This is a genomic window from Streptomyces sp. NPDC042100 (genome assembly GCF_055582325.1).
In genome coordinates this window covers 1-55,054 of record NZ_JBVJDK010000018.1, presented here as the reverse complement: position 1 = coordinate 55,054, position 55,054 = coordinate 1, and the positions used below count along the sequence as shown (strand labels likewise).

Annotated in this window: 47 protein-coding genes and 2 pseudogenes (1 of these 49 cut by a window edge); 19 read left to right on the top strand and 30 right to left on the bottom strand. The window is 74.1% G+C overall.

Annotation, left to right across the window (positions count from 1 at the left end; all coding sequences use genetic code 11):
- The 6 genes from ACZ6J5_RS31570 to ACZ6J5_RS31545 all read right to left on the bottom strand — a co-directional run.
- Positions 1-1,570, bottom strand: partial view of an ATP-binding protein gene (locus ACZ6J5_RS31570; RefSeq protein ID WP_469397176.1) — the 5' portion only. 1,403 nt of this gene lie to the left of the window's left edge; the window shows 1,570 of its 2,973 coding nt (coding positions 1-1,570); the start codon lies at positions 1,568-1,570; its stop codon lies beyond the left edge, outside the window.
- Positions 1,571-1,688: 118 nt separating this feature from the next.
- Positions 1,689-2,099 (bottom strand): ACT domain-containing protein, encoded by a 411-nt coding sequence (locus tag ACZ6J5_RS31565; RefSeq protein ID WP_469397175.1) that lies wholly within the window; start codon positions 2,097-2,099, stop codon positions 1,689-1,691.
- 38 nt (positions 2,100-2,137) lie between these two features.
- On the bottom strand, positions 2,138-3,304 hold the full coding sequence (locus ACZ6J5_RS31560; protein WP_469397173.1) for a thiolase domain-containing protein: 1,167 nt from the start codon (positions 3,302-3,304) through the stop codon (positions 2,138-2,140).
- Entirely contained in the window at positions 3,297-4,358 is a 1,062-nt protein-coding gene (locus tag ACZ6J5_RS31555) for a thiolase domain-containing protein (protein ID WP_469397172.1), read from the bottom strand. The genes ACZ6J5_RS31560 and ACZ6J5_RS31555 overlap by 8 nt, the downstream gene beginning before the upstream one ends.
- The gene (locus ACZ6J5_RS31550; protein WP_469397170.1) at positions 4,355-5,317 is read right to left on the bottom strand and encodes a Zn-ribbon domain-containing OB-fold protein; all 963 of its coding nucleotides are present in this window, start codon (positions 5,315-5,317) and stop codon (positions 4,355-4,357) included. The genes ACZ6J5_RS31555 and ACZ6J5_RS31550 overlap by 4 nt, the downstream gene beginning before the upstream one ends.
- A 52-nt stretch (positions 5,318-5,369) precedes the next feature.
- Entirely contained in the window at positions 5,370-6,173 is an 804-nt protein-coding gene (locus ACZ6J5_RS31545) for a crotonase/enoyl-CoA hydratase family protein (RefSeq protein ID WP_469397168.1), read from the bottom strand.
- A 176-nt stretch (positions 6,174-6,349) separates the two neighbouring features.
- Between ACZ6J5_RS31545 and ACZ6J5_RS31540 the strand changes: the two genes are divergently transcribed.
- Positions 6,350-7,972 (top strand): acyl-CoA synthetase, encoded by a 1,623-nt coding sequence (locus ACZ6J5_RS31540; RefSeq protein WP_469397167.1) that lies wholly within the window; start codon positions 6,350-6,352, stop codon positions 7,970-7,972.
- Positions 7,973-7,995: 23 nt separating this feature from the next.
- On the opposite strand, the gene ACZ6J5_RS31535 is transcribed toward ACZ6J5_RS31540, so the two are convergent.
- A complete protein-coding gene (locus ACZ6J5_RS31535; protein ID WP_469397166.1) occupies positions 7,996-9,540 on the bottom strand; it encodes an alpha/beta fold hydrolase in 1,545 nt (514 codons plus the stop codon).
- Between the two features lie 67 nt (positions 9,541-9,607).
- Between ACZ6J5_RS31535 and ACZ6J5_RS31530 the strand changes: the two genes are divergently transcribed.
- Positions 9,608-10,459, top strand: a complete 852-nt coding sequence (locus ACZ6J5_RS31530; protein WP_469397164.1) for a pentapeptide repeat-containing protein — start codon at positions 9,608-9,610, stop codon at positions 10,457-10,459.
- Between the two features lie 16 nt (positions 10,460-10,475).
- Here the strand turns inward: ACZ6J5_RS31530 and ACZ6J5_RS31525 are convergent, their stop codons facing one another.
- From ACZ6J5_RS31525 to ACZ6J5_RS31505, 5 genes and pseudogenes are all read right to left on the bottom strand, one after another.
- Positions 10,476-11,252, bottom strand: coding sequence for a GNAT family N-acetyltransferase (locus tag ACZ6J5_RS31525; RefSeq protein ID WP_469397163.1), 777 nt, complete (start codon positions 11,250-11,252; stop codon positions 10,476-10,478).
- Between the two features lie 43 nt (positions 11,253-11,295).
- Complete coding sequence (locus ACZ6J5_RS31520; RefSeq protein ID WP_469397162.1) at positions 11,296-12,510, bottom strand: cytochrome P450; 1,215 nt, start codon at positions 12,508-12,510, stop codon at positions 11,296-11,298.
- Positions 12,507-13,085, bottom strand: a complete 579-nt coding sequence (locus ACZ6J5_RS31515; RefSeq protein WP_469397160.1) for a cupin domain-containing protein — start codon at positions 13,083-13,085, stop codon at positions 12,507-12,509. Before ACZ6J5_RS31515 ends, ACZ6J5_RS31520 begins: the two co-directional genes overlap by 4 nt.
- A 16-nt stretch (positions 13,086-13,101) precedes the next feature.
- Complete coding sequence (locus tag ACZ6J5_RS31510; RefSeq protein WP_469397159.1) at positions 13,102-14,325, bottom strand: cytochrome P450; 1,224 nt, start codon at positions 14,323-14,325, stop codon at positions 13,102-13,104.
- Positions 14,326-14,377: 52 nt separating this feature from the next.
- Positions 14,378-14,584, bottom strand: a pseudogene (locus ACZ6J5_RS31505) (type III polyketide synthase); the annotation flags it as partial.
- A gap of 361 nt (positions 14,585-14,945) precedes the next feature.
- Between ACZ6J5_RS31505 and paaK the strand changes: the two are divergent.
- Both paaK and ACZ6J5_RS31495 read left to right on the top strand, forming a co-directional pair.
- The gene (paaK, locus tag ACZ6J5_RS31500; protein ID WP_469397157.1) at positions 14,946-16,235 is read left to right on the top strand and encodes a phenylacetate--CoA ligase PaaK; all 1,290 of its coding nucleotides are present in this window, start codon (positions 14,946-14,948) and stop codon (positions 16,233-16,235) included.
- A gap of 23 nt (positions 16,236-16,258) precedes the next feature.
- Complete coding sequence (locus tag ACZ6J5_RS31495) at positions 16,259-16,639, top strand: VOC family protein (protein ID WP_469397155.1); 381 nt, start codon at positions 16,259-16,261, stop codon at positions 16,637-16,639.
- 15 nt (positions 16,640-16,654) lie between these two features.
- Here the strand turns inward: ACZ6J5_RS31495 and ACZ6J5_RS31490 are convergent, their stop codons facing one another.
- The gene (locus ACZ6J5_RS31490) at positions 16,655-18,187 is read right to left on the bottom strand and encodes a fatty acyl-CoA synthetase (RefSeq protein WP_469397153.1); all 1,533 of its coding nucleotides are present in this window, start codon (positions 18,185-18,187) and stop codon (positions 16,655-16,657) included.
- A gap of 132 nt (positions 18,188-18,319) precedes the next feature.
- Here ACZ6J5_RS31490 and ACZ6J5_RS31485 point away from each other — a divergent pair, with 132 nt between their 5' ends.
- Positions 18,320-20,776, top strand: coding sequence for a penicillin acylase family protein (locus ACZ6J5_RS31485; RefSeq protein WP_469397151.1), 2,457 nt, complete (start codon positions 18,320-18,322; stop codon positions 20,774-20,776).
- Here the strand turns inward: ACZ6J5_RS31485 and ACZ6J5_RS31480 are convergent.
- The 3 genes from ACZ6J5_RS31480 to ACZ6J5_RS31470 form a co-directional block, all read right to left on the bottom strand.
- Positions 20,766-21,872 carry a calcium:cation antiporter gene (locus ACZ6J5_RS31480; protein WP_469397150.1) on the bottom strand — a complete coding sequence of 369 codons (1,107 nt, stop codon included), beginning with the start codon at positions 21,870-21,872 and terminating at the stop codon, positions 20,766-20,768. The two genes, ACZ6J5_RS31485 and ACZ6J5_RS31480, sit on opposite strands and share 11 nt — an antisense overlap.
- 79 nt (positions 21,873-21,951) lie before the next feature.
- Entirely contained in the window at positions 21,952-23,505 is a 1,554-nt protein-coding gene (locus ACZ6J5_RS31475; RefSeq protein ID WP_469397148.1) for an acyl-CoA synthetase, read from the bottom strand.
- Positions 23,502-24,611: an NAD(P)H-dependent flavin oxidoreductase gene (locus ACZ6J5_RS31470; protein ID WP_469397146.1), complete on the bottom strand. Its 1,110-nt coding sequence runs from the start codon at positions 24,609-24,611 to the stop codon at positions 23,502-23,504. Before ACZ6J5_RS31470 ends, ACZ6J5_RS31475 begins: the two co-directional genes overlap by 4 nt.
- Positions 24,612-24,709: 98 nt before the next feature.
- Between ACZ6J5_RS31470 and ACZ6J5_RS31465 the strand changes: the two genes are divergently transcribed.
- The gene (locus tag ACZ6J5_RS31465; protein ID WP_469397144.1) at positions 24,710-26,563 is read left to right on the top strand and encodes a serine hydrolase domain-containing protein; all 1,854 of its coding nucleotides are present in this window, start codon (positions 24,710-24,712) and stop codon (positions 26,561-26,563) included.
- A 156-nt stretch (positions 26,564-26,719) separates the two neighbouring features.
- Here the strand turns inward: ACZ6J5_RS31465 and ACZ6J5_RS31460 are convergent, their stop codons facing one another.
- A complete protein-coding gene (locus ACZ6J5_RS31460; protein ID WP_469397142.1) occupies positions 26,720-27,295 on the bottom strand; it encodes a GNAT family N-acetyltransferase in 576 nt (191 codons plus the stop codon).
- Positions 27,296-27,374: 79 nt separating this feature from the next.
- Between ACZ6J5_RS31460 and ACZ6J5_RS31455 the strand changes: the two genes are divergently transcribed.
- Entirely contained in the window at positions 27,375-27,800 is a 426-nt protein-coding gene (locus ACZ6J5_RS31455; RefSeq protein ID WP_469397141.1) for a hypothetical protein, read from the top strand.
- Between the two features lie 11 nt (positions 27,801-27,811).
- On the opposite strand, the gene ACZ6J5_RS31450 is transcribed toward ACZ6J5_RS31455, so the two are convergent.
- The 8 genes from ACZ6J5_RS31450 to ACZ6J5_RS31415 form a co-directional block, all read right to left on the bottom strand.
- A complete protein-coding gene (locus ACZ6J5_RS31450) occupies positions 27,812-28,717 on the bottom strand; it encodes a LysR family transcriptional regulator (RefSeq protein WP_469397140.1) in 906 nt (301 codons plus the stop codon).
- A 4-nt stretch (positions 28,718-28,721) separates the two neighbouring features.
- Positions 28,722-29,921, bottom strand: coding sequence for a glycine C-acetyltransferase (locus ACZ6J5_RS31445; RefSeq protein WP_469397138.1), 1,200 nt, complete (start codon positions 29,919-29,921; stop codon positions 28,722-28,724).
- A gap of 43 nt (positions 29,922-29,964) precedes the next feature.
- Positions 29,965-30,993: an L-threonine 3-dehydrogenase gene (gene tdh, locus ACZ6J5_RS31440; protein ID WP_469397137.1), complete on the bottom strand. Its 1,029-nt coding sequence runs from the start codon at positions 30,991-30,993 to the stop codon at positions 29,965-29,967.
- Between the two features lie 169 nt (positions 30,994-31,162).
- A complete protein-coding gene (locus ACZ6J5_RS31435) occupies positions 31,163-32,740 on the bottom strand; it encodes a phytoene desaturase family protein (RefSeq protein ID WP_469397136.1) in 1,578 nt (525 codons plus the stop codon).
- A 109-nt stretch (positions 32,741-32,849) separates the two neighbouring features.
- On the bottom strand, positions 32,850-35,156 hold the full coding sequence (locus tag ACZ6J5_RS31430; protein ID WP_469397134.1) for a serine/threonine-protein kinase: 2,307 nt from the start codon (positions 35,154-35,156) through the stop codon (positions 32,850-32,852).
- Positions 35,132-36,058: an oxygenase MpaB family protein gene (locus tag ACZ6J5_RS31425; protein ID WP_469397132.1), complete on the bottom strand. Its 927-nt coding sequence runs from the start codon at positions 36,056-36,058 to the stop codon at positions 35,132-35,134. The genes ACZ6J5_RS31430 and ACZ6J5_RS31425 overlap by 25 nt, the downstream gene beginning before the upstream one ends.
- A 39-nt stretch (positions 36,059-36,097) precedes the next feature.
- A complete protein-coding gene (locus ACZ6J5_RS31420) occupies positions 36,098-36,652 on the bottom strand; it encodes a hypothetical protein (protein ID WP_469397131.1) in 555 nt (184 codons plus the stop codon).
- Between the two features lie 66 nt (positions 36,653-36,718).
- The gene (locus ACZ6J5_RS31415; RefSeq protein WP_469397130.1) at positions 36,719-37,984 is read right to left on the bottom strand and encodes a phage baseplate protein; all 1,266 of its coding nucleotides are present in this window, start codon (positions 37,982-37,984) and stop codon (positions 36,719-36,721) included.
- Positions 37,985-38,224: 240 nt separating this feature from the next.
- On the opposite strand from ACZ6J5_RS31415, the gene ACZ6J5_RS31410 reads away from it, so the two are divergent.
- The 3 genes from ACZ6J5_RS31410 (at position 38,225) to cynS (ending at position 41,071) form a co-directional block, all read left to right on the top strand.
- Positions 38,225-39,223 carry an aldo/keto reductase gene (locus ACZ6J5_RS31410; protein ID WP_469397128.1) on the top strand — a complete coding sequence of 333 codons (999 nt, stop codon included), beginning with the start codon at positions 38,225-38,227 and terminating at the stop codon, positions 39,221-39,223.
- 699 nt (positions 39,224-39,922) lie between these two features.
- Positions 39,923-40,540: a carbonic anhydrase gene (locus tag ACZ6J5_RS31405; RefSeq protein WP_469397127.1), complete on the top strand. Its 618-nt coding sequence runs from the start codon at positions 39,923-39,925 to the stop codon at positions 40,538-40,540.
- A gap of 60 nt (positions 40,541-40,600) precedes the next feature.
- Positions 40,601-41,071: a cyanase gene (cynS, locus tag ACZ6J5_RS31400; protein ID WP_469397125.1), complete on the top strand. Its 471-nt coding sequence runs from the start codon at positions 40,601-40,603 to the stop codon at positions 41,069-41,071.
- Between the two features lie 44 nt (positions 41,072-41,115).
- Here cynS and ACZ6J5_RS31395 read toward each other — a convergent pair whose 3' ends face one another.
- A complete protein-coding gene (locus ACZ6J5_RS31395) occupies positions 41,116-41,712 on the bottom strand; it encodes an Rv1733c family protein (protein WP_469397124.1) in 597 nt (198 codons plus the stop codon).
- A 241-nt stretch (positions 41,713-41,953) separates the two neighbouring features.
- Here ACZ6J5_RS31395 and ACZ6J5_RS31390 point away from each other — a divergent pair, with 241 nt between their 5' ends.
- Positions 41,954-42,388 carry a VOC family protein gene (locus tag ACZ6J5_RS31390; RefSeq protein ID WP_469397122.1) on the top strand — a complete coding sequence of 145 codons (435 nt, stop codon included), beginning with the start codon at positions 41,954-41,956 and terminating at the stop codon, positions 42,386-42,388.
- Between the two features lie 146 nt (positions 42,389-42,534).
- The gene (locus ACZ6J5_RS31385) at positions 42,535-42,891 is read left to right on the top strand and encodes a hypothetical protein (RefSeq protein ID WP_469397121.1); all 357 of its coding nucleotides are present in this window, start codon (positions 42,535-42,537) and stop codon (positions 42,889-42,891) included.
- 50 nt (positions 42,892-42,941) lie between these two features.
- Here the strand turns inward: ACZ6J5_RS31385 and ACZ6J5_RS31380 are convergent, their stop codons facing one another.
- The gene (locus tag ACZ6J5_RS31380; protein ID WP_469397120.1) at positions 42,942-43,601 is read right to left on the bottom strand and encodes an NADPH-dependent F420 reductase; all 660 of its coding nucleotides are present in this window, start codon (positions 43,599-43,601) and stop codon (positions 42,942-42,944) included.
- A 120-nt stretch (positions 43,602-43,721) separates the two neighbouring features.
- Here ACZ6J5_RS31380 and ACZ6J5_RS31375 point away from each other — a divergent pair, with 120 nt between their 5' ends.
- The 6 genes from ACZ6J5_RS31375 to ACZ6J5_RS31350 all read left to right on the top strand — a co-directional run bounded on the left by ACZ6J5_RS31375 (position 43,722) and on the right by ACZ6J5_RS31350 (position 50,759).
- The gene (locus tag ACZ6J5_RS31375) at positions 43,722-44,087 is read left to right on the top strand and encodes a winged helix-turn-helix transcriptional regulator (RefSeq protein WP_469397118.1); all 366 of its coding nucleotides are present in this window, start codon (positions 43,722-43,724) and stop codon (positions 44,085-44,087) included.
- 183 nt (positions 44,088-44,270) lie between these two features.
- The gene (locus ACZ6J5_RS31370; RefSeq protein ID WP_469397117.1) at positions 44,271-45,545 is read left to right on the top strand and encodes a helix-turn-helix domain-containing protein; all 1,275 of its coding nucleotides are present in this window, start codon (positions 44,271-44,273) and stop codon (positions 45,543-45,545) included.
- A gap of 250 nt (positions 45,546-45,795) precedes the next feature.
- Entirely contained in the window at positions 45,796-46,593 is a 798-nt protein-coding gene (locus tag ACZ6J5_RS31365) for a toll/interleukin-1 receptor domain-containing protein (RefSeq protein WP_469397115.1), read from the top strand.
- On the top strand, positions 46,590-48,620 hold the full coding sequence (locus tag ACZ6J5_RS31360) for a hypothetical protein (RefSeq protein WP_469397113.1): 2,031 nt from the start codon (positions 46,590-46,592) through the stop codon (positions 48,618-48,620). Before ACZ6J5_RS31365 ends, ACZ6J5_RS31360 begins: the two co-directional genes overlap by 4 nt.
- Positions 48,617-49,759 carry a hypothetical protein gene (locus ACZ6J5_RS31355; RefSeq protein WP_469397112.1) on the top strand — a complete coding sequence of 381 codons (1,143 nt, stop codon included), beginning with the start codon at positions 48,617-48,619 and terminating at the stop codon, positions 49,757-49,759. The genes ACZ6J5_RS31360 and ACZ6J5_RS31355 overlap by 4 nt, the downstream gene beginning before the upstream one ends.
- A gap of 10 nt (positions 49,760-49,769) precedes the next feature.
- Entirely contained in the window at positions 49,770-50,759 is a 990-nt protein-coding gene (locus ACZ6J5_RS31350; protein ID WP_469397110.1) for an ADP-ribosylglycohydrolase family protein, read from the top strand.
- Here the strand turns inward: ACZ6J5_RS31350 and ACZ6J5_RS31345 are convergent.
- Both ACZ6J5_RS31345 and ACZ6J5_RS31340 read right to left on the bottom strand, forming a co-directional pair.
- Entirely contained in the window at positions 50,716-51,906 is a 1,191-nt protein-coding gene (locus tag ACZ6J5_RS31345; RefSeq protein ID WP_469397109.1) for an acyl-CoA dehydrogenase family protein, read from the bottom strand. The genes ACZ6J5_RS31350 and ACZ6J5_RS31345 overlap by 44 nt on opposite strands.
- Positions 51,907-52,067: 161 nt before the next feature.
- The gene (locus ACZ6J5_RS31340; protein WP_469397107.1) at positions 52,068-52,268 is read right to left on the bottom strand and encodes a hypothetical protein; all 201 of its coding nucleotides are present in this window, start codon (positions 52,266-52,268) and stop codon (positions 52,068-52,070) included.
- 294 nt (positions 52,269-52,562) lie between these two features.
- On the opposite strand from ACZ6J5_RS31340, the gene ACZ6J5_RS31335 reads away from it, so the two are divergent.
- Positions 52,563-53,495: a siderophore-interacting protein gene (locus ACZ6J5_RS31335; protein ID WP_469397283.1), complete on the top strand. Its 933-nt coding sequence runs from the start codon at positions 52,563-52,565 to the stop codon at positions 53,493-53,495.
- A 28-nt stretch (positions 53,496-53,523) separates the two neighbouring features.
- Here the strand turns inward: ACZ6J5_RS31335 and ACZ6J5_RS31330 are convergent.
- Positions 53,524-55,054: pseudogene (locus ACZ6J5_RS31330) on the bottom strand (AfsR family transcriptional regulator); the annotation flags it as partial.

Below are 55,054 nucleotides of genomic sequence, written 5' to 3'. Positions count from 1 at the left end.
CCTGGGAGAGGCGGTAGACGATGCCGTGCCGCAGGGCGGCGTCGGCGATGGGCTCCTCCAGGGCGGCGCGGAGGTGGTTGACGGTGGTGGCGGGTTCGGTGAGCAGCGAGGCGCAGCCGAGTTCGAAGAGGACGGCCGCGCGCTCGTCCTGGTCCGGGGGTTCGCGCAGGGCGCGGGCGAGGTAGCGGCGGGCGGTGTCGGGGGCGCCGGCCCGCAGGGTCTCCTGGGCGGCGGCGCGCAGGTGCTGCACGACCCAGGGGTCGCCCTCGGGGTGGGTCTCGACGAGGTGGCGGGCGGCGGCGGTGGAGCCGAGTCCGGCGTCGACGACGCACCAGGCGGCCTGGCCGTGCAGGGCGACGCGGGTGGCGGCGGGGATGGCGTCGTAGACGGCGGTGGCGATGAGGGGGTGGACGAACTCCAGGCTGTCGCGGCCGGGTTCGGCGTCGGGGTCGGCCGGGGCGAGCACGCGGGCGCGGCGCAGGCGTTCGGCGCAGCGGGCGACCTCCTCGCCGCCGAGTCCGGCGACGGCTCCGGCGAGCTGCGGGGAGATCTCGGTGCCGAGGACGGCGCAGGCCCAGGCGAGGCGGACGGTGGAGGTGCCGAAGCCCTCGATCTGGGCGATCAGCCCGCTGCCCTTGACGGCGGCGGCGAGGTCGCGCAGGGCGTGGGCGCGGTCGGCGGTGGGTTCGATGCCTCGGTCGCGGACGCGGGCGGCGAGTTCGACGGCTTCGAAGGGGTTGCCGGCGGTGACGGTCCAGATCTCGCGGCAGAAGACGTCGTCGGCGTGGGCGCCGACCCGGTCGCGGACCAGGCCCGCCGTGGCCTCGGGGGTCAGCGGCTCCAGACCGAGCGGGCGCTGGCCGGACCGGCGTCCGGTGAACTCGGATCCGGATTCGGGGAGTTCGTCGGGGCGGTAGGCCACGACGAGCAGCATGTGCAGGTCCTCGGCGCGGGGCGCGAAGGCGGAGAGCCAGCCGAGGGACTCCGGGTCGGCCCAGTGGGCGTCGTCGAGGACGACGACGAGCGGGGCGCGGCGGACGGCGAGGTGGGTGAGGACCCAGTCGAGGCCGTCGCGCAGGCCCTGCGGGTCGGGCGGGGAGCCTTCGGCGGCGGTGCACAGGCCGAGGGCGGGGCCGACGATGTCGTACCAGCCGCCGAGGCGCTCGGTGAGCTCGGTGCGGGAGGCGGTGGCGAGCTGGGGCTGGAGGAGCTGGCGGGCCACGTGGAAGGCGACGCGCTGTTCCTGGTCGCCGCCTCGGGCGGACAGGACGGTGCAGCCCTTGGCGGCGGCGCGGCGTCGGATCTCGGCGAGCAGGGTGGTCTTGCCCAGTCCCGCGGGGGCCGCGTAGGCGAGGACGCCGCCGCGGGGCGGGTGGGCGCCCGGGGCGGCGGGGCCGTCGGGGTCCCGGGGGATCCGGGGTTCCTCGGGTTCGCGTACGAGTCGGAGCCGCGGGGAGCGCGGCTCCTGGCCGGTCAGGAGGTCGAGGGCCTCCTCGGCCGCCGCGAGTTCGGCCTCGCGCTCGAACAGGCCGAAGCCGCGGGCTCCGGTCCTGCCGGTGTTTCCTGCCATCGTCCACCCCCACGGTGGGGGCGCATGCCCGGCGCACGGCTGGTGCGGCCCGGGTGCTGGCCCCGCGAAAGCCCCAGCGTACGCCGGGACGCGCCCTCGGGGAGGGGCTTTGTGGGGATCATGTGAACGGGGTCGCGGAGCGGGCAGACAGGGCGTTCAGGCTCGTCAACGCCTCTTCCGCCCGGGTGTGTTCCACGAACAGGTGATCGTGGTGGAAGCCCGCCACCACGTTGCAGCTCAGGCCGTCCTCGGCGAGCGCGCGGGCCACCGCCGCGGTGAGGCCGACGGCGTCGAGGGCGGAGTGGACGCGCAGGGTGATCCAGCCCGCCACGTAGTCGTACGCCAGGTGCCGCGCGTCGGCGTCCTCCTGGCGTACGACCATCGTCAGCCCCTCGCGTTCGGCGACGGTGGCCACCGGGGCGACGCCCGCGGGCACGGGGCCGTCCACGGTGGTGAAGACGTAGCGGCCGGGGTGGAGCTCCGGTCGCATCCCGGACAGCAGCCGGGTCAGGTCTCGCTCTGCGCTCATGATCGCCAGGGTAGGGGGCCCCGGCGGGTGCCGCGTGGTCAGGTGGCCGGGGGCTCCGCGCCGACCAGCCACATCGAGAAGAACTGGGCGCCGCCGCCGTAGGCGTGTCCCAGGGCTCGCCGTGCCCCGGGGATCTGGTGTTCGCCGGCCTGGCCGCGGACCTGGAGGGCGGCCTCCGCGAAGCGGATCATGCCGGAGGCGCCGATGGGGTTGGTGGAGAGGACTCCGCCGGACGGGTTGACCGGGAGGTCGCCGTCGAGTTCGGTGACACCGGCCTCGGTGAGCTTCCAGCCCTCGCCCTCCTCGGCGAAGCCCAGGTTCTCCAGCCACATCGGCTCGTACCAGGAGAAGGGGACGTACATCTCGACGGCGTCGATCTCGCGGCGCGGGTCGGTGACTCCGGCCTGTCGGTAGACGTCGGCGGCGCAGTCGCTGCCCGCGCGCGGGGAGACGAAGTCCTTGCCCGCGAAGAGGGTCGGTTCGCTGCGCATGGCGCCGCCGTGCAGCCAGGCGGGCGGGCGGGGCGAACGGGCCGCGCCCGCCCGGTCGGTGAGGATCATGGCGCAGGCGCCGTCGGAGGAGGGGCAGGTCTCGGAGTAGCGGATCGGGTCCCAGAGCATCGGGGAGGCCTGGACCTTCTCCAGGGTGAGGTCGTGCTCGTGGAGGTGCGCGTACGGGTTCTTGAGCGCGTTGCGGCGGTCCTTGTACGCGACGAGGGAGCCGATGGTGTCGGGGGCGCCGGTGCGGCGCATATAGGCGCGCACGTGCGGGGCGAAGAAGCCACCGGCGCCGGCGAGTAGGGGCTGCTGGAAGGGGACGGGGAGGGACAGGCCCCACATGGCGTTCGACTCGGACTGCTTCTCGAAGGCCAGGGTGAGGACGGTGCCGTGGACGCGGGCGGCGACGAGGTTGGCGGCGACGAGGGCGGTGGAGCCGCCGACGGAGCCCGCGGTGTGGACGCGGAGCATCGGCTTGCCGACCGCGCCGAGGGCGTCGGCCAGGTAGAGCTCCGGCATCATCACGCCCTCGAAGAAGTCGGGGGCCTTGCCGATGACGACGGCGTCGATGTCCGCCCAGGTCAGTTCGGCGTCCGCCAGGGCGCGCCGGGCGGCCTCGCGGACCAGGCCGGCCAGGGAGACGTCGTGCCGGGCGGCCACGTGCTTGGTCTGGCCGATCCCGACGATCGCGACGGGCTCCTTACTCATGCGAGTCCCCTTCCAGGACGGCGACCAGGTTCTGCTGGAGGCAGGGCCCGGAGGTGGCGTGGGCGAGGGCGCGGCGGGAGGCGCCGCGGTGGATGCGGGCGGCGGCCTCGCCGATGCGGACGAGGCCGGCGGCCATCACCGGGTTGGCGGCGAGGGCGCCGCCGGAGGGGTTGACGCGGACCTCGTCGCCGAGGCCGAGGGCCTTGCGCAGGACGACCTCCTGGGAGGTGAAGGGCGCGTGGAGCTCGGCGGTGTCGAGGGCCGGGCGGCCGGGGTCGAAGGCGCCCGCCCGTTCGGCGGCGAGCCGGGTGGAGGGCGAGTCGGTGAGGTCGCGGACGCCGAGGGAGTGGGCCTCGATGCGGTGGTCCATGCCGGTGATCCAGGCGGGCCTGGCGCACAGTTCGCGGGCCTTGTCGCCGGCGGCGAGGATCACGGCGGCGGCGCCGTCGCCGATGGGCGGGCAGTCTCCGGTGCGCAGCGGGGCGACGAGGTGCTCGCCCTGCGGGCGGGCGCCGGGGAGCTGGGCGTGCGGGTTGGCGGCGGCGTCCTCGCGGCTGCGGGCGGCGATCCTGGCGAGGGCGGGTTCGTCGGTGTCGCCCGCGTCGATGAGGGCCTGGGCCTGGAGGGCGGCGAGGGCGACGGAGTCGGGCCAGAGGGGGGCCACGTAGTAGGGGTCGAGCTGGCGGGTCAGCACGTCGCGGACGGAGCCGGGCGAGGACTTGCCGTAGGAGTAGACGAGGGCGGTGTCGGCCTCGCCGGTGAGCAGCTTGACCCAGGCCTCGTACAGGGCCCAGGCGCCGTCCATCTCGACGTGGGACTCGGAGATCGGCGGCCAGGCGCCGACCCCGTCGAGGGCCATGGTGAAGGAGAAGGCGCGGCCGGCGAGGTAGTCGGAGGAGCCGGAGCAGGTGAAGCCGATGTCGGAGGTCTTCAGGCCGGTCTGGCGCAGCACGTCGTGGAGGACCGGCATCACCATCTCGACTTCGGAGAGTTCGTCGGTGCGCCGGGTGTGGTCGGTCTGGGCGAAGGCGACGATCGCCACGTCTCGGCTCACAGCATCTCCTTGTACGTGTCGTAGTCGGCGTCCGGCTCCCCGGTGGGGCGGTAGTGGTCGGGGTAGCGGCCGTCCTCGCTCCACACGGGTTCGACGCGCAGGCCCATGCGGACCTGGTCGTAGGGGATGCCGCCGATCCGGCCGTGCAGGGCGAGCCCGGCGCCGTCGAGGGCGATGTGGGCGTAGACGTAGGGGACCTCGATGTCGAGGTTCTTCGCCTTGATGTTGACGATGCAGTACGTGGTGACGGTGCCGCGCGGGCCGACCTCGACCTTGTCGGTGGTGGCGACGCCGCAGGTGGGGCAGGCGCCGCGGGGCGGCACGTAGACCTTGGCGCAGGAGGGGCAGCGTTCGCCGACGGTGCGGTGGCCGGCGAGGGCGTGGAGGTAGCCGGTCTGGGCGCGGCCGGGGCTGTAGGTGTAGTCGAGGCGGGCGGGGGCGACGATGCCGGTGACGGGTTCGGGGAAGCGCCCGTCGTGGCCGGGGGGCGGGCCGTCGGCGGCCGGCGCGGGCCCCTCGTACGGTTCGAAGCAGGCGATGTCGGTGATCTCGCCGCGGCGTTCGGCGGCCCAGCGGATCCGGACGCGCATGCCGGTGCGGACGGCTTCGGGGCCGGGTGCGTCGAGGGCGTGCAGGAGGGCGGTGTCGGCGCCGTCGGGGCGGACCAGGACCCAGGCGAAGGGGGTGGCGAGCGGCTGGCCGCGGCGGGGCTCGGGGTTCCAGGCCCAGGTGGTGACGGTGCCGGTGGTGGGGAGTTCGACGAGTTCGGTGAGCTCGGCGGCGGTCTCGGGGTCGTATTCGACGGGCGGCACGAGGACCTTCCCGGTCTCGGTGCGCACGCCGAGGAGGGTGCGTTCGCGCAGTCCGGTGAGGAAGGCGGACTGCACGGGGCCGAGGGAGCGGGTGAAGGGGAACTCGACGACGAGGGGGGCCGAGAGCGTCTCGGGGGCGGCTGTCATGGGGCGGCTCCTTGGTGGGTGGGCGCGGGTGGCGGTGGCGGGCGGTGCGCGCTCACTCGCGCCGGTAGACCGGCGGGCGCTTCTCCGCGAAGGCCTTGGCGCCTTCCTTGGCGTCGGCGGTGGCGAAGACCGGCCAGCCGCGCTTGAGTTCGGCGGCCAGGCCCTCCTCCTCGGTCAGGTCGGCGGTCTCGTAGACGGAGGCCTTGACGGCCTCGACGGCGAGCGGGCCGCAGGCGTTGATCCGCTCGGCGGTCTCCAGGGCCGCGTCGAGGGCGGTGCCGTCCGGGACGACGCTGCCGATCAGGCCGATCCGCTGGGCCTCGTCGGCCGTGTACGGGCGGCCGGTGAGAAGCATCTCCAGGGCGTGGGTGCGCGGGATCTGGCGGGGCAGCCGGACGGTGGAGCCGCCGATCGGGAACAGGCCGCGGCGGACCTCGAAGAGGCCGAAGGTCGCGGAGGCGCCGGCGACGCGGATGTCGGTGCCCTGGAGGATCTCGGTGCCGCCCGCCACACAGGGGCCCTCGACGGCGGCGATCACCGGTTTGCGGGGGCGGTGGTGCCGCAGCATCGCCTTCCAGTGCAGGTCGGGGTCGGCGGTCATGCGGTCGCGGTAGGCCTCGCCCGCCATGCCCTTGCCGGCCAGGGCCTTGAGGTCCATGCCCGCGCAGAAGCTGCCGCCCGCGCCGGTGAGGACGACGGAGCGGACGGTGTCGTCGGCGTCGGCTTCCAGCCAGCCGTCGTAGAGGCCGACGAGCATCGGCAGCGAGAGGGCGTTCCTCGCCTCGGGCCGATTGAGGGTGAGTACGAGCGTGGCGCCTTCGCGCCGCACGGTGAGGTGCTCGGTGCTGCCGCCCATGGGCGTCTCCCGTCTCCAGTTCTGGAACAGGTTGCAGGAGTGCCGGGTCCAGTTCAATAGTTTTCTGACACCCAGTCAGATTCTTCTGCGCGACCCCTTCCGCCCTCCGGGCTTCGGTGCTCTGATGACCGACCAGTGACCGACGGGGCAGCCCTGGACCAGGATCAGGAGGAACGGTGGAGTACAACCTTGCCGACCTGTTCGAATCGGTCGTCGACGCGGTCCCCGACCGCGAGGCGCTGGTCTACGTCGACCACCCCGGCACCGGCGCCGAGCGCCGGCTGACCTACGCGGAGCTCGACGCCGCGGCCAACCGCCTGGCCCACCACCTCGTCGACACCGGGCTGCGCCCCGGCGAACAGCTCGGCATCCACCTGTACAACGGCGTCGAATACCTCCAGACCGTGCTCGCCTGCCTCAAGGCCAGGATCGTGCCGGTCAACGTCAACTACCGGTACGTGGAGGAGGAGCTGGTCTACCTCTACCGCGACGCCGACCTGGCCGCGCTCGTCTTCGACGCGGAGTTCACCGCGCGGGTGGCGGCGGCGCGTCCGCAGACGGAGAAGCTGCGGCACCTCGTGCGGGTGGGGACCCCGCCCGAGGGCGCGCCGGAGCTCGACTGCGTGGAGTTCACGGCGGCGGAGGCGGCCGGCTCGCCGGAGCGCGGCTTCGGCCCGCGCTCGGCCGACGACCTCTTCATCATCTACACCGGCGGCACCACCGGGATGCCCAAGGGCGTCATGTGGCGGCAGGAGGACCTGTTCTTCGCCGGGCTCTTCGGCGGCGACCCCTCCGGCGAGCCGGTCAAGCGCCCCGAGGAGCTGGCCGAGCGGGTCGCGGCGGGCGGCGCCGGGATCACCTTCTTCCCGACTCCCCCGCTGATGCACGGCACCTCGACGCTCACCTCGTTCGTCGCCTTCAACTACGGGCAGCGGGTGGTGGTGCACCGCAAGTACGTGCCCGAGGAGGTGCTGCGGACCATCGAGAAGGAGCGGGTCTCCAGCGTCTCGCTGGTCGGCGACGCGATGCTGCGCCCGCTGATCGACGCCCTGCACGGGCCGCTCAAGGGCACCGACCTGTCGGCGCTGTTCAGCCTCTCCTCCTCGGGCGCCATCATGTCCGACACCGTCCGCGCCCAGTTCCAGGCGCTCGCGCCCAACGTGCTGCTGCTCAACAACTTCGGCTCCTCGGAGTCCGGCTCCAACGGCCGGGCCACCGACGACTCTGGCCCCGAGAAGGGCTTCCGGCTGCACGTCAACGAGCGCACCCAGGTGGTCGACCCGGCCACCCACGAGCTCGTCGCCGTCGGCGAGATCGGCCGGCTCGCGCAGCGCGGGCACGTGCCGCTCGGCTACTACAACGACCCGGCCAAGACGGCCGAGACCTTCTTCCAGAAGGACGGCGTGCGCTGGGTGCTGCTCGGCGACATGGCCACCGTCGACGAGGAGGGCATCGTCACCGTCCTCGGCCGGGGCTCGCAGTGCATCAACACCGGCGGCGAGAAGGTGTATCCGGAGGAGGTCGAGCAGGCGCTCAAGTCCCACCCGGACATCTACGACGCCCTGGTCGCCGGGGTGCCCGACGCCCGCTGGGGCAACCACGTCGCCGCCGTCGTCGAGCTGCGCGCGGGGTCCGCGCCCCTGGACCTGGCGGCGGTGCAGGACCACTGCCGCACGCGGCTGGCCGGCTACAAGGTGCCGCGCCAGCTCGTGCTCGCCGACCGGATCCAGCGCTCGCCCAGCGGCAAGGCGGACTACCGCTGGGCACGCTCGGTGGCCGTGGCGGCGGACGCCGACTAGGACCTGCCGTCTAGGACCTGCAGTCAGACGCCGAACTCCCGCAGGGCGGACAGGAATTCACGCGGCCGGGCATCGTGCACCAGGTGCCCGGCCTCGATGGTGACCAGCCGCGCGTCCGGCACCCGCTCCGCCATCCAGACCAGGTGGCTCTGGGGCAGGTGGCTGTCCGGGCCGCCGCCGACGATCAGGGTCGGCGCGGTGACGGCGGTCAGCTCCTCGCGCCAGGCCGGGTCCGGCGCGTTCAGGTCCGCGTTGGTCGCGTCGAGGACCGCCCAGTCGAAGCCGGCGCCCTCCTCGGGCGGGCCCGAGGGGCCGCGCGGCGGCAGGACCGGGAAGAACACCGGGGCGTCCTCCAGGACCAGCCGCCCGATCAGCGCCGGCTCCCGCTGGGCCAGCAGACAGGCCGCCGCCCCGCCCATCGAGTGCCCGACGACGGTGGCCCCGGCCAGCCCGAGCGCCGTGAGGAAGCCGCCGATCTCGTCGCGCAGCGCCGCGAAGCCGTACTCCCCCGGACGGTCGCTCAGCCCGTGGCCGCGCAGGTCGAGGGCGTAGACCCGCCGGTCGGCGGCGAGCGGGGCCGCGATCCCGGCCCAGTCGGTGGAGTCGGCGCCCCGGCCGTGCACCAGGACCACCGGCGGGGCGTCCTCGGGGCCGCTCACCCGGTACGCGAGCCGGACCCCGCCGACGGTGACCGTGCGCACCTCGGGGTCGAGGAAGGCCGCGACCGGGCGGACGAAGGCTCCCGGGTCGTCGACCCAGGGGAAGTGTCCGGCGTCGGCCTGGACGACCAGCTCCGCGCGCGGGAAGCAGGCGGCCAGCCGGGCCGCCTTCGCCGGGGTCGGGGAGGCGTCGTGCGCGCCCGCGAGGACCAGCACGGGGGCCGTCAGGGCGGCCAGCGCGGTGCGGGTGGCCTCGGGGTCGAGCGCTCCCGGCGCGTAGAAGCGCTCCCACGCCTCCCAGTTCGTCTGCTCGTCGAGCCCCGCCGCGTGGGCCCGGGCGGCCTCGTCCCAGCGCCCGTAGGCGAAGGGCATGAGGAGGGCGATCTCCTCGCGGGCCGGGGTGGCCGGATCGAGCGCGTCCAGGGCGGCCCTGAGCTCCGGGTACCAGGGCCGGCCGGCGAACACCTCGACCGCCTCGTCCCATTCCTCGTCGGAGGTCTCGATGCCGAGCGCCCGGCCCCCGGCGGTCACCAGGACCAGCGAGCGCACCCGCCCGGGATGGGCCGCCGCGTAGAGGGTCGCCAGGGCACCGCCCCCGGAGTGGCCCAGCAGGTCGATCCGGTCGAGTCCCAGGTGGGCGCGGAGCGCCTCGACGTCGGCGACCTGCCGGTCGCAGCGGTAGCTCGCCGGATCGGCGGGCACCGCGCTCGCCCCGGTGCCGCGCGGGTCGAACAGGACCAGGGTGCGGTGGGCGGACAGTCCGCCGAGGTCGCCGAGGTAGACCGCGTCGCGCATCGGGCCGCCGGGCAGCACGAGGAGGGGGTCGCCCTCGCCGTGTGTCCGGTAGGCGAGTTCGGTGCCGTCGTACGTGGTGAACGTGCCCGTGCCGGTGGGCGTGTGCTGAGCCATGCCGCCGATCATGACCAGCCGCGTCCCGGCGACGCAACCGGGTTCGCCCACAGCGCGATACGGTGGGATGCCCGCCCCCACCAGCGAAGGAAGCCGTTCCGCCGTGTCCGATACCCCTCAGACCGAACTCCGCGGCGACTGCGCGAACTGCTTCGGCCTGTGCTGTGCGGCCCTCCCCTTCGCGAAGTCCGCGGACTTCGCCGTGAACAAGGCCTCGGGGGAGCCCTGCCGGAACCTCCAGGAGGACTTCCGCTGCGGCATCCACACCCGGCTGCGGGACAGCGGCTTCCGCGGCTGCACCGTGTACGACTGCTTCGGTGCCGGGCAGCGGGTCTCCCAGGTGACCTTCGGCGGCGTCTCCTGGCGCGAGGCCCCGGACACCGCGCGGCAGATGTACGAGGTGTTCCCGGTGGTGCGCCAGCTCCACGAGCTGCTGCGCTATCTCACCGAGGCCCGCGCGCTGGCGGCGACCCGGACGCTCCACGCCGGGCTCGACCGGGCGCTGGCCCGGGTGACCGCGCTGGCCGAGGGCGGCCCGGCCGAGCTGGAGCGGCTGGACGTGGCCCCGGTGCGCGCGGAGGTGAACCCGCTGCTCCTGAAGAGCAGCGCGCTGGTCCGGGCCGCCGCCGGCGGGAAGCCGAAGAGCCGGCGCGGCGCCGATCTGATCGGGGCCCGGCTGCGCGGGGCGGGGCTGCGCGGCGCCGACCTGCGCGGGGCGCTGCTGATCGCCGCCGACCTGTCGGGCGCGGACCTGTCGCTGGCGGACCTGATCGGCGCGGACCTGCGGGACGCCGATCTGTCGGGGGCGGACCTGACCGGGGCGCTCTTCCTCACCCAGCCGCAGCTGAACGCGGCGCGCGGCGACGCCGCGACCCGGCTGCCGGAGGGGTTCGAGCGCCCGGCCCACTGGTCCCGCTGAGCCGTCGCGCGAGGGCTCAGACCTCGTACGCGTACGGGGTCATGGTGGTCAGCTCCGCGAAGCCGAGGCGCCGGAGGATGGGGCGGCTGGTGGGCGCGGCGTCCACCTGGACGTAGCGGTAGCCTCGGGCGATCGCGGTGCGGGCGCGGTGCGAGACGAGGGCGCGGTAGAGGCCCTTGCCGCGCCATTCGGCGACGGTCCCGCCGCCGTACAGACCGGCGAAGTCGCAGCCCTCGGGCAGGTCGAGACGGCCGGAGCTGACGGGGACGCCGTCGGCGAGGGCGACGACCGCGGCGACGGAGTCGGGCGCGGCGGCGAGCTGGTCGAGCATCCGGCTGACGTAGTGCGAACTGTCGGTGCCGAAGGCCTTCTCGTGCACCTCGGCCATCATCCGCACCCCGGCCTCGTCGGTGACCGCGTGCAGCTCCACGCCGGGCGGCAGGTCGACGGCGGCGGGCAGCGAGTCGGCCTCGGCGACCATGAGGGTCTCGGGCTCCTCGGCGGCGAAGCCGGCGGTGAGGAGCCGGTCGGCGAGGTCGGCGGGGCCGTCATGGCCGTACACGGTCCATTCGAAGGAGCGGCCGGCGGCGCGGAAGTAGCGGATCTGGGCGTCGATGGCGGCGTCGGCGTCCGCCTCGCCGAGGCCGGACCACAGGATGCCGTTCCAGGCGTAGGCGGGTCCGGTGTGGCGGACGACGGAGCCGTCGCGCTCGACGTGGCAGCCTGGGCCGTCGGGGCGGGCGTCGATCCGGCGCTGGCGGTCGAAGCGGATGCGGAGTGCGGTGATGTCCATGGCCGCCCACTCAACCCCGCGGGCGGCCGGGACGCCACTGGGTTTACCAGGTCACGGGCAGGGACTCGGGGCCTCGGTTGACCGTGCCCGCCCGCCAGGCGACCTCCTCGGGCGGGACGGCGAGGCGGAGGGCGGGGAAGCGGGCGAGCAGGGTGGCGAGCATCACCTCGGCCTCCATGCGGGCCAGTTGGGCGCCCGCGCAGTAGTGGGCGCCGTGGCCGAAGGCGAGGTGCGGGGACTCGTCACGGGCGAGGTCGAGCCGGTCGGGCTCGGTGTAGACGGAGGGGTCGCGGTTGGCCGCCGGGTAGAAGACGTAGACGGCCTCGCCCTCGCGGATGGTGACCCCGCCGACCTCGACGTCGGCGGTGGCGACCCGGGGCATCCCGACGCCGTCGCGCTGGGGGATGTAGCGGAGGAGTTCGTCGACGGCCCGGGGCAGCCGCGCGGGGTCCTCGCGGAGCTTCGCGGTCTGCGCGGGGTGGGTGAGGAGCACGTACACCATCGTGGAGACGATGTTGCGGACGGCGTCGAGCCCGTTGAGGGTGAGCATGACGGCCATGGAGACCAGTTCGGGGGTGCTGATGCCGCCGGTCTCGCGGGCGGCGGCGAGTTCGCTGACGAGGTCGTCGCCGGGGTGGGCGGCCCGGTGCCGGGCGAGGTCGGCGAAGTAGCCGGCGATCTCCTTCTTGACGGCCTCGCCGGCGGCGGCGGTGGTGGCGTTCGACAGCAGTCCGGCGCGCCAGGTCTGGACGCGGTCGAGGTCGGCGGCGGGGACGCCGAGCAGTTCGGCGACGACGGTGGCGGAGAGCGGGCCGACGAAGGTCTCGGCGAGGTCGGCGGGCGGGCCGGTCTCCAGGGTGTGGAGGGCGTGGGTCTCGGCGGTCCGCTCGGTGTGGGCGCGCAGGGCGGCCATCCGGCGGCGGCCGAAGGTGGGGGCGATGAGGCGGCGCAGCCGGGTGTGGTCGGGCGGGTCGGCGCGGCCGACGCCGCCCGCGGGGGCGAGGGTGTGCGGGGTCATGCTGGTGATGGGCCGGCCGACGGTGGCGGCGCGGCTGAGCCGGGGGTCGGCGGAGACCAGCTTGACGTCCTCGTAGCGGGTGACGAGCCAGGCGTGGCCCTCGCCGTGCGGGAGGCGCACCCGGGCCACCGGCTCCTCGTGGAGGAGCCGGTGCGGCAGCGGGTCGAAGACGGTGCCGGGCAGGGGGGTGGGGGCCCAGTCGTGGACGACCCGCCCGGTTCTGTCGGGGGGCGGCGTCATGGCGTGGGGACCGTTCCGCGCGGCGCTCCGGCGTCGTGCCGGAGCGGGGTGATCTGGTCGATGTCGTAGCGGATCCGGAGCTGTTCGATGGCGGCGTGGTCGACGGGGCCGCCGGGGCCGCCGGAGCCGAGGATGTCCATGAGCTCCTCGAAGTAGCGTTCGTGGTCGGGCGGGGGCGAGGCCTGGAACAGCATCCGTACGGGTTCGCCGGTGGGGTTGGCGAAGGCGTGCGGGCAGCCGGGCGGGACCAGCATCAGGGTGCCGGCGGTGGCCCGGACGGCGCGCTGTCCGGAGGCGGACTCCCAGTCGCGCCAGCTGTCGCGGGTGCGGACGAGGGGTTCGAAGGCGAGGACGTCGAGCTCGCCCTCCAGGACGTAGAAGAGCTCCTCGCTGTGTCCGTGGGCGTGCGCGCCGACGTCGAAGCCGGGCGGGACGAGGACCTCGAAGGTGGAGGAGGTGGGGGTGTGTTCGCCGGTCACCTTGAAGGTGACGCGCTGGGCGGCGGTGGTGAGGGTCTTGCCGTGGCCGGGCGGCACGATGAGGCCGCCGCCCGGTCCGATGGCGGTCGCGGTCATGGGGCGGCGGGTCCTCTCACCAGGTGACGGGCAGGGTCTCGGGGCCGCGGATGAGGGCGCCGCGCTGCCAGCGGATCTCCTCCTCGGGGACGGCGAGCCGCAGGTCGGGGAAGCGGGTCCACAGGGAGTCGAGGAGGATCTCGGACTCGATGCGGGCGAGCGCGGAGCCGGGGCAGTAGTGCGGGCCGTGACCGAAGGCGACGTGCGGGTTGTAGCCGCGGTCGAAGTCGAGCTTCTCCGGCTCGGGGAAGACGGCGGGGTCGCGGTTGGCGGTGAGGTACGAGACGTAGACGGGGTCGCCCTCGGCGATGCGGACGCCGCCGACCTCGACGTCCTCCAGGGCGATCCGGGAGAGGCCGACGGCGTTGCGGTGCGGGATGTAGCGCAGCAGCTCGTCGACGGCCTGCGGGAGGAGTGCGGGTTCGGCGCGCAGCCGGGCCAGGTGCTCGGGGTGGGTGAGCAGGGCGTAGACCATGTTGGCGCTGTTGTTGCGGACGGCGTGGGCGCCGCCGATCTGGATGAGGACGGCGAGGCCGACGGCCTCGTGCTCGTCCAGGGTGCCGTCGTCGATCGCGTCGGCGAGGACGGCGGCGAGGGTCTCCTTGCCGGTGCCGTGGTTGCGGCCGATGAGCTCGGTGAAGTAGCGGGCCATCTCGCTCTTGGCGCGTTCGCTGGCCTCGCGGCCGGCGCCGGCCGAGATGATGGCGTCGGACCAGTTCGCCATGAGGGGCTGGTCGCCGTCGGGGACGCCCATGAGCTCGCTGACCATGGCGAGCGGGAAGGGGCGGTTGACGAGCTCCATCAGGTCGGCGGGCGGGCCGTGCCGTTCCAGCCGGTCGAGCAGGCCGTCCATGACGGACTGGGCGTGCTCGCGCAGGGAGCGCAGGGCGCGGGCGCTGAAGGCGCGGGCGACGACCCGGCGCATCCGGGTGTGGTCCGGCGGATCGGCGAAGCCGACGGCGCCTTCCATGGGGATGAAGTGGGGGGCGAGCCGGGTGATGGAGCGGCCGTAGACGGCCTGGCGGCTGAACCGGGGGTCCACGGAGACGAATTTGACGTCCTCGTAGCGGGTGACGAGCCAGGCGTGGCCCTCGCCGTGCGGGAGGCGGACCCGTGAGACGGGGTCCTCGTGGAGGAGCTTGGCGAGGAGGGGGTCGAAGGCGAGGCCGGTGAGGTCGGGGACGGCCCAGAAGTGCACGTGGGGGGCGTCGCTGTCCTGGGAGGTGGTGGTCGTGGTCATGGGGTCACCGCCGCTGTCGTGGTGGGTGGGGGGCGAGGGGGTGCCAAGGGAGGTGCCGAGGGGGGTGCCGAGGGTGGGCGAGGGTGCGCTCGACGGGCTGTACGAGGTGCCTCTCGGCGACGCCGGTGCTCTCGATCAGGCGCAGCACGAGCGGGAGCCGCTCGTGGCCCGCGTGCGGGGCGCGGGCCAGACCGAGGGGCTCTTCCCGGGTGATCACGTGCTCGGGCACGGCGACGGCGGGACGGCACAGGGCAGGCATGGGGGTCCATTTCGTCCGGGGGGTGGGGAGGGGAGCCGGACGGGATCATCTTCCGTTCCCCTTCCCCGGCGCAGCACCGTTCCTGCGCTCCCGGGGACAATCACACCCGAATGTGTGATCTGCGGCAGACGTCTGTGACCTGCGGGAAAGCCCTTGCGGAGCCGGGACGGCGGTGGTCCGGGCGGCGGCTCGCCGGGGTGCGGCGGGCGGCCGGACACCTGAGCGAAGAAAACCCCTCCCGACCCCTTGCCAAGCCCTGGGGGCGGCCGGATTTACTGATCCCGGGAAGATCGACCGAATGATCGGTCGTCCGTTTTACGACGGGTGGCCGGGTGGTACGCGAGGCGAGGGAGTGGCGCACATGGGCGAGCTGCTGGACGCGGGCGAGCGACTCGGACGCGAGGAGCTGGAGACCCTCCAGCTGGAACGGCTGCGCGCGACCCTGCGGCACGCGTACGCGCACGTGGACTTCTACCGGCAGGCGTTCGACGCGGCCGGGGTGCGGCCCGAGGACTGCCGGAGCCTGGCCGACCTGGCCCGCTTCCCCTTCACCGCCAAGGCCGATCTGCGCGCCCACTACCCCTTCGGGATGTTCGCCGTCGACCAGTCGGAGATCCGCCGGATCCACGCCTCCAGCGGCACCACCGGGCGGCCCACCGTGGTCGGCTACACCGAGCGGGACCTGGACACCTGGGCGGACGTGGTCGCCCGCTCGCTGCGCGCGGCCGGCGCCCGGCCCGGCCACAAGGTCCATGTGGCCTACGGGTACGGGCTGTTCACCGGCGGCCTCGGCGCGCACTACGGGGCCGAGCGGCTCGGCTGCACGGTGATCCCCGCCTCCGGCGGCATGACCGCCCGCCAGGTCCAGCTGATCCAGGACTTCCGGCCGGAGGTCATCATGGTCACCCCCTCGTACATGCTCACCCTGCTCGACGAGTTCGAGCGGCAGGGCGTCGACCCGCGCACCACCTCCCTGAAGGTCGGCGTCTTCGGGGCCGAGCCCTGGACCGAGGAGATGCGCCGGGAGATCGAGGAGCGCTTCGCGCTGGACGCCGTGGACATCTACGGGCTCTCCGAGGTGATGGGGCCCGGGGTGGCGCAGGAGTGCGTGGAGACCAAGGACGGTCTGCACATCTGGGAGGACCACTTCTTTCCGGAGGTCGTCGATCCGGTCACCGGCGAGGTGCTGCCCGACGGCGAGGAGGGCGAGCTGGTCTTCACCTCCCTCACCAAGGAGGCGATGCCGGTGATCCGCTACCGCACCCGGGACCTGACCCGGCTGCTGCCCGGCACCGCGCGGGTCTTCCGGCGGATGGAGAAGGTCACCGGGCGCAGCGACGACATGGTCATCCTGCGCGGGGTGAACCTCTTCCCCACCCAGATCGAGGAGATCGTCCTGCGCACCCCCGCCGTCGCCCCGCACTTCCAGCTCCGGCTCACCCGGGAGGGACGCCTGGACGCCCTGACCGTACGGGCCGAGGCGCGCGCCGGGGCCACCTCCGAGGAGCGCCGGGAGGCCGCCCGCGCGATCGCCGCGGCGGTCAAGGACGGCATCGGCGTCTCGATCGGTGTGGAGGTGGTGGACCCGGAGACACTGGAGCGCTCGGTGGGGAAGATCAAGCGGATCGTCGACCTCCGGGACGGCGCGTAGCCTGGAGTCAGGAGGTGGTTGCGATGCTGTCGGAGTCCCCCATCGCCGCGATCATTCCGGTGAACGACATGGCCCGCGCGAAGCGCTTCTACACCGACACCCTCGGCCTGACGCTCGTCAAGGAATCGCCCCAGGACGTGATGTTCGAGACCGGGGGGTCCATGATCGGTCTGTACGAGACCCCCTACGGCGGCCAGGCCCAGCACACGCTCGCGAGCTGGAAGGTCGCCGACCTCGACGGCGAGATGAAGGAGCTGCGCGCCAAGGGCGTGACCTTCGAGGACTACGACCTGCCCGGCCTGAAGACGGTCGACGGCGTGGTCGAGTCGGACGACATGCGGGGTGCCTGGTTCAAGGACAGCGAGGGCAACGTGCTGTGCGTGATGGAGACGCGCGAGGGCTGAGTCCCGCGTCGGCCGTCAGGCGGCCCCGAAGCGGTCGCGCAGCTCGCGCTTGAGGATCTTCCCGCTCGCGTTGCGGGGCAGCTCGTCCACGAACAGCACCCTCTTGGGCGCCTTGAAGTGGGCGAGCCTCCCCCGCGCGTGGGCGAGGAGTTCGTCCTCCGTGACCGGGCCGCGCCGCACGACGAAGGCGGTGACCGCCTCGATCCAGCGCGCGTCCGGGAGGCCGACGACGGCGGTCTCGGCGACGGAGGGATGGGTGTAGAGGGCGTCTTCGACCTGCCGGGAGGCGACGAGGACGCCCCCGGAGTTGATGACGTCCTTGACCCGGTCCACGACGGTCAGATAGCCCTCGGCGTGGCGCACCACCAGGTCGCCGGAGTGGAACCAGCCGTCCCGGAAGGCCGCCTCGGTCTCCTCCGGCTTCTCCCAGTAGCCCGCGCACAACTGCGGTGAGCGGTAGACGACTTCGCCGGGGGTGCCGTCGGGCACGTCGGCGCCGTCCTCGTCCACGACCCGGGCCTCGACGTGGCGGACCGGGCGCCCGCAGGAGTCCAGCCGCCCCTCGTGCTCCGCCGGGCCGAGGACGGTGGCGAGCGGGCCGATCTCGGACTGGCCGAAGCAGTTGTAGAAGCGCAGTCCGGGCAGCCGCGCGCGCAGCCGCTCCAGGACCGGCACGGGCATGATCGAGGCGCCGTAGTACGCCTTGCCGAGGGGCGTGAGGTCACGGGTGGCGAAGCCGGGGTGGTTGGCCAGCCCGATCCAGACGGTCGGCGGCGCGAACAGGCTGTCGCAGCGGCCCGATTCGACGAGGCCGAAGAGGGTCTCCGGGTCGGGGCCGTCGACGATGGTGTTCTCCGCGCCCACGGCGAGGTACGGCACCAGGAAGACGTGCAGCTGGGCCGAGTGGTAGAGCGGCAGCGCGTGCGCGGGCCGGTCGTCCTCGCCGAGGTCGAGCGCCTCGATGGCGCTCGCGTACTCGTGGACCAGGGCCCGGTGGGTCATCATCGCGCCCTTGGGCAGGGCGGTCGTGCCCGAGGTGTAGAGCAGCTGGACGAGGTCGCCCGGGTCGCGGTCGGCGTCGTACGGCCGGGGCACGGCGAGCTCCGCGAGCAGCGAGTCGTCGGCGTCCCGCAGGGCCCGCACGGGCACGTCCTCCGGCACCCGGCCGGCGAGCGCCGGGTCGGCGAGCACCAGGGCGCTGCCGGACTGGTGCAGCACGTAGTCGAGGTCCTCGCCGGTGAGGTGGTGGTTGACCGGGACATGGACGAGACCCGCGCGGGCGCAGGCCAGGAAGGCGATCAGGTACGCGTCCGAGTTGTGCGCGTAGGTGGCGACCCGGTCCCCGGCCACGAGCCCGGCGCCGTCGGGGTCGCGCAGCACGGCGGCGGCGGTCGAGACGGCGGCGTCCAGCTCGGCGTAGCTCCAGGTCCGGTCGGCGTAGCGGACGGCGGTCCGGCCGGGGACGCGCCGGGCGCTGTGGCGCAGCACGCCGTCGACGGTACGGGTGAGCAGGCCGCGCTCCGGGCCTCGTTCCAGTCCTCGGTCCATGGAGGCCGATCTTGGGCGGGCGGGGGCGGCGGGTCAAGTACCCCGGATACCGAACGGGATGTTGACAAAGCGAGCGCTCAGCTGAATGCATGGCCCAACCCGCATGCTCCGTAAGCCCGTTGGGAGGAAACCTTGCACCCGCGCAGTACGCTCCCCGCCCGGTTCCGACGCCTGGCCCTGGTCGGCGCGGCCCTCGCGACCGTCACCGCCTCGCTGCCCGCGGCGGCCGTCGCCGACACAGGCGACCGGGGGCACCACCCCTCGGACCGCGGCCTGTCGGCCGTCATCCGGTACACCGAGTACGGCATCCCGCACATCGTGGCGAAGGACTACACGAACCTGGGCTTCGGCACCGGCTGGGCGCAGGCCGCCGACCAGGTCTGCGTACTCGCCGACGGCTTCGTGACCGTGGACGGCGAACGCTCGCGGTACTTCGGCGCCGACGGCGCGCCCGACGGCTCGCTGTCCTCGGCGGCGAAGAACCTCTCCAGCGACCTCTTCTTCCGAGGCGCGAAGGACGCCGGCACCGTGGAGGCCCTGCTGGCCACGCCGGCGCCCGCCGGCCCGAGCCGTCAGTCCCGGGAGCTGATGCGGGGCTGGGCGGCCGGATACAACGCCTGGCTGCGGAAGAACCGGGTCACCGACCCGGCGTGCGCGGGCGCGGCCTGGGTCCGCCCGGTCACCGAGCTCGACGTGGCCCGGCGCGGCTGGGCGGTCTCGGTCCTCGGCGGGCAGGGCCGCGGCGCCGACGGCATCACCTCCGCCGCGCCCCCGGCCGCCGCCGGAGCCGGGGCGGCCGGGCCGTCCGCCGCCGGGGGAGCCGCCGGGCGCGCCGCCGGGGCCGGCGGCTCCCCCGCCGTCCCGGACCCGGAGCGCACCGCCGAGGCGGCGCGGGCGCTGTTCGCGGCCGAGAACGCCACGATGGGCTCGAACGCCGTCGCGTTCCAGGGCGCCACCACGGCGAACGGGCGTGGGCTGCTGCTCGGCAACCCGCACTACCCCTGGCAGGGCGGCCGGCGCTTCTGGCAGTCCCAGCAGACGATCCCCGGCGAGCTGAACGTCTCCGGCGCCTCGCTCCTCGGCACCGTCTCGGTCAGCATCGGCTTCAACGAGAAGGTGGCCTGGAGCCACACCGTCGCCACCGGCGTGCCGCTCAGCCTGCACCAGCTCACCCTCGACCCGGCGGACCCCACCGCGTACCTGGTGGACGGCGTGCCGGAGCGGATGACCCGGCGGACGGTCACGGTCGCGGTCAAGGACGGCGCCCCCGTCACCCGCACCCAGTGGTGGACCCGGTACGGGCCGGTCGTCTCCGGGCTCGGCGCGCAGCTCCCGCTGCCGTGGACCGCGACGACGGCGTACGCGCTGAACGACCCGAACGCGGCGAACCTGCGGGCCTCCGACACGGCGCTGGGCTTCGCCCGGTCCCGCTCCACGCGGGGGCTGGCCGAGGCGCTGCGGCGGACCCAGGGCCTGCCGTGGGTGAACACGATCGCCGCCGACTCCTCGGGCCACACCCTCTTCACCCAGTCCCAGGTGCTGCCGAGGATCACCGACGAGCTGGCCGCGCGCTGCTCGACCCCGCTCGGCCGGGCCACCTACCCGGCCTCGGGCGTCGCGGTGCTGGACGGCTCGCGCGGGGAGTGCGCGCTGGGCTCGGACCCGGACGCGGTGCAGCCGGGGGTCTTCGGGCCCGCGCGGATGCCGGTGCTGCGGGACGCCCCGTACGTGGAGAACTCCAACGACAGCGCCTGGCTGGCCAACGCCGAGCGGCCGGTCACCGGCTACGAGCGGATCTTCGGCACGATCGGCACCGTGCGCTCGCTGCGCACCCGGGGCGCGGTCGAGGACGTGGCGGCGATGGCGGAGCGCGGCCGGCTGACGGTCGCGGATCTCCAGCGGCAGCAGTTCGCGGACCGCGCCCCGGCCGGTGACCTGGCGGCGGCGGACACGGCGCGGGCCTGTGCGACGGTGCTCGCCGCCGATCCGGAGGCGTGCCGGGTGATCGGCGCCTGGGACCGCACGATGGACACCGGGAGCCGGGGCGCGCTGCTCTTCGACCGGTTCTGGCGCGCGTTCGGCGCGGAGACGCCTCGGTCGGAGCAGTGGAAGGTGCCGTTCTCGGCGGCCGACCCGGTGGGTACGCCGCACACCCTGAACACGGCGGCGCCCGGCTTCGCCAAGGCGCTGACGACGGCGGTGGCCGAGCTGCGGGCGGCGGGCATCCCGCTGGACGCGCCGCTCGGGCGGCACCAGTTCGTGGTGCGGAACGGGGTGCGGATCCCGGTGGGCGGCGGCACCGAGGCGCTGGGCGTCTGGAACAAGACGGAGCAGGTCTGGAATCCGGCGGGCGGCGGCTACACGGAGGTCGTGCACGGCACCAGCCATGTGCAGGCGGTGGGCTGGGACGGCGGGCGGTGCCCGGTGGCCCGCACGCTGCTGACCTACTCCCAGTCGTCGAACCCGCGCTCGCCGCACTACGACGACCAGACGGCGCTGTACTCCGGCGAGCGCTGGGTGACCTCCCGCTTCTGCGAGAAGGACATCCTGCGCTCGCCGGAGCTGAGGATCGTGGTCGTCAGGGGCTGAACGACAGGAACACGAAGGCGGCGAAGATCGACAGGTGGACGCCGCCCTGGAGCAGCGTGGCCCGTCCGGGCACCACGGTCAGGGCGCTCACCACGGCGGTGAGGCCGAGCAGCACCATGTGGAGGGGGCCCAGGCCGAGGACAAGGGGGCCGGAGAGCCAGACGGAGGCCAGCGCGATCGCCGGGATGGTCAGACCGATGCTGGCGATGGCGGAGCCGTAGGCCAGGTTCATGCTGGTCTGCATCCGGTCCCGGCGGGCCGCGCGCACGGCGGCGAGGGTCTCGGGGAGCAGCACCATGAGGGCGATCACGACACCGACGACCGCCTTGGGCAGTCCGGCGGACTCGACGCCCTCCTCGATGGTGGGCGAGACGAGCTTGGCGTTGCCGACCACGGCGAGCAGGGCGAGGAGGAGCAGCCCGAGGCTGATCCACATCTCGCGGGAGGTGGGCGGCTCGGCGTGGTCGTCCTCGGACTCCTTGCCGCCCTGGCCGGGCCTCGGCACCGGGAGGAAGTAGTCGCGGTGCCGGACCGTCTGCACCGCGACGAACACCCCGTACAGACAGAGCGAGGCGACGGCGGCGAAGGCGAGCTGGGCGCTGGAGAACTCGGCGCCGGGGTGGCTGGTGGTGAAGGTCGGCAGCACCAGGGTCATCACCGCGAGGGTGCAGACGGTGGCGAGGGCGCCGCCGGAGCCCTCGGCGTTGAAGACGGCGACGCGGTTGCGCAGGGCGCCGACGAGCAGCGACAGGCCGACGATGCCGTTGCAGGTGATCATGACGGCGGCGAAGACCGTGTCACGGGCGTACGTGGACGTCCCGCCTCCGCCGCCGGCCATCAGGGTGACGATGAGGCCGACCTCGATGACGGTGACGGCGACCGCCAGGACGAGCGAGCCGTAGGGTTCGCCGATCCGGTGGGCGATCACCTCCGCGTGGTGCACGGCGGCGAGCACCGCGGCGAAGAGACAGGCCGCGATGAGGGCCACCGCGAAGCCGGGCAGGTCTCGCCCCCAGCCGAGGGCGAGGCCCACCGCGGCGACGATCGGCCCCCAGGTGGTCCATTGTCGTGTCAGTGCTGCCGTGCTCGAACTCATGCCTTGAATCCTGCCACAAAGGGAGGATCGCATTCCGTCCCGCCGCGTGGGCTCGGAGCTGACGGAAGGTCAGAGTCCTTCACAGCGCCCGGTCGTGGCCCTCCCAGTACGGATCACGGAGCCTGCGCTTGTACAGCTTGCCGTTCGGATCCCGGGGCATGACCGTGATGAAGTCCACGGACTTCGGACGTTTGTACCCGGCGAGGCGGGTTTCGCAGTGGGCCAGGATCGCGGCGGCGAGCTCCGGTCCGGGCTCGTGGCCCTCGGCCGCCTCGACGACCGCCTTGACCTCCTCGCCCCAGTCGGCGTGCGGGATGCCGAAGGCGGCGGCGTCGGCGACGGCCGGGTGGGCGAGCAGCGCGGACTCGATCTCGGCGGGGTAGATGTTGACCCCGCCCGAGATGATCATGTCGATCTTGCGGTCGCGGAGGAAGAGGTAGCCGTCCTCGTCGAGCACGCCGAGGTCGCCGACGGTGAAGAAGTCGCCGATGCGGCTGGAGCGCGTCTTGGCCTCGTCGCCGTGGTAGCGGAAGCCGCCGGTGCTCATCTTCATGTACACCGTCCCGAGCTGTCCGGGCGGCAGCCGCTCGCCGTCGTCGTCGAAGACGGCGAGCTCGCTGATGGGCCAGGCGCGGCCGACGGTGCCGGGCTTCTTCAGCCAGTCCTCGGCGGTGGCGAAGGCGCCGCCGCCCTCGCTCGCCGCGTAGTACTCCTCGACGCAGTGGCCCCACCACTCGATCATCGCCCGCTTTACGTGGTCGGGACAGGGCGCGGCGCCGTGGATGGCGTGCCTCATGGACGAGGCGTCGTAGCGGTCCCTGGTCTCGGCGGGCAGCGCGAGCAGCCGGTGGAACTGGGTCGGCACCATGTGGGTGTGGGTGCAGCGGTGGACGTCGATGAGCCGCAGCATCTCCTCGGGGGTCCACTTGTCCATGAGGACGAGCGGGTGCCCGATGTGCAGGGCGGCGGCGGCGAACTGGAGCACGGCCGTGTGGTAGAGCGGCGAGCAGACCAGGTGGACGTTGCCGTCGAAGGGCCGGATGCCGAAGATGCCGAGGAAGCCGCCGAGGTAGGTCTCCTCGGGCAGCTTGCCGGGCAGCGGGCGGCGGATGCCTCGGGGGCGGCCGGTGGTGCCCGAGGTGTAGTTCATCACCCAGCCGAGGGTGCGGTCGTCGGGCGCCGACTCGGGCTGCCCGTCGAGGAGTTCGGCGTACGGGCGGAAGCCGGGCAGCGCCCCGACCCCGTACCGCCGCGCCGCCGGGAGCCCCGCCTCGTCGGCGGCCTGGGCGGCCGCCTCGGCGAAGCGCTCGTGGGCGAGCAGGACCTTGGCGCCGGAGTCGGCGACGATCCAGGCGATCTCGGGGCCGACCAGGTGGTGGTTGACCGGCACCAGGTAGAAGCCGGCCTGTGCGGCGGCGAGGTAGGCGGTGAGGAAGGGCACTCCGTTGGGCAGCACGACGGCGAAGGCGTCGCCGCGCTCCATCCCGGCCGCGCGCAGCCCGTGCACGAGCCGGTTGGCGTCGGCGAGCAGCCGGCCGGCGGTCCAGGTCTCGCCGTCGGGGGCGATGAGGACGGCACGGGCGGGGTCGGCGGCGGCCTGGGACCAGAAACCGTTCGATGGGGCGTCCGTCACGACGTACTCCTTCCGGCGATGCGGTTGATCCGGTCGATGGCCTTCTCGAAGCCGCTGGTCAGCTCGTCGAAGACCTGCTGGACGCTGCGCTCGGCGTTCATCCGGCCGACGATCTGGCCGACCGGCGTGCCGAGCAGCGGCGCCACCTCGTGCTTCTGGATACGGGAGACGGCCTCGGCGACGAGGAGGCCCTGGAGCGGCATGGGCAGCGTGCCGGGTCCGGCCGGGTCGTCCCAGGCGTCGGTCCACTCGGTGCGGAGCTGGCGGGCGGGCTTGCCGGTGAGGGCGCGGGAGCGGACGGTGTCGCCGGAGCCCGCGGCGAGCAGCTTGGCGGTGAGGGCGCGGGAGTGGAGCTCGGCCTCGGTGGTGGTGAGCCAGAGGGAGCCGAGCCAGACGCCCTGGGCGCCGAGGGCGAGGCCGGCGGCGATCTGCTCGCCGCTGCCGATGCCCCCGGCGGCGAGCACGGGCAGCGGTCCGACGGCCTCGACGACCTCGGGGGTGAGCACCATGGAGGCGATCTCGCCGGTGTGGCCGCCCGCCTCGTAGCCCTGGGCGACGACGACGTCGATGCCGGCCTCGGCGTGGTGGCGGGCGTGCCGGGCGCTGCCGGCGAGGGCGGCGACGAGGACGCCGTGGGCGTGGGCCCGCTCGACGACGTCGGCGGGGGGCGAGCCGAGGGCGTTGGCCAGCAGCTTGATCGGGTAGTCGAAGGCGACGTCGAGCTGGCTGCGGGCGACCTGCTCCATCCAGCCGGTGATGCGCCAGCCGGAGGCCTCGCCCTCGGCGAGCTCGGGGACGCCGTGCTTGGCGAGGGTGTCGCGGACGAAGGCGCGGTGCCCCTCGGGGATCATCGCCTCCACGTCCGCCTCGCTGACCCCGTCGACCTTCTTGGCGGGCATGACGACGTCGAGGCCGTAGGGCAGCCCGTCGGTGTGCTCCTGCATCCAGTCGAGGTCGCGGGCGAGGTCGTCGGGGGCGGTGTAACGGACGGCGCCCAGGACGCCGAATCCGCCTGCTCGGGTGATCGCGGCGGCCACCGCGGGGAAGGGCGTGAAGCCGAAGATGGCGTGCTCGATGCCCAGGGTGCGACTCAGCTCCGTCTGCATGGGCGGCATGGTGCCGCAGCCGGTGTGCCGAGGGAAGAGATTTTCTGATGCAGTGTCAGATTGTTTCGGGGCGGCGGGCACCGTGGGAGAGGCTGGGCATGACGGAAACCACGAGGACATCGGGGTACGGGGGTTCGGGACCGAGCCGTCGGAGGTTCGGCGGTGGAGTGCTCGCGCTGGGAGGTGCGCTGATGATCGGTACGGTGCCGGGGACGGCCGGAGCCGCCGAGCCCGGAGGAGGCGACGGGACAGGAGCCGGGCGGCCGGGCGGCCCGGGTCCTTCGGGCGCGGGTGGCGGGGAGGCGCGGCGGACCGTGCTGCGCCCCGGCTCGGCCGAGCGCGCGGGGCTGCTCCCCGAGCACCTGGACCGGCTCGTCGCCGACGCCGAGAGCTTCCTCCGCCCCGCCGCGGGCGCCGCCCACCCGTGGTACGCGGGCGCGGTGCTGCTCGCGGGGCGCGGCGGGACGGTCGCGCTGCACCGGCCGATCGGCATGGCCGTGCGCTACGCGGCGTACGACGAGAAGACCGACACCGGCGTCGAGCTGCCGCCCGGGCGGCGGATCCCGATGCGCGAGGACACGGTCTTCGACCTGGCCTCGGTCTCCAAGCTCTTCACCTCGATCCTGGCGGTCCAGCAGATCGAGCGGGGCGCGCTGGTCCTGGAGGAGCGGGTCACGGCGTATCTGCCGGAGTTCGGTGGCGGCGGCAAGAGGGACGTCACGGTCCGCCAGCTGCTCACCCACACCTCGGGCTTCCGCTCCTGGATCCCCCTCTACAAGGAGCCGACCCGCGAGGGGCGCCTGCGGCTGCTGTGGAACGAGGTGCCCGCGAACCCGCCGGGCACCGTCTACCTCTACTCCGACCTCAACCTGATCACGCTCCAGCTGATCCTGGAACGAATCACCGGTCACCCCCTGGATCACCTGCTCCGGACCGAGATCACCGCTCCGCTCGGGATGCACCGCACGCGTTTCAATCCCCCGCTCTCGTGGCGCCCCTCGATCGCCGCCACCGAGGACGCCCGCGCGCCCTGGTCGGGGCTCGACCGGGGTCTGGTGTGGGGCGAGGTGCACGACGAGAACGCGTACGGGATGGGCGGGGTCGCCGGTCACGCCGGGATCTTCTCCACCGCCTGGGACCTCGCCGTCCTCGCCCGCACCCTGCTCAACGGCGGGGCGTACGGCCCGGCGCGGATCCTCTCCCCCGCCTCCGTGGAGCTGATGTTCACCGACTTCAACACCGCCTTCCCCGGCGACGAGCACGGTCTGGGCTTCGAGCTCTACCAGCACTGGTACATGGGCGCCCTGGCCACCCCGCGCACCGCGGGTCACACCGGCTTCACCGGCACCAGTCTCGTCCTGGATCCCACCACCGACTCCTTCCTCATCGTCCTCGGCAACTCCGTCCACCCCGTCCGCACCTGGCGCTCCGGCTCCGCGCCCCGGGTCTCCGCCGCCGACCGCCTCGCCCGCGCCGTGCCCGTACGCCCGGCGCGCGGGCGGACCGCCTGGTTCGCCGGCATGGCGAACGACGCCGTCGCGACCCTCACCCTGCCCGCCGTCCCCGGTGCCGCGCGGCTCGGCTGCGCGCTGTGGTGGGACACCGAGCCGGGCGCCGACGGCGTCTTCCTGGAGTCCTCGCGGGACGGCGGCGCCACCTGGCGGCCGGTCCCCTTCACCACCACCGACGGGACCCCGGCCGCCCACCCCGGCGGGGCGGCGACCGGCTGGTCCGGCCGCACCTGGCACCCGGTCACCGCCGAGCTGCCGCCGGGCGACCCGCCCGCCCGCCTCCGCTGGCGCTGCGCCACGGACCGGCGCTACGTCGGCCGGGGCGTGTACGTGGACGCGCTGCGGCTCCTCGACGCGGCGGGCCGCCCGCTCTTCGACGAGGCCCGCCCGGCGGACGGCGCGCGGATCGAGGCGGCGGGGTGGGTGCGTTCGGCGGACTGAGCCAGGCGCGGCGGCTCGGGCGCGGGCGGGGCTGAGGCACGGCGGCTCAGGCTCCGCCGGGGCTCGGGCTCCGCCGGGGCTCAGGCTCCGCAGGGGCTCGGGCTCCGCAGGGGCTCGGGCTCCGCAGGGGCTCGGGCGCGGGCGGGGCTCTGGGGCTCAGGCGCCCCGGCGGCGCAGGTGCAGGTGCCCGTCGACCGGGTAGTCCGGCGGCGCCGCGGGCAGGGTCCGCTCGAAGGCGTAGCCGCTCTTCGCGGCCACCCGGCACGAGGCCGGGTTGTCCACCTGGTGCAGCAGCTCCAGCCGCTCCAGACCGGCCGGCCCGAAGGTCTCGAAGGCCCAGCGGGTGACCGCCTCCAGGGCCCTCGGCGCCACGCCCCGGCCCCGGGCGGGCGCCGCGGTCCAGTACCCCACCTCCGCCACCGGGCCGCCGCCCGCCGGGCGCTTGAGGACGACGTTGGCGAGGGCCACGCCGACCGGCTGGCCGGTCCCGTCGGCGGCCAGGACCGCGAAGGCGTACCGGTTCCCCTCGGCCCAGGCCCGCCGCTGCTCGCCGATCCAGCGCAGCGCGTCCGCCTCGCTCTCGGGGACCGCGCGCACCCAGCGGCGCAGCACCGGGTCCCGGTGGGCCTCGGCCACGGCGGCGGCGTCCTCCGGGGCCCAGGGCCGGAGGACGAGGGCGGGCGGGGCCGGGGCTGGGGCCGGCTCGGTGCGCAGCACGACGGTATCGATCATCGGCCGATGATAGGACCGGCGTCCCGGCGGCGGACCGGACCCGGGCGTACCGCCCCGCGTGCACGGGCAGACAGGCGGCATGACGCACGACGCGACCGCCGGGCCCGGCCCGGTGCCGCCGGACCCCGACCCCCGGCCCGACCTGGTGCGGCGCTCCGCGGTGTTCCTGCCCGAGGGCAGCGAGATCCAGCAGGCGTTCGTCTGTCAGAGCGCCCCGAACTTCGGCTTCTTCGTCCTCACCTATCTCACCGGTCTCACGATGTTCCGGAACACCTACCGGTGCGTGGCGGTCACCTCCGACGCCGTGTACGTGCTGGACGGCACCGCCCTCTCCGGCGGCGCCCGGCCCCGGCGGCTGGCGGCCACGCTGCCCCGGGCCACCCGGCTCGGCCCGGTGTCCGGCCGCTGGGGGCGGCTGGACCTGCTCGGCGAGCCGCACTGGGTGCACCGCCGGTTCCACGGACAGATCGCGGCGGCGGACCGGGCGGCGGGCTTCGCCGGCTGACCCCGGCCCCGTCAGTCCCGCCCGGCCGCTTCGCGCAGGGCGTCGAGGACCGGGCTGATCAGCGGGTGCTCCTCGGCGCCGCGCCGGACGGCGGCGAAGACGCGGCGGGTGGGGGCCACCCCGTCGACGGGCCGGACGACCACACCCGTGAGGTCGGTGCCGCGCAGCGCCGAGCGCGGCACCAGGGCCACCCCCGCACCCGCCCCGGCCAGCGCCACCACGGCGCGGAAGTCGTCGGAGACATGCGCGAAGCCCGGCTCGAAGCCCGCGTACTCGCAGGCCAGGACGGTGACGTCATGGCAGGGGTTGCCGGCGGACTGGCCGATCCAGGGGTCCTTGGCCAGCTCGGCCAGCGAGATCCGCTCGCGGCCGGCGAGCGCGTGGTCCGGCGGCAGGACCACGTCGAACGGCTCCGCGTACAGCGGTACCCGGGTGAGCCGGGGGTCGTCCTCGCGGGGCGCGCCCCGGTACTCGACCGCGACCGCCACCTCCACCTGCCGGTCCAGGACCATCAGCAGGCTCTCGTCGCCCTCCGCGTCCTGGACCCGGACCCGGATGCCGGGCGAGGTCCGGGCCAGCGAGCCGATCGCCGGGGCGACCGCGAGGCCGATGCCGGTGGCGAACGCGGCCACCGTGACCGTACCGGCCTCGCCGGAGCCGTATGCCGCCAGCTCCGCCTCGGCCCGCTCCAGCTGGGCCAGGACGGCGTTGGCGTGGCTCAGCAGGATCTCGCCGGCGGGGGTGAGCCGGGCGCCTCGGGCGTTGCGCTCGACCAGCCGGTGGCCGGTCTCCTGCTCCAGGGCGGCGAGCTGCTGGGAGACCGCGGAGGGGGTGAGGTAGAGCGCGGCGGCAGCCGCCGTGACGGTACGGTGGTCGGCCACCGCCCGGAGGATGTGCAGCCGCCGCGCTTCGATCATGCCCCTAGTTTCGCAGGGCGTCCCGGGCCTCGACGAACGCGTCCACCGCGCGGTGCACGTCGTCCGTGGAATGGGCGGCCGAGAGCTGCACGCGGATGCGGGCGGCGCCCTGCGGGACGACCGGGTACGAGAAGCCGATCACGTACACCCCGCGCTCCAGCAGCAGCTCGGCCATCTTCCCCGCCTCGGCGGCGTCGCCGATCATGACGGGCGCGATGGCGTGGTCGCCGGAGAGGATGTCGAAGCCCGCCTCGGTCATGCGGGAGCGGAACAGCGCCGTGTTGGCGTTGAGGCGCTCGCGCAGGTCGCCCGCGGACTCCAGCAGGTCGAGGACCTTGAGGGAGGCGGCGGCGATCACCGGGGCGAGGGTGTTGGAGAACAGGTACGGGCGCGAGCGCTGGCGCAGCAGGGCGACGATCTCGGCGCGGGCCGCGACGTAGCCGCCGGAGGCGCCGCCGAGCGCCTTGCCGAGGGTGCCGGTGATGATGTCGACGCGGTCCATCACGCCGTGCAGCTCGGGGGTGCCGCGCCCGCCGGGGCCGACGAAGCCGACGGCGTGCGAGTCGTCGACCATGACCATGGCGTCGTAGCGCTCGGCCAGGTCGCAGATCGCGTCGAGCGGCGCGACGTAGCCGTCCATGGAGAAGACGCCGTCGGTGACGATGAGCTTGCGCCGGGCGCCGCCCTCGTCGGCCGCCTTGAGCTGCTGCTCCAGGTCGGCCATGTCGCGGTTGGCGTAGCGGAAGCGGCGGGCCTTGGAGAGGCGGATGCCGTCGATGATGGAGGCGTGGTTGAGGGCGTCGGAGATGACGGCGTCCTCGGGGCCGAGGATCGTCTCGAAGACGCCGCCGTTGGCGTCGAAGCAGGAGGAGTAGAGGATCGTGTCCTCCTGGCCGAGGAAGGAGGACAGGCGCGCCTCCAGCTCCTTGTGGACCTCCTGGGTGCCGCAGATGAAGCGGACCGAGGCCATGCCGTAGCCCCAGCGGTCGAGCGCCTCGTGGGCGGCGGCGACGACCTCGGGGTGGTCGGCGAGGCCGAGGTAGTTGTTGGCGCAGAAGTTCAGCACCTCGCCGGGGCGGCCGCCCGAGGTGACCTCGACGGTGGCGTTCTGCGGGGTGCCGATGACCCGCTCGGGCTTGTGGAGGCCGGCCTGCCTGATCTCTTCGAGGGTGGTGCGGAGGTCGTCGCGTACGGAATCGAACATGAGGGGTGCAGCTCCTGAAGGTCTTCGTACGGGGTCAGGCGGTTCAGACGGTCCAGTCGAGGATGATCTTGCCGCCCTTGCCGGAGGCGGCGTCGTCGAAGGCCGCCTCGAAGTCGGTGAAGGCGTAGCGGCCGGTGATCACGGGGGCGAGGTCGAGACCGCCCTCCAGGAGCACGGACATGGCGTACCAGGTCTCGAACATCTCGCGGCCGTAGATCCCCTTGATGGTGATCATGGACGTGACGATCTTCGCCCAGTCGACGGCGAAGTCCTCGCTCGGCAGGCCCAGCATGGCGATCTTGCCGCCGTTGGTCATGTTGGCGACCATGTCGCGCATCGCGCGCGGGTTGCCGGACATCTCCAGACCGACGTCGAAGCCCTCCTTCAGGCCCAGCGTGCGCTGGCCGTCCGCGATGGTCTGCTCGGCGACGTTCAGGGCGAGCGAGACGCCCGCCTTGCGGGCCAGCGCCAGGCGCTCCTCGCTCACGTCGGTGATCATGACGTGGCGGGCGCCGGCGTGCTTGGCGACGGCGGCGGCCATGATGCCGATCGGGCCCGCGCCGGTGACCAGGACGTCCTCGCCGACCAGCGGGAAGGACAGCGCGGTGTGCACCGCGTTGCCGAAGGGGTCGAAGATCGCCGCGACGTCGAGGTCCACCTCGACGCGGTGCACCCACACGTTGGACGCGGGCAGCGCCACGTACTCGGCGAAGGCACCGTCCCGGCCGACGCCGAGGCCCACGGTGGCGCGGCAGAGGTGGCGGCGGCCGGCCAGGCAGTTGCGGCACTTGCCGCAGACCAGGTGGCCCTCGCCGCTGACCAGGTCGCCGACCGCGATGTCCACGACGTCGCGGCCGGCCTCGACGACCTCGCCGACGAACTCGTGGCCGAGGGTCAGCGGGGTCGCGATCGTCTTCTGCGCCCAGCCGTCCCAGGAGCGGATGTGCAGGTCCGTCCCGCAGATGCCGGTCCGCTTCACCTTGATCAGTACGTCACCCGGACCGGTCTCGGGCATGGGAACGTCCATGAGCCAGAGTCCCGGCTCCGCCTTCTGCTTGACCAGCGCCTTCAATGTAACGGCTCCCGACGTGCGCGTCCTGTGATGTGCAGGTCCCGGGCGCGACGAAGCACCCAAGATCCCTGGAAGAGAATCTTCCGTACCTGGAGCCCATGGTCCATCGAGGATTTCTTAAGCGCACTCGCAGATCAGCTTCACGCCGCCGGTGGGAGCAGTCGGCGCGTCAACCGGCGGCCCCTCGCCAGGCCCTCCTCCGGCCCGCCTCCAGCACCGCCATCGCCGCGTTGTGGCCGGGCACCCCGCTCACCCCGCCGCCGCGCACCGCGCCCGCGCCGCACAGCAGCACGTTGGCGTGCCGCGTCGCCACGCCCCAGCGGCCGGCGTCCGGCGCCAGGTACGGGAAGGAGAGGTCGCGGTGGAAGATGTGCCCGCCGGGCAGCCGCAGTTCGCGTTCGAGGTCGAGCGGGCTCTTCGCCTCGACGCAGGGCCGCCCGTCGGCGTCGCGGGCCAGGCAGTCCGCGATCGGCTCGTCGAGACAGGCGTCGAGCTGGTCGAGCGTGGCCTTGAGGAGCGCCTCCCGCGCGCCTTCCGGGTCGGCGGCGAAGAGCCGCGCGGGCGCGTGCAGCCCGAACAGGGTGAGGGTCTGGTAGCCGCGTGCGGCCGCCTCGGGCCCGAGGATGCTCGGGTCGGTCAGGGTGTGGCAGTAGATCTCGGACGGCGGCGCCGAGGGCAGCCGCCCGCTCGCGGCCTCGGCGTACGCGCGTGCCAACTGCCCGTAGCCCTCGGCGATGTGGAAGGTGCCGGAGAACGCCTCGCGCGGGTCCACGGCCCGGTCGCGGAGCCTGGGGAGGCGGGTGAGCACCATGTTCACCTTGAGCTGGGAGCCCTCGGCGGGCGCCGGGGCCGGATCGCCGACCAGGGCGGCGAGCGCCTGCGGGGAGGCGTTCACCAGCACGTGCCGGGCGCCGACGGTGCCCTCGCCGTCGGCGGTGCGGTACGTGACCTCGGCACGGGCGCCGTCGGTGTCGATCCGGACGGCCTCGTGGCCGGTGAGGATCGTCGCGCCGGCCGCGCGGGTGGCGTCGGCGAGCGCGTCGGTGAGGGCGCCCATGCCTCCGACGGGAACGTCCCAGTCGCCGGTGCCGTTGCCGATCACGTGGTAGAGGAAGCAGCGGTTCTGGACCAGCGAGGGGTCGTGGGCGTCGGCGAACGTGCCGATCAGGGCGTCGGTCAGGACCACCCCGCGCACCAGGTCGCTGGCGAACTCCCGCTCCACCGCGACCCCGATGGGCTCCTCGAACAGCGTTCTCCAGGCCGCGTCGTCGGCGACCCGCGCGCGCAGGACGTGCCGCTCCGGAAGCGGCTCGGTGAGCGTCGGGAAGATCCGTCGCGCGGCCCGCTCGGTCCGCCGGTAGAAGGCGCGCCACGCCTCGTACTCCCGGTCCGAGCCGGTGAGCGCCGCGAACGAGGCCCGGGTGCGCTCGCCGTCGCCGCCGACGAGCAGTCCGGAGTCGCCGTACGGGGTGTACGAGGAGACGGTCCGCTTGCGGACGGCGAAGCGCAGCCCGAGCTCGCGGACGATCTTCGCCGGGAGCAGCGAGACGAGGTACGAGTACCGGGACAGCCGGACGTCCACACCGGGGAACGGCCGGGTGGACACGGCGGCCCCGCCGGTGGCGCCGAGCCGTTCGAGGACGAGGACGCGGTGTCCCGCGCGAGCGAGGTAGGCGGCGGCGACGAGGCCGTTGTGCCCACCGCCCACGATGACGGCGTCGTAGGAGCGCTGTGCGTGTGCGGTCATGCCCCTTGCTAGCACCTGGGAGGGCTGGAGGGACAGAGGGCGGGACCGGCGGGCGGTGGGAGGGCGGGCGGAGGGCGGATGGGCGGGGCCGGCCCCGGGCCGGGCGGCCTCAGGGGCGGTGGCCCGCCCGGCGTTCGCGGCAGTGGGCCTCGTCCGCGCGGGCGGCGATCGTGTCCGGGTGCGTGGCGCCGAGGGTGCGGGTGCGGGTGTCGGCGACCCGGCGGTACTCCGCCAGGGCCTCGTCGTGGCGCCCCAGCCAGCCGAGCCCTATGGCGATCTCGCGGTGGCTGACCAGCGTGTCGGGATGGTCCGGGCCGAGCACGCGGGTGCGCAGCCCGCCCACCGCGCGGGCCTCGGCCAGCGCCTCCTCCCACCGGCCGAGCCGCCCCAGGCTCACGCCGAGGCCGTGCCGGGCGCGCAGCGTCTCCGGGTGCTCGGGCCCGGTGGTCCTGGCCCGGTCCTCGGCGAGCTCCCGGTACAGCTCGACGGCCTCGGCAGACCGCCCGAGGCGGCCGAGGCAGATGCCCGCCTCGTAGCGGGCGGCCAGCGTGTCGGGGTGGTCGGTGCCGAGGGCGGCCGTCCGCGCGTCGGCCACCTCGCCGTACTCGTCCAGCGCGTCCCGCCAGCGCCCGAGCCGTCCCAGCAGGTGCGCCACCTCGTGCCGGGTGGCGAGGGTGTCGGGGTGGTCGGCGCCGAGGGCGCGGGCGCGCGCGTCGGCGACCTCGCGGGCCGTCGCGTACGCCTCCGGCAGGCGCCCGAGGCGGCCGAGGGTGAAGGCCAGGTTGTGCCGGCAGCGCAGGGTGTCCGGGTGCCGCTCGCCCATGGTCCGTTCGCGCGCGGCGAGCACGGCCGCGTACACCGAGTGCGCCTCGGCGTGCCGGCCGAGCCCGCCGAGGACGTACGCGGTCTCCTGGCGCGCCGCGAGGGTGTCGGCGTGGTCGGCGCCGAGGGCGCGGGCGCGCCCCTCCGAGACGCCGCCGAACTCGCGCAGCGCGTCCTCCGGCCGGGCCGAGCGGGCGAGGGCGAAGGCCAGCTCGTAGCGGCTGGCCAGGGTGTCCGGGTGGTCGGCGCCGAGGACCCGGCCCCGGTCGCGTACGACGGTCCCGTGCACCTGGGCCGCCTCCGCCCAGCGGCCGAGCCGGCCGAGGCCGAGGCCGGCGCGGTGCCGGCCGGCGAGCACGGCGATCAGCTCCGAGGCGGAGGCCGAGGAGGCCGCCGAGGCGGAGGCGGCGGACTCCGGGGGCTCGCCGGGGCCCGTGGCGGAGTCCTGGGCGGTCAGCGGGACCGGGCCGGTGCCCGGCAGGGTGCTGTGGTCGTGGCCGGGCGCGGAGGTCTGCGCGGAGGCGGGGGCCGCCGGGGCGGCGCCCTCCGTCCCGTACGCGTACGCGACGGTGCCGGTCGGCCCGCCCGGGCGGGCCGCCGACGCCCGCGTCCACTCCCCCGTCAGCGCCGTCGCCGGGTCGTACGGGGCCGTGGGCAGGCCCATGAACGTGCTGGTCGCCGGGCGGCCGACGGTGATCCCGCCGGCCCAGCCGGGCAGGGCCCGGGGCGGTGCGGCGGCGGGCGCGCCGGTGAGCCGGGCGCGGACCTCCGCGGCGTCCCGGGGCCGGGCCTCCGGGGCCTTGGCCAGCAGGTCGAGGACGAGCAGGTCCAGGGCGGCGGGCAGCTCGGGGCGGTGGCTGCGCAGCGGTGCGGGCACGGTGTCGCGGTGCCCGACGAGGACCGCCCAGGTGTCGTCGAGGTCGAAGGGCGGGACGCCGGTGGCGATCTCGTAGAGCACGCAGCCCAGCGAGTAGAGGTCGCTTCGGTGGTCGATCTCCCCTCCGCCGCCGATCTGTTCGGGCGACATGTAGTGCGGGGTCCCCATGGCGATGCCGGTGCCGGTGAGGCGGGAGGTGATGCCGTTGTCGGCGGCGAACCGCGCTATCCCGAAGTCGCAGATCTTCACCGCCCCGTCGGCGAGCCGCACGATGTTGGCGGGCTTCAGGTCGCGGTGCACGACGCCTTGGCGGTGGGTGTAGGCGAGGGCGTCGGCGACCTGCCCGGCGATGTCGACGACCTGGCCGACCGGGAGCGGGTCCTTGCCGTTGTCCCCGAGCAACTGGCTGAGGTTGCGCCCGTCGAGCAGCTCCATCACGAGGAACAGCACGCCGTCGGACTCGCCGAAGTCGTGCACGACGGTGATCCCGCGGTGCTGGAGCGCGGCGGCCACCCGGGCTTCGCGGCGGAAGCGTTCGCGCAGCACGGTGAGGGCGGCCGGGTCCCGCTGCGGGCCGAGCGGCCGGAGGCACTTGACGGCGACGCGCCGGCCGAGCGCCTCGTCCGTCGCCCGCCACACCTCGCCCATGCCGCCGCGACCGATCACCTCGTGCAGCCGGTACCGGCCCTGGATCAGCCTGGTGTCCGTGTCCGCCATCGCGTGCCGTCGCCCCCGTTTGCCCCGTGGCCGCGCCCCTCCCGGCCCGGCCGGTCCAGTATGGCTGCCTTCGCGCGCAGACTGTACGGCGCGGGCCGGGTGTCCTGGCCGAGCCGCTCCATCGCGCGCGGGATGTGCCGCGGGGGCAGCCGCCAGCGGAGCCGGTCCGGCAGGCAGCGCAGCAGATTGGCCGTGGCCGTGAGCCGGCGCGTGACGGTCTCCGGGGACGGCGCGGGACGCCCGTAGAGCTCATGGGCGTACGGGGGCAGAGTGTCGTACGCGAGTGCTGCCACGCGCCGCCAGATCGCCTCGCGCGCGGGCACGAGCGCGGGCGGTACGGGCGGGGCGCGCAGGAAGTCGTCGACGGCCCGCGCGTCCGCGCCGGCGGCCAGCTCGGGGCGGACGTCCCCGAAGTAGCGCCGGAGCGCGCCGACACCGCCGGGGACCCCGTCCGGGTCGAGGCCGACGAGCCGGGCGGCGGTCCGCTGCTCGTCCACGTACCGGTCGGCCTGGGCGTCGGTCAGCGGGATGCCGGAACGCCGTACGACATGGAGGTACGAGTCGATCTCGGCGCAGTGCACCCAGAGCAGCAGCGCGGGGTCGTCGACGCCGAGCAGCCGGTGGATCTTCCGTACCCGCGCGCCCGCGGCCTCAGCCGCCTCCGTGGTGCCGTAGCTGAGCGTGCCGACGAAGCTCGCGGTGCGCAGCAGCCGGCCCCAGGCGTCCGAGCGGAAGTCGCTGTTGGCCATGACGCCCCGGATGGCGGCGGGGTGCAGCGCCTGGAGGTACAGGGCGCGCACCCCGCCGATCCACATCACGGGGTCGCCGTGCAGCTGCCAGGTGACGGACCGGGGGCCGAAGAGCCCCGGGTCGGCGCCCGGGTTCGTGCCGGTGACTGCCATGGCTTCAGGCTAGGCGGCCGGGCGGCGGGGGTCGACGGGTCAGCGCCAGATCGTCTGGACCGAGTCGAACTGGACCCAGGTGACCGGGTTGCCGGCGTTCCCGCCGTAGACGGTGACGGCGCCCGCGGGGTTGATCTCGAAGCGGCAGGCGTTGACGCCCTGGCTGTTGTTGCGGGCGGCGACGCCGCGCACGTACCAGGTCGGGCGGGCGAAGCCGGGCGGGAGCGTGGCGATCTTCATGTCGGCGGTGTACGAGCCGGTGACCTGGCCGCGCGCCTGGAGGAAGACGGTGCCCGCGAGGGTGAGCAGGCGCACCTGCGGGGTCGCGCCGGCGGTGGCGGTGATGCCGGGTTCGAGGGCGAGGTCGGTCCACTCGCCCGCCTCGACGCCGGCGGACGCGGCGGGGGCCTCCGGGGGCACGGGGGTCACCGGGTCCGTGGTGGCCTCCGGGGCCGCCGTGGCGGGGGCCGCCGCGGCGAGTCCGCCGACGGTCAGGGCGGCGGGCAGCGCGAGCGCGGCGCCGAGGAGGCTGCGGCGGTTGTGGGCGGGGGGTGTGGGCCGGGCGGGCTGGACGGGCTGGACGGGCTGGGACATGCGGGGTGGCTCCTCCGGGAGGCGGGTCGGGCGGGGCGGGGCGGGGCGGACGGCGCCGTTGCGGGGTCAGCGCCAGACGGCGCTGAAGCTGTCGAGCTGGGCCCAGGTGATGACGTTGGCGGCGCGCCCGCCGAACAGGCGCAGCTCGCGGTCGGTCCCGGCCTCGACGCGGGCGACGGTGTGTCCGCCGCTGCTGTTGCGCGGCACGTTGGCGCGGGCGGTGACGCTCGGGGTGAGCGAGTCGGGCAGGCGGCCGATGACCGCGTCGGCGTCGAAGGCGCCCTTCACGCCGCCGCCGAGCTGGAGCACGGTGGTCCCGGCGAGGCTGATCAGCCGCCCGCGCGGGGCGTTGCCGTCGGCCTCGACACCGGCGGCGAGGGCGATCGGCCGCCAGTCGGTGAGGACCTTGACGCCGTCGGTCTCGGGCGCGCCGGAGAGGGACACGATGGTGCAGGTGCGCGGGCCGGGGTCCTCGCCCGCGAAGCCGATGTGCAGGTGCGGGACGCCGTCGCGGACGGAGACGGCCAGGCCCTCGGGCTCGCGGTAGGCGAGGCCGGGCGCCGCAGTGCACAGCCGTCGGTCGAGGACGGCGCCGGTGGCCCAGTCGACGGCGGTCAGATACGTGTTGCCGGGGGCCGGGTTGGCGGCGGAGTACGCCTCGCCGTGCAGGGTGTACAGGACGCCGGCGTGGGAGGCGTAGCCCTGGAACACGCCCGGCGACAGGGTGGGGGTGATCCGCTGGATCGGCTCCCAGACGCCGGCCGCCGCCTTGGCGAGGTCGTACCGCTCCCAGTTCATTCCGTTGAGAGAGAAACGAACGACGAGTTCGTTCCTGGCGCGGTCGATGGTGGCCGTGAGGAAGCGGGCGGAGGGGTGGGGCGTGTACGGCGCGGTGTGCCCGGTGGAGCCGTAGGTGAGGACGGCGCCGTCGGCGTAGGCGAAGCTGGTGACGGCGGAACCGTAGCCCTCGCCCGCCGAGTTGGGCTTGGACGCGGTCTCGGTCCAGAGCCGGACCGTCCCGTCGCGGTTCTCCACGCCCAGGCTGACGCCGTGGCCGAAGCCGCGCAGGAACATGGACCCGGCGATCGCGCCCGCCTCGGTGAGCCGGGTCAGGCACAGGTCTCCGTTGGCCTTGCGGGTGTCGTACGGGACCGGGGCCGGCTCGCCGGGGAGCTGGACGCCGGCCTCGATGACCTGGAGCACGAAGACGTCGCCGGAGACCGGGTCGATGCCGAACGACTGCATGACCGTGGCGTTCCGCAGCCGGCGCCGGTGGAGCAGGGTGCCGACCGGGCCGGCGAGGTCTATCTGTCCTTCGATGGTGACGCTCAACGACGCCGCTCCTCGGGGTGGTTCGGAGTGCCCCGGGGACCCGGGGCGGCGTCAGTCTGTCAAACGCCCTCACCCCCGTCTTACGCCCCTGCCCGCACCCCTGTCCCTCGCCCCCTGTCCCTCGCCCCCCGTCCCGCGCGCCGTGGGCGCGGGACGGGGGTGAGGGCAGGGCCGGCGCCCTAGGTTGAGGGCGACGCCGTGGAGGACACGCGCGTTCTTTCCGCTGAGAAAGGAATCCCCATGCGGTATCGCAAGCTGGGCGACTCGGACCTTGAGGTCTCGGAGATCTCGCTCGGCTCCTGGCTCACCTACTCCGGCGGCATCGAGGCGGACGCGACCCGCGCCTGTACGGAGGCGGCGTTCGACGCCGGGATCAACTTCTTCGACACGGCGAACGTGTACGGCCGAGGGGCGGCCGAGAGCGCGTGGGGCGAGATCCTGTCCTCGCGTCCGCGCGACTCGTACATCCTGGCGACCAAGGTCTGGGGCCGGATGTCCGACGACCCGGCGGACGCCGGGCTCTCGGCCGGGCAGATCGCCCGTCAGATCGACGCCTCCCTGACCCGGCTGCGCACCGACCACGTCGACCTCTACCAGGCGCACCGCTTCGACCCGTCGGTGCCGATCGAGGAGACGATCGAGGCCCTCCAGAAGGTCGTCGAGCAGGGCAAGGCCCGCTACCTCGGCTTCAGCGAGTGGACGAACGAGCAGGTCCGGACGGCGATCGAGCTGGCGGGACCAGAGCTGTTCGTCTCCTCGCAGCCGCAGTACTCGATGCTGTGGCAGGCCCCCGAGGCGGAGCTGTTCGGCCTGACCGAGGCACACGGCATCGGCAACATCGTCTGGTCGCCGCTCGCGCAGGGCGTCCTGACCGGCAAGTACCTGCCGGGGCGCCCGGTCCCGGAGGGCAGCCGTTTCGCCAGCGACACGATGGCGGGCGCCCGGGAGCTCGTCTACAACGAGGCGAACCTCGAAGCCGTCCAGCGGCTCGTGCCGATCGCCGAGGAGGCCGGGCTCGCCCTCCCCGCCCTCGCCCTGGCCTGGGTCCTGCGCCGCCCGGAGGTCTCCTCCGCCATCACCGGCGCCTCCCGCCCCGAACAGGTCCACGCCAACGCGGCGGCTTCCGGGATCGACCTCGCCCCGGACCTGCTGGCCGCCGTGGACCGGGCCCTCGGCGACGCGCCGCTGACGGAGCCGACCCTGGCCCCGCAGGCCGAGACGGCCATCAGGCGCCGCTGAGCGCAGCCGGGGGCGGGAGCCGGGTGCCGGGTGCCGGGCGTCTGGGCGTCCGGGTGCCCGGGTGCCCGGCGGGCCGGTGCGGCTGAGGGGAGCGGCGGGGCGTGCCGGGGGCGGTACTCCGGGCTCCCGGGGGGGCCGGGGGCCTCGGCTCCGGGGCGCCTCGGCTCCGGGGGTCCGGGTGCGCCGGGGGCCGGTCGGTGTCCTGCCGCCGTCGCGCCCGCGTAGCCGCGAGCGCGGACGACGTCGGGGGTGGGCCCGTACGGCAGGCGTGGTCGGCGGCGCTGCGGTGCGCGTCGTGGCGGCGAAGTGGGCGTCGATGTGCGCCCGGGTCGCGAAGGCGGCGCCGAGCAAGGCGAGTCGGCAGTCGGCAGTCGGCAGTCGGCAGTCGGCGAGGGTCTGGGCGTCCCGTACGGCGCGTTCGGCGGCGGCCAGGTCCCGGAGCGCGCGCCGGGCGTGCTGCGCGTACACGGCACCGGCGCCGGTGAGCCGCACGGACCGCCCGCCGCGGTCGAGGAACCGGGGCCATAGACCGCACCACTAGGAGTCATCGACAGCAAGTCTTGGACTCTATAGGGGCAGGTCGTGCAGGGTGGATCACGTCGGGGCCGGAGCACCCGCCCGACAGCCGCCGAGGCCACTCGCGCACCTCGGGTGAGCCCGTTCCCCGACCCCCGTTCCATCCCCAGAAGGGAGTGCCCCATGCAGGACCTCGCCGTCGGCGTCGCCCGCTTCCAGCAAGACGTCTTCCCGGCCAAGGCGGAGCTCTTCGCCCGCCTGGCCACCGAGCACACCCCGCACACCCTGTTCATCAGCTGCTCCGACGCCCGTGTCGTCCCCGAGCTGATCACCGGCACCGAGCCGGGCGACCTGTTCGTCGTCCGCACGGCCGGGAACCTGGTCCCCGCGCACACTCCCGGCGCCGACGGCGTCGCCGCGAGCATCGAGTACGCCGTCTCCGCGCTCGGGGTGCGGGACGTCGTCGTCTGCGGGCACTCCGCGTGCGGCGCGATGACCGCACTGGCCCAGGGCCACGACCTGAGCGGCGCCCCGGCGGTGGCCGCCTGGCTGCGGCACGCGGACGCCTCCCGGGCCCGCGCCGCCGCCGGTGACGTACCCGCGCTGGTGCGCCAGAACGTGCTCGCCCAGCTGTCCAACCTGGCCACCCACCCGTCGGTGGCTCGCGCGCTCGCCGAGCGGCGGATCGCCCTGCACGGCTGGGTCTACGACATCGGCACCGGCCGCGTGGAGGACCTGACCGCCGCGGACCCGACGACGACCGCGATCACGGCGATGACGACGGCCACGTCGGCCGCCTGACGTTCACCGCACCCCGTACCCACAGCCCACAGCCCACACACAAGAAGAGGAAGTCCCACCATGCCGCAGGCCCAGTTCGACCCCACCGCCCGCCAGTCCCTGGCCATCGCCGCCGTCGAGGCCAAGACGCGCAAGGACCTGTCCTGGCAGCAGATCGCCGACGCCGCCGGCCTGTCCGTCGCCTTCGTCACCGCTGCCGTGCTCGGCCAGCACGCCCTGCCGGAGAACTCGGCGAAGGCGGTCGCGGAGCTCCTCGGCCTGGACGAGGACGCGGTCCTGCTGCTGCAGACCATCCCGACCCGCGGCTCGATCCCCGGCGGCATCCCGACCGACCCGACCATCTACCGCTTCTACGAGATGCTCCAGGTCTACGGCACCACCCTCAAGGCCCTGGTCCACGAGCAGTTCGGCGACGGCATCATCTCCGCGATCAACTTCAAGCTGGACGTGAAGAAGGTCGCCGACCCCGAGGGCGGCGAGCGCGCCGTCATCACCCTGGACGGCAAGTACCTGCCGACCAAGCCCTTCTGATCCGGGGCTCGACCTGAAGGGGCCGTGCCCGAGGCGCGGCCCCTTCAGCCGTCGCCCTCGGGCCCCTGACCGCCCCCGCCCCCACCCCCGCTGCCGCTGCCGCTGCCCCGCCGCAGGCGCCCGGACCACACCGGTTCGACCTGCTCCCACTCCCGCTCCCAGGCCGCGAGGCCGTGTGCGTCGACCGTGCGGCGCACGAAGACCAGCAGGCCCACGCCCATCGCGCCGACGGCCACGCCCGTGGCGGTGCCGCCGGAGAAGGCGACGAGGGCGCGGTTCGCCGCGTCGCCGGGCGGAATGGCCTGCGTACCGGTGTCGTCGACCCAGATGCCGAGGGTGTAGCCGCGCACGGAGCCGGGCGGCACGGCGACACTGCCGCTCCGCTGGACGTGCGCCGGATAGTCCCAGACCGCCGGCGCGACGGCCTGCGCCTCGCCGCCGTACCGCGTGGCGATGTGCGGCTCCTTCGCGGGACCGGTCGTGGTCGCCGTGACCTCGTGGCGGTGGACCGCGAGCGCGCGGTCGGCCCTGGCCCCGGCCGTCCACAGCATCCCGGCGGCGACCGCGCCGACGATCACCGCGAGGAGCAGGACGGACAGCAGGGCGGCACGTCGGCCGGAGAAGGGCTCGTGATGGGGCATGGCGCACCTCCGAGTGGCGGCAGTCCGGACGGCGGGACTCCTCACTCCTCCCCTCCACTCTTCCACGTACGGCCCGCGCGGGGGATTCGTGAGCGCCGCACCCGCCCCGTGGTCAAGTGATCACGGAGCGTCCGGAGGAGGTCGATGGGGGGCCCGCGAGGCCGACAAAGCGGGTATCTGCGGATCAACTCCCGCTTCCCAAGCGGGAGTTAGGAGTGAGGTGCCCTGCTACGGTGATCGGATGTCAACGATCAAGAAGTTCCAGGTCACCTTCGACTGTGCGGACCCGGAGCGACTCGCCCGCTTCTGGTGCGAGGTGATGGGTTACGTCGCCCAGGCGCCGCCGAAGGGCTTCGACTCGTGGGAGGCGTACCACCGCTCGCCCGGCACGGAGGCGACGCAGCCGTGGTTCGCGTGCTCCGACCCCACCGGGGAGGGCCCCCGGCTGCTGTTCCAGCGCGTGCCCGAGGGCAAGGTCGTGAAGAACAGGGTGCACCTCTGCGTACGGGCCGGCACGGGACTCGTCGGTGACGAGCGGCTGTCCACCCTCCAGGCCGAGAGCACCCGGCTGGTGGCGCTGGGAGCGGTGCAGCAGCGGGTGATGATCGCCGACGAGGAGAACGAGTCCTGCATCGTGATGCTGGACCCGGAGGGCAACGAGTTCTGCCTGGACTGAGCGGTACGGGGCGGGAGCGGGGGACAGGGCCGGGCAGGGCGGGGGCACGGAAAATGCCTGGCCACCCCACCCGCACCCTCGATAGCGTCCGCGTTCCGAGCCCCCGTGGAACCACCGCCGGAGCCCTCAGGAAAGCGACGCGACACATGAACGGCCGACAGCAGGCGACGACGACCCTCTGGCGCCCGACGGGCCCCGAGGAGCTGGCCCTGGTGCGCGAGCTGGAGTGGCGCGCGTGGCCCCCGCGACTGCCGGAGCAGCCGATCTTCTACCCGGTCCTCGACGAGGACTACGCGATCCGGATCGCGCGCGACTGGAACGTGAAGCACAGCGGCGTCGGCTACGTGACGCGCTTCGAGGTCGAGTCGGAGTTCCTGCGCCGCTACCCCGTGCGACAGGCGGGCGGACGGACGATCCTCGAACTGTGGGTGCCGGCGGAGGAGCTGGACGAGTTCAACGGGCACATCGTGGGCGCGATCGAAGTGGTCCACGAGTTCCGCTGAACCGGCCGGGTGGGCCGGATTCACGCGTTCCGACATCACATGATCCGGCGTCACGCGTCCCGGCGTCCCGGGCCCGAGGCGAAGGCGAGGGGCGGCGCGATCGCCCGTACGTCGGCCCCCTCCCCCACCCACAGCCCGATGTAGAGCGCGGCGGTCGCCTCCAGAAGCCCGGCGCGGTCCAGGCCGCCGGCGGCGACGGGCGCGCAGCCGGTGTCGCGCACGAGTCGGCGCGCGACGGCGAGCGCGGCCGGATCGTCGCCGCAGAGCGGTACGGCGAGGGGCTGCCCGTCGAAAGCGGGCGGGTCCATCCGCCAGACGTCCTCGTGGCAGAGGTTGAACGCCTTGACGACGTGCGCGTCGGGTGCGGCGGCGGCGAGGCGGCGCGCGGCCGAAGGCCCGTCGGCGGTGAGCAGCCGGAAGCCGGGGCCTACGGGATTGACGCAGTCGAGCAGGGCCTTTCCGTCCAGCTCGTCGCGGAGCGCGCCGACGACCTCCGCCGCCGGACCGTACGGCAGGGCGACCAGCACCGCCTCACCGAACCGGGCCGCCTCACGCGGACTCCCGTGCTCGGCGCCGTACCCGAGACGCGCGGCGAGCCGCCGGGCCCGGCCCTCGTCCCGGCCGCCGACGCGGACCCGATGCCCGGCCCGCGCCCAGTGCGTGGCCAGCGCCTCGGCCATGTTCCCCGTACCCAGCACACCGATCCTCATGGCCCGACCCCGCCCTCTCAACGAACTCTTCGAAGTCATCGAATTCCTCGAACTCATCGAACTCCTCGAACAACGGCTTACAGAACGACAGTAGGAAACCCGTCGGGCACCATCTGGTAAGTGACGACAGACGCCTATCTCGCCGACTGCCGCGCCCGGCTCGCCTTCGACCTCATGTCGAACACCTGGAACCCGGTGCTGATCTGGGTCCTGCGGCACGGCCCGCGCCGCCCCGGCGAGCTCCGCGAGCTCATCGGCGGCATCAGCCCCAAGGTCCTGACCGAGACGCTGCGGCGCCTGGAGTTCAACGGCCTGGCGACCCGCACCGCGTACGCCGGATCACCACCCCGCGTCGAATACGAACTCACCGACCTGGGCCGGACCTTGCTCCCCCCGATCGAAGCCTTCGGCGCCTGGGCCTTCACCCACGGCGACGAGGTGATGGAGGCCCAGGAACGGGCTGCGGAGCAGTCCCGGACCTGCTGAGCCCCGCAGCTCCGAAGGCCACCGGAAGAGGCAACGGGCAACACCGCCGAACCCCGATGCTCCGCTCGCATCCCGTGCCAAACTCACTGACGAACACGAAGCGAGACGACGCCATCACTTTTGGTGCGCGTTCTCTGTCTTTGTGGCGCGTACTGGATACGGCCATCGAAAGGGACGACCTCGATGAATACGGATGCGCCTTTCGGCCCGGAGCTCCGCCGATTACGGCTGGAGGCGGGGCTGACGCTCACCGAGTTCTCAGTGGCGCTCAACTACGACAAGGGGCACCTCAGCAAGGTCGAGCGCGGCGAGCGAACCGCGTCTCCCGATCTGGCGCGTCGGTGCGATGCGTTCCTCGGTGCGAACGGTGAGCTTCAGCGGCTCGTCATCACCGCCGATGCCGTGTCGCCTTCGGCCTCGCTGGTGTCCCCGACCACGCCCGCCTTCGACGGCCCGGTCAGCGAGAGCCCCTGGGCCATCGGGCGGCGCGAGCTCCTCGCCGCCGGTTCGGGAGCTCTCATCGACCTCGGGCTGAAGCTCGGGGGACAGGCGCTCTCCGGCAAGGACCCTCTCCTGCTCTCCTACCGCGCCCAGTTCGACCAGTTGCGCATGCTCGGGCAGTCGACCGCGCCGCGGGCTCTCCTCCCGCTCCTCGAGACACAGACCCGTACGGTGGCCGCGTTCGCCGCCGGCTCCTCGCGCACCACCCGCGCTCCCGCACTCGTGCTCGCGTCGCGGTTCGCCGAGTTCACCGGCTGGATGGCGCAGGAGGCCGGCGACAGCTCCGCCGCGATCGGCTGGACGGGGGAGGCCTCCGCGTTGGCCAGCGCCGGCGGCGATCCACACCTCGGCTCCTACGCGCTCGTGCGGCGCGCCCTCGTCACCATGTACGCCGGGGACGCCGCGAGTACGGTGGCTCTGGCCCGGCGGGCGCAGGACGGCGGGCTTCCGCCGCGCATTCGCGGGCTCGCGGCTCAGCGGGAGGCCCAGGGACACGCACTCGTCGGCGCTGAGAGCGACTGCCTCCGGAGCCTCGACAAGGCGCGGGTGCTCCTCGACAGCGACGGTGCCCACAGCCCTGGCGCGCCCGTGATCGGCACCACCCATGTGAGCGATCCCGCGGCCATGACCCACGGCTGGTGCCTTTACGACCTGGGTCGTCCCAAAGCTGCTGCCGAGATCCTGGACCGGGAGTGCCGCCGGCTCGCTCCGCACGCGCTCCGCACACATACGCGCTACGGCTTCCGCAGGTCCCTGGCGCACGCTGCGTCCGGTCAGGTCGAACACGCCTGCGCTATCGCCGGAGAACTTCTGGGCATGATGCCGGCGGTGCCCTCCGCGACGGTGAACAGCGATATCCGTCGCTTGGCGCGGGAGCTCTCCCGGTTCCGGAGCAGCCGCGCCGTTCGCGACCTGCAGCCCGCCCTCGCACGCGTGCTCGCGCCCGTCCAGGGCTGACACCGGCTGGAGCCTTCGGGCTCGCCCGACGCCTTGGACTCGTTGCTCCGGCCCTCGTTCTCCCTTGGCTCCCTTTTTCTGCCACAGGACCTTGTCCAGGCGCTGCCCTCAGCGCCACGTAGCGCCCCGATTCCTTGGGCCGCACGGCAGACCACTCACAGCCCCGCCCATGACGGCAGCGCAGCCGCGGCCGTGCCCCTCGCGCGCCCACAACTGATCACCCGAATCATCCGATCCCGAAGGGACTCTCATGTACAAGGTCTTCATCAACTACCGCACGGGCGACGAGGAGTCCGCGGCGACTCTGATCGCCAGGGAGCTTGCCCAGCGGTTCGGCGACCGGTCGATCTTCCGTGCCAGCGATTCGATCGATCCCGGACGGCGCTTTCCGGCGGAACTGCTCAGGGCGCTCGACGAATGCGAGGCGCTGGTCGCCGTGATCGGCCCCCGCTGGGCGGACGTGCGCGGCGCCGACGGGCGCCCCGCCCTCGAAGCCGAAAAAGACTGGACGCGCCGCGAGATCAGGACCGCACTCGAACGCGGTGTCCTCGTGATTCCCGTCCTCGTCGGGAAGACCACCCGTATCGACCGCTCTCTCCTTCCCCATGATGTGGCGGAGTTGGCGGAGTGCCAGTACACGCGGTTCGACCACCGCAACGCCGGGGCCGGCCTGACTCAGCTCGGTGACGCCCTCGCGCGGTTGCTTCCCGCGCTGGGCGCGGCGGACCAGGAGTCCCGTGCCGCGCATGAGCGGAGCAACGAGAAGCCACAAGCTGAGTCCGGCCGGGACACAGAACACGCCAGGATGCGGACACGCGACCTCACGCAGGGCGACGTACGCGGCGGCATCGGCAATCTCAACGGAGATCTGAACGGCACGTTCATCAACGAGCCGCAGGGGCCGGTGAACACCGGTCCGGGCCGTCAGTACAACGCACCGCACTTCGAGGGCGACAACACCGGGGTCCAGTTCACCGCGGGCGACAACAGCGGCACGGTCCACCAGCGCTTCGAGCGCGAGCGCCGACGCTCGGACGACGAACGATGACCGAGCAAGTGCGCGTCACGGTCAACGACGCGCGCGGTCCAGTGAACAACGGATCGGGTCCTCAGAACGTCTTCCTCGGCCTCGGACCGGACTGGATGGTCCGCAGAGGCGTCGAACCGCTGCGGATCGCCCGTGAGGACCGGCTCCGCCTGGCCGACAGGTTCGTCCGCCCTCCGGGCTACCGCCTCGCGGCCGACCGGTTGGAGAAGCCCGGATCAGTGGTCCTGGTCGACGCGGATCCTGGCAGTGGCCGAAGGGCGGCGGCGATCATGCTGCTGCACGAACTCGCCGGGAAGGGGGGAACCGAGGGGGGCGACGGGCGGTTCGAGGAGCTCCCCTCCACGGTGCACGAGCGGGACGAGGACGGATCCCGGTTCACCCCCGCCCCCGGCGACCGGTTCCTCCTCGATCTCTCCGGCGGCTCCGGTGCCTCCGCCGACTCCGACGGGAAGCTGTCCGTCGCCGTCGCCCGCCATCTCGCCGTGCGCCGGGGGCAGGTCCAGGACGCTCAAGCGCACATGGTCGTCGTCCTGCCGCCGAGTGGGGCGTCGGGCGTCCCGGCGGGCTTCGCCTCGGACCATCTGTCCGACTTCGCGGCGGACACCGTCCCGCTGGGCCGTCCCCGGGGCATCGCCGTCGTCGCCCGGCATCTGCGCATGGACCATGTCCCCTTCGGGCATCGGGAGTTGGAGGAGCCTCGGCTCCGGGACCTCTGCGATCGCTCCCCCATGCGGGAGCTCGCCCGGCTCGCCGGGCTGGTGCGGGACGCTCGGGAGGGCGGCCGGTTCGGGGGTGATTTCCCGGAATGGCTCGACCAGGCCCTCGGCGCGGTCACCGACCGGGCCGAAGACGTCGGTACGTTGATGACGGGCGTCCGCACCGCGCCCGAGCGAACCCTTCTCCTCGCCGCGGCGGTGTTCGAAAGGGCTCATGCCGACACCGTCTACGAGGTGTGGCACGGGCTCATGGAGACCGTAGGGCTGGAGAAGGACTCCGCCACCGAGCTCGCGCAGGCCGACTTCAGGGAACGGCTGATGTCGCTCGGTGTCGAACGGGACGCCGCCGGACGGGTCGGTTTCGCGAAGTTGGCCTACGCCGACGCGGTGCGGACGTACTTCTGGACACACTTCCCCGGGACCCGCGACGCCTTCCGGGACTGGGTCAAGACCTCCGCCGGGCTGCGCGGTCTGGCGGACGACGACCGTCTCAACGTCGTCGTCCGGTTCGGCGAGCAGTGCCTGGCCGTCGGGCGGCCCGACGACCTCTACGACCTCGCGGCCGGGTGGGCCGAGGGCACGCCCGGCTCCTGCGATCCGCGAGCGGTCGCCGCCCTCGAACTCGGGCTCAGCCACGAGGTGTGGGCGGGCCGCTTCCGACGGCGGATCATCGAGAGCGCGCGGTCCGGCTCCGTGCCCGACGGGCTGGTGCGCGTCCTCACCGTCGTGTGCGCCGAGAGCCTCCGCGCGACCCATCCGGAGCAGGCCATGGTGCGGCTCCACCATCTCGCCGTACGGGACGGCACCGCCGCGAGCGAGGCACGGGCGGCCCTCCTCGACCTGGTCCGAGCCGACCGCCGGCTCCACCGGCTGCTGATCGAGCGGATACGGGAGCGGACGGACCGCGAGGCTCGCGGACCGGAGTCCCATCTGCGGCTGCTCGCGGCGCTGCTGGCCGCCGACCAGGTGATCGATCCGCCGCCCTGGCCCGACCTGTTCCGAGGCTGGGCGTTCTTGTTCGCGCAGCCTCCCGCCGAGTCCTGGAAGCCTCTCGTACGCGGCTGGCTGGACGCCGTGGTCGCCGACGCGTCGCGGGAGCTCGCCCTGAGCCTGATGGTCAGGGCCGCGTACGAGCAGCCACCAGCGCTCCACCGCCTCTACACCATCGCCTGCGACTGGGCGGGGGCGAGCCGCTCGCCGTCCCGTTCGTCGGTCGCCTCCCGGTTCTGGCAGCACATCGACGAGGCCCAGCACACCCGCGTGAACCGCCGTACCCCTACCGGACCACCGACCGCGGAAGAGGCCCGATGAGTCACCGTTTCCCCCGCCTGCTGCTCGTCGCCCTGTGCGGCCTGGCGCCCGCCGCGCTCGGCGGCCTCCTCCACTGGTCGCCCTGGCTGTGGGGGTTCCTGTGCATGGTCACCGCGTCGGGCTCGCTCCTGTTCGTGATGACGGTCCTCAGCGGCACCCGAGCCAGCGGCGCCGACCCGTACGGGTCCGACGCGCCCGAGACGCCGCCGGCCCCCTCGGACCGGCCGTACGAGGAGACCCGGGTGATCGAGGCGGCGCTGCCGAGTGCGGCGGCCGGCTACGACTTCCTCTTCTCCGCCACCGTCTGGTGGCGGCCGGTCCCCGACCCCACGGGGCTCTCCGACGGCGCTTCCGCGGCCCTCGCCGAATCGGCGATCGTCAGCCGGGCCTTGGCCGTCGTCGGTCCCGAGGAGCCCGGACGGGCCGACTTCGCGCGCTACCTCCTGGACGGGGAGCTGGGCATCCCGCTGCCGGACCGGAGCGGCCGGGTGAGAGCCTTCGCCGCCGACGTGACGCTGGCCTTGGCGCCCGCCGACCGCGAGCGTCTGCGGCGTATGAACGACCTCCGCAAGGACGAGGAGGTCTGGGAGCACGAGCGTCGGCACGAGCGCAACAAGCGACACTACCTCGGTGACGACGTGCTCAAGAGCACGGGCAGCGCGATGGTGTGGTGGCTGGCGCGACACGAGGACGAGATCGAGAAGGCGGTCGAGATGATCGGCCCACTCGCGCAGATCACCGCGGCGGCCAACGACGAGGAGGTCCCCGAGCTGTTCCGGCACCTGATCGTCCCGCCCGTCGACACGTGGGCGTCCTCCTACGGCGAGCGCGAGGAGGAGGTGGGGGTGGCGGACCGGTTGCGGACGCTGCTCACGGCCGTGGGGCTGAAGCCGGACATGGACGCGTACAAGGTCCTCGTCCACCGTGTCGTGCGGAACCTGGAGGCCACCGGACTGGACGGGGCCTTCGAGGCCGCCGCAGAGATCCGGCGCGCCTTCTCCGCCGAGGGATTCGAGGGGGAGGACGGCGGAGAACCTGTCGGCGAGCCTCCGGCGGACGAGGAGTGGCCGGAGGAATCCGACGGCGACTGGCCGGAGGAGGACGAGAATCGGCGTGCCGGAGGGGTCGGAGGGCTGTGATACTCGCCCGATGAGCCGCGTTCCCGCCACCGCCCCGGTCCCTGACTCCGTCCCCGGCCCCGGCCCCGTTCCCGGCCCCGTCCTCGACTCCCTCTCCGGGCTCGCGTTCGGTGATGCCTTCGGTGACCGGTGGTTCGGGGTTCTGCGGCGGGACGGGGAGGGGGCCCTGGAGGCGCGGGTGGTGCCGGCGGAGGTCGTGTGGGAGTGGACCGACGACACCGCGCAGGCCCTCGTCCTCGTGCGCGAACTCGTGGAGGGCGGTGGGCTCGTGGACCAGGACCGGTTCGCGCGGCGGCTCGCCGAGGCGTACGCCGAGGACACGCACCGCGGTTACGGGGCCTCCATGCACGAGGTGCTGCGCCGGATCGGGGCGGGCGAGCCGTGGCGGGAGGTCGTCGCCGGGCAGTTCGAGGGGCAGGGGTCCTGGGGCAACGGCGCCGCCATGCGCGTCGCCCCGCTCGGTGCGTGGCACGCCGCCGACCTCGGCCTCGTCGCCGAGCAGGCCGTGCTCCAGGGCGTGGTCTCGCACCACCATCCGGAGGCCGTCGCCGGTGCGGTGGCGGTCGCCCTCGCCGCGGCGCTGGCCACGCGCAGCCGGGGCGCGGCGGCGCCGTCGCGGCCCGAGTTCCTCGACGCGCTCGCCGGGCTCCTTCCCGACAGCGACGTCCGCTCGGGCCTCCGGATCGCGGCCCGGATGCCCGCGCACACCTCGGTCCGGCACGCCGCCGAGGTCCTCGGCTCCGGCTACCGCATGTCCGGACCCGACACCGTGCCGTACGCCCTGTGGTGCGCGGCGGGCCACCTGGACGACCTGGCGGAGGGCCTGTGGCGTACGGTCGCGGGGCGCGGCGACATCGACACGACCTGCGCGATCGCGGGCGGCGTCATCGCCGCCCGCACCGGCGTCTCGGGCCTCCCGCCCGCCTGGCACGCGGCCCGCGAACCCCTGCCGTCGCTCAGCGGCGGACCCGGGGCATGCCCAGGCCGATCCACGAGATGATCTCGCGCTGGATCTCGTTGTTGCCGCCGCCGAAGGTGAAGATGACGGCGGAGCGGTAGCCGCGTTCGAGCTCGCCGTGCAGGACCGCGCCCGACGAGCCCTCCTTGAGGGCGCCGGCCGCGCCCGTCACCTCCATCAGGGCCGCGTAGGCGTCGCGGCGGGCCTCGGAGCCGTAGACCTTGACGGCGGAGGCGTCCTGGGGGGTGAGGGTGCCGTTCTGGACGGCGTTCACCATCTGCCAGTTGAGCAGCTTCATCGCGTCGAGGCGGGTGTGGGTGCGGGCCAGGGTGCGGCGGACCCAGGCCAGGTCCAGGACGCGGCGGCCGTCGGCGAGCTTCGTGTCGGCGGCCCAGCGTTGGACGTCGTGCAGCGCGCGGATCGCCATGGTGCCGTGCGCGGCGAGGGTCACCCGCTCGTGGTTGAGCTGGTTGGTGATCAGGCGCCAGCCCCTGTTCTCCTCGCCGACCCGGCGCGAGCAGGGGACGCGGACGTTCTCGTAGTAGCTGGCCGTGGTGTCGTGCGAGGCCAGCGTGTTGATCAGGGTGCAGGAGTAGCCGGGGTCGCTCGTCGGCACCAGCAGCATGGTGATGCCCTTGTGCGGCGGCGCGGCCGGGTCCGTGCGGACCGCGAGCCAGACCCAGTCGGCGGTGTCGCCGTTGGTCGTCCAGATCTTCTGGCCGTTCACCGTGTACGTGCCCGTGGCCTCGTCGCCCTCCCGCACCGCGCGCGTCTTGAGCGCGGCGAGGTCGGTGCCCGCGTCCGGCTCGCTGTAGCCGATCGCGAAATCGAGCTCCCCGGAGAGGATCCCCGGCAGGAAGTACGCCTTCTGCTCCTCCGTACCGAACTGCATGATCGTCGGGCCGACCGTGTTCAGCGCCATCAGCGGCAGCGGTACGCCCGCCTGGGCGGCCTCGTCGAAGAAGATGAACTGTTCCATCGGGGTCAGGCCGCGCCCGCCGTACTCCTTCGGCCAGCCGACGCCCAGCCAGCCGTCCGCGCCGAGGCGGCGGACGGTCTCGCGGTAGAAACGCTTCTGCGCGGCGGGATCGGCGTAGCGGGCGTGGACGTCCTCGGGGACGAGCTCGGCGAAGTACGCGCGCAGCTCGGCGCGCAGGCGGTGCTGGGCGGGCGTGTACTCGAGGTGCATGGCGTGGTCTCCCCTGGCTCCCCTGGATCGGTCTCCGCGGGCGCCCCGGCCGAGGCTCGGCGCGCGTGCGGCGCCACGGTAGAACGTGTTCCACAAATGGGGAAGGGGCGCGGCGGCACCTCCGGGGCGCCGGCGCGGCGCCCCGGCTCACCGCGCTTCGCTCAGGGGAGCAGTTCGTCGAGTGAGGCGCGCCCCTTCTCGGCCATGCGCCGCTCGGCCCAGGCGAGGTTCTGCGGTGTCACGTCCCGGCCGGAGGCGAGGACCAGGTCCTCGGCCGAGAACTCCCCCTCCGAGCCGGCGTGCAGCAGGCTGTCGGGCGTCGGGATGTCCCCCGGGGACGTCTTGTCGGTGTCACCGTTCATGCCGCCTCCTCGTGTTCTGCGGGCACTCGCCATTCTCGTGGCCGGTTCCCGCTCCCGCATCCGGGCGGAGCACCCACCCGGCCCTCGGGGCGACAGGGGCCGCGCGGGCCGACGCGGCACCCGCGTCGACGGCGTGTCGGCGCGGTGTCGACGGGGGCGGGGAGGGTGGGGGGACGGCCTGCGGCCCGGCCCCCAGGCCCAAGCCCAAGCCCCGGCCCCGGCCCCAGCCTTTGGCCCAGCCCCAGCCCCAGCCTTTGGCCTTTGGCCATTGCCCGAGATCAGGAGTCCCCCATGATCGTCTCCCCTTCCGGATCCCACCCGTCTGACCCGTCTGACCCGTCCTACCCGACCGACCCGTCCCACCAGGCGGCTCCCCTTCCCTTCCATCGCCTCACCGTCGTCTCCGTCCGCGCCCTTACCCCCCGCATGGTCCGGGTCACCCTCCACGCCCCCTCCCTGGCCGGTGCTCCGCTCGGCGGGCCCGACCGGCAGGTCAAGCTGTACTTCCCTCGCGACGGGCAGGCCGAGCCCGTGCTGCCCGCGCCCGGCCCCGACGGCGACTTCGCGCGCTGGTACGCCGCCTACGGCGCCGTCCCCGACGCCGAGCGCCCGTGGATGCGCGGCTACACGCTGCGCGCCCACGACCCGGCCGCCGCCACCGTGGACGTCGACTTCCTCCTGCACGGCGGGGACGGCGCGGGCGACGGGGACGGTCCCGCCACCCGGTGGGCCCGGAGCGCCCGCGCGGGGGACGTCCTCGGCATGTTCGGGCCCTCCGGCGACTTCGCGCCGCCCGTGGACCCGGGCGCGGGCGACTGGGCCCTCCTGGTCGCCGACGCGTGCGCGCTGCCCGCCCTGGCCACGCTCGTCGCGGCCCTGCCGCCCGGGCACCGGGCCCTCGCGTACGTCCAGGTCGCCGACGCGGCGGAGGAGCAGCCGCTGCCGACGGCCGGGCGGCTCACGGTGCGCTGGCTGCACGGCGACGCCTCGCCGGAGGAGGCCGTGCGGGCCACCACCTTCCCCGCCGGCCGGCCGTACGCCTGGCTGGCCGGGGAGGCGGGCACGGTACGGGCCCTCCGCCGCCACCTCGTCGAGGAGCGCGGCTTCGACCGCCGCGCCGTCGACTTCGCCGGCTACTGGCGCCGCGCGCTCACCCAGGACGACGCCCCCACGGAGGAGGATCTGGCGGAGGCCCCCGAGCGCCTCGCCCTGTGGCAGCGGGGGTAGGCGCGCTCACGGGCCTCGGCCCCGCCTCCTACAGCAGCTCCGCCGCCTCCCGCACCGACAGTCCCGCCCCCTCCTCGTACAGCGCACGGAACTCCCCCTCAGCCAGGGCCTCGCGCAGGGCGGCCTCCGCGTGGGCGCGGGTCGCGGTCTCCGTCTGGGCCGTGTACGGGCGGAAGCCCGCGCCCTCCGAGCCGGTGCGGTGGGCGTCGTACGCGCCGAGGAGGCGGGCACCCCGCTCGGGCGTGCCGGTGCCCGCGTGGGCCCACGCGGCGGGGGCGAACTGGGCGACGATCAGGTAGGGGGCGACGAGGTGGGCCAGGACCTCCATCTCCGCCACCGCCAGCCTGAGATGGGCGGCACCCTCTTCGTACGCGCCGTCCACGCACGCCAGCCAGCCACGCAGGCCGCCGGTCATGCCCCGGAACAGACCGGGCGTGTCCTCGTCGAACTCGGCCTCCATAAGGTCGAGTTGTGTGCGTGACAGGCCCGTACGGCCGGTGTTCCCGTAGTGCTGAGCCAGCAGCAGGCGCGCGGTGCTCACCGCCTCCGTGCCCCCGTCGCCCGCCTCCTCGGCCGCCTCGGCCAGCAGCCGCTCCGCCTCCGCCCACGCCTCCGGGTCCTCGGCGACCTCGCGGGTCCGCAGCCGCACGGCGGCGAGGAGCGCCTTGAACACCGGGACCTGGGAGTGCGCCCCGATCCGGGCCGCCTCGTCCATGGCACGGGCGAAGTCGGCGGCGGCCTCGGCCGAGCGGCCCGACCGCTCGTACGTCTCGCCGCGCGCGGCCAGCGACTCGGCGATGCCCCAGGAGTCCCCCTCCGCCTCGAAGAGCCCCAGGGCCTCCTCCGCGTCCCCCGGCTGCGCGCCGAGCAGCTTGGCCCGCAGCAGCAGGTCGAAGGCCACATCCCAGTCGTCGCCGTGTGCGCGGGCGGCGGCGACGAGCGCGGCGAGGGTCTCGTCCAGCCCCGTGAACCCGCCGGTCATCAGGCGGGCGAAGTACCACATCGCCCCCGGCTGGCGGCAGGTCTGCGGCAGCCCGGGGCGGTACGCGGCGACGACGGCCGCCAGCCGGGCACGGGTCTCGGGATGCTCCAGCACGGACGCGCCGCCGCTGCCCTCGCCGCCCTCCGTCGCCAGGACGAACAGCCGGCCGCCCCGCCGCGCCTCCCACAGGCGCTCCCCCGACCACGGCGGCGGCACGTCGACGCACCGTCCGGAGAAGGGCCCGGCGGGGCGCACGGGCACCTCCGCGAACGGGTCGGGGCCCAGGCCCGCCGCCGCCCTGGCCCAGGTCCGGGCGTCGAGCTGGTGGTTGCGCAGCTGCCAGAACCAGCTCATGGCGTGCACCAGGCACAGCGCCTCCTGCTCCTCGCCCGCCCGTACGGCGGTCCGCAGCGCGCCCCGGATGTTGTCGTGCTCCGTCTCCAGGCGGGCCAGCGCGGACGCCTGGCGGGCGGTGCGGAGTTCGGGGTCGGCGAGGCGGGCCAGCTCGCGGTAGTAGGTCAGGTGGCGGCGCTCGGCGAGCTCCCGGTCCCCGCCCTCGTCCAGCCGCTCCGAGGCG

Excerpts from the sequence above, each read along its gene's own strand:
- ACZ6J5_RS31565 (WP_469397175.1), bottom strand. The coding sequence starts at position 2,099 with ATGAGCGCAGAGCGAGACCTGACCCGGCTGCTGTCCGGGATGCGACCG.
- ACZ6J5_RS31560 (WP_469397173.1), bottom strand. The coding sequence starts at position 3,304 with ATGAGTAAGGAGCCCGTCGCGATCGTCGGGATCGGCCAGACCAAGCAC.
- ACZ6J5_RS31550 (WP_469397170.1), bottom strand. The coding sequence starts at position 5,317 with ATGACAGCCGCCCCCGAGACGCTCTCGGCCCCCCTCGTCGTCGAGTTC.
- ACZ6J5_RS31545 (WP_469397168.1), bottom strand. The coding sequence starts at position 6,173 with ATGGGCGGCAGCACCGAGCACCTCACCGTGCGGCGCGAAGGCGCCACG.
- ACZ6J5_RS31535 (WP_469397166.1), bottom strand. The coding sequence starts at position 9,540 with ATGGCTCAGCACACGCCCACCGGCACGGGCACGTTCACCACGTACGAC.
- ACZ6J5_RS31530 (WP_469397164.1), top strand. The coding sequence starts at position 9,608 with ATGCCCGCCCCCACCAGCGAAGGAAGCCGTTCCGCCGTGTCCGATACC.
- ACZ6J5_RS31525 (WP_469397163.1), bottom strand. The coding sequence starts at position 11,252 with ATGGACATCACCGCACTCCGCATCCGCTTCGACCGCCAGCGCCGGATC.
- ACZ6J5_RS31520 (WP_469397162.1), bottom strand. The coding sequence starts at position 12,510 with ATGACGCCGCCCCCCGACAGAACCGGGCGGGTCGTCCACGACTGGGCC.
- ACZ6J5_RS31515 (WP_469397160.1), bottom strand. The coding sequence starts at position 13,085 with ATGACCGCGACCGCCATCGGACCGGGCGGCGGCCTCATCGTGCCGCCC.
- ACZ6J5_RS31510 (WP_469397159.1), bottom strand. The coding sequence starts at position 14,325 with ATGACCACGACCACCACCTCCCAGGACAGCGACGCCCCCCACGTGCAC.
- paaK (WP_469397157.1), top strand. The coding sequence starts at position 14,946 with ATGGGCGAGCTGCTGGACGCGGGCGAGCGACTCGGACGCGAGGAGCTG.
- ACZ6J5_RS31495 (WP_469397155.1), top strand. The coding sequence starts at position 16,259 with ATGCTGTCGGAGTCCCCCATCGCCGCGATCATTCCGGTGAACGACATG.
- ACZ6J5_RS31490 (WP_469397153.1), bottom strand. The coding sequence starts at position 18,187 with ATGGACCGAGGACTGGAACGAGGCCCGGAGCGCGGCCTGCTCACCCGT.
- ACZ6J5_RS31480 (WP_469397150.1), bottom strand. The coding sequence starts at position 21,872 with ATGAGTTCGAGCACGGCAGCACTGACACGACAATGGACCACCTGGGGG.
- ACZ6J5_RS31470 (WP_469397146.1), bottom strand. The coding sequence starts at position 24,611 with ATGCAGACGGAGCTGAGTCGCACCCTGGGCATCGAGCACGCCATCTTC.
- ACZ6J5_RS31465 (WP_469397144.1), top strand. The coding sequence starts at position 24,710 with ATGACGGAAACCACGAGGACATCGGGGTACGGGGGTTCGGGACCGAGC.
- ACZ6J5_RS31460 (WP_469397142.1), bottom strand. The coding sequence starts at position 27,295 with ATGATCGATACCGTCGTGCTGCGCACCGAGCCGGCCCCAGCCCCGGCC.
- ACZ6J5_RS31455 (WP_469397141.1), top strand. The coding sequence starts at position 27,375 with ATGACGCACGACGCGACCGCCGGGCCCGGCCCGGTGCCGCCGGACCCC.
- ACZ6J5_RS31450 (WP_469397140.1), bottom strand. The coding sequence starts at position 28,717 with ATGATCGAAGCGCGGCGGCTGCACATCCTCCGGGCGGTGGCCGACCAC.
- ACZ6J5_RS31445 (WP_469397138.1), bottom strand. The coding sequence starts at position 29,921 with ATGTTCGATTCCGTACGCGACGACCTCCGCACCACCCTCGAAGAGATC.
- ACZ6J5_RS31435 (WP_469397136.1), bottom strand. The coding sequence starts at position 32,740 with ATGACCGCACACGCACAGCGCTCCTACGACGCCGTCATCGTGGGCGGT.
- ACZ6J5_RS31430 (WP_469397134.1), bottom strand. The coding sequence starts at position 35,156 with ATGGCGGACACGGACACCAGGCTGATCCAGGGCCGGTACCGGCTGCAC.
- ACZ6J5_RS31425 (WP_469397132.1), bottom strand. The coding sequence starts at position 36,058 with ATGGCAGTCACCGGCACGAACCCGGGCGCCGACCCGGGGCTCTTCGGC.
- ACZ6J5_RS31420 (WP_469397131.1), bottom strand. The coding sequence starts at position 36,652 with ATGTCCCAGCCCGTCCAGCCCGTCCAGCCCGCCCGGCCCACACCCCCC.
- ACZ6J5_RS31410 (WP_469397128.1), top strand. The coding sequence starts at position 38,225 with ATGCGGTATCGCAAGCTGGGCGACTCGGACCTTGAGGTCTCGGAGATC.
- ACZ6J5_RS31405 (WP_469397127.1), top strand. The coding sequence starts at position 39,923 with ATGCAGGACCTCGCCGTCGGCGTCGCCCGCTTCCAGCAAGACGTCTTC.
- cynS (WP_469397125.1), top strand. The coding sequence starts at position 40,601 with ATGCCGCAGGCCCAGTTCGACCCCACCGCCCGCCAGTCCCTGGCCATC.
- ACZ6J5_RS31395 (WP_469397124.1), bottom strand. The coding sequence starts at position 41,712 with ATGCCCCATCACGAGCCCTTCTCCGGCCGACGTGCCGCCCTGCTGTCC.
- ACZ6J5_RS31390 (WP_469397122.1), top strand. The coding sequence starts at position 41,954 with ATGTCAACGATCAAGAAGTTCCAGGTCACCTTCGACTGTGCGGACCCG.
- ACZ6J5_RS31385 (WP_469397121.1), top strand. The coding sequence starts at position 42,535 with ATGAACGGCCGACAGCAGGCGACGACGACCCTCTGGCGCCCGACGGGC.
- ACZ6J5_RS31380 (WP_469397120.1), bottom strand. The coding sequence starts at position 43,601 with ATGAGGATCGGTGTGCTGGGTACGGGGAACATGGCCGAGGCGCTGGCC.
- ACZ6J5_RS31370 (WP_469397117.1), top strand. The coding sequence starts at position 44,271 with ATGAATACGGATGCGCCTTTCGGCCCGGAGCTCCGCCGATTACGGCTG.
- ACZ6J5_RS31365 (WP_469397115.1), top strand. The coding sequence starts at position 45,796 with ATGTACAAGGTCTTCATCAACTACCGCACGGGCGACGAGGAGTCCGCG.
- ACZ6J5_RS31360 (WP_469397113.1), top strand. The coding sequence starts at position 46,590 with ATGACCGAGCAAGTGCGCGTCACGGTCAACGACGCGCGCGGTCCAGTG.
- ACZ6J5_RS31355 (WP_469397112.1), top strand. The coding sequence starts at position 48,617 with ATGAGTCACCGTTTCCCCCGCCTGCTGCTCGTCGCCCTGTGCGGCCTG.
- ACZ6J5_RS31350 (WP_469397110.1), top strand. The coding sequence starts at position 49,770 with ATGAGCCGCGTTCCCGCCACCGCCCCGGTCCCTGACTCCGTCCCCGGC.
- ACZ6J5_RS31345 (WP_469397109.1), bottom strand. The coding sequence starts at position 51,906 with ATGCACCTCGAGTACACGCCCGCCCAGCACCGCCTGCGCGCCGAGCTG.
- ACZ6J5_RS31340 (WP_469397107.1), bottom strand. The coding sequence starts at position 52,268 with ATGAACGGTGACACCGACAAGACGTCCCCGGGGGACATCCCGACGCCC.